Here is a 57,671-nt window from a genome sequence, read left to right on the forward strand (position 1 = left end):
TTTAACGGTCTCAGATTCGATGACCCGGAGGAAGCAGTTCCTCTTGGTGATGCAAACAGCATCAAGGCCGAAGATCCCGAGAAGGAAAATGGCCAGGTAGAGAATGAAGAAAGCAAATATCATTTTATTAAGGGACTTCGAATAGATACTTCCGATTCGTCCTATGCTCTTATAGGGAGCAACAGGAATATCGGTCTTTTCGGTGTGCAGCCGCATCTGACTGTAGCCAATCTCATTTTGACTGATTTTGACATTAAAAACACTGTTGGAAATCAGGCTACCGGTATGCTTGCCGGCAAGCTTGAAAATTCCACCGTAAAAAATATTTTTGTATATAACACTTTCTCGGATGCTGTAGCAAAGAAGGTTACAGGTACCGGCAGTACCGCAGGACTTGTGGGTGAAATGACCGGCACCTCGGTTGACGGCTGCGTCATTAAGAATATTGTTGTTGATTCTGCAGGAAATGCAGGAGCACTTGCGGGAAAAGTATCCGGCGGCGGAGAAATCAGAAATGTACTTGCCTATAACGGAGAATTGAGTACTACAGGCGGAGACTCTGCCCGTGCAACCACAGCAGGATTTGATGATTCGACGTATGAGATTACGGGAAGTCAGAACGTCGGTGGTCTTATCGGTGAGATGGAAGGCGGTACTTTGACCGGATGCTCAGCTGCACTTTATGTAAGAGCAGCATCAGGAAATACCGGCGGACTTATCGGAAAAGCAGGATCCGGCGCATCCATCAATATGTGTCAGTCCGGTGGACATACCATTACAGACAGTAACGGACAGGCAGGAAAATATGATAAGAGCACGGCAGCAAATGCCAGAGGAAGAGTTAATGTAATAGGAGCATCTTCCGCAGGTGGTTTTGTCGGTACATCAAGCGGAGCTACAATACAGAACAGTTATACAACCTGTTCTGTATCAGCAGCTACTGTAGGTGGATTTGCAGGCAGTGCTGACGGCGGAAACATAGCAAATTGTTATGCGGCTTGTCAGGTATTCTTTGAAAATGAAGGAACCGCAGGCGGCTTTATCGGAAGTGGCGGCGGTGGAGCTGTTTCCAATCACTATTTTGAAATAATAAATCCTACTACAGACGGAAAATATCTCAAGGGTATAGGCGGAACAGAGAAGGATGACAAGGATAAGACAAAAGCAATAGATGACGAGATTCTTGACGACAGTGCAAACGGTGAGTATGAATACAACAAATTCATGATACCCCGTTCTGACCTGACGATAGCAAGAGGTGAGAAGACTCACAGATATGAGATGGAACTTCAGCCTGCAATTTACACAATGAAGTTTACGTCCCAGCTCAGTAACATTACATCCAATGAACTTTTCTATACAGACAGTCATTACGGAGACTGGCCTATAGTTGAGCAGCTTGTTATAAATTCAGGAACCAGTATAGCAGAGCGTCCTAAGGGACATATTGATCCCTTTGCAAAGATAAAGGCAATGGCAAGCGATATCAGTAATAGCAATCTGATAAGAACTCTTGCCGAGGCTGTGATTACCGAACCTATTCCTGAAACGGAGAAGGAAGAAACAACACAGGAAAGTACCGAACAGAACACAGCTGAACAGAACACAGCTGAGCAGAACACAGCCGGCGGAACAGAATCTACTGAAGAAGCAGCTCCTTCAAACGAGGAAGCTGCCGAGACACCTGAGGAGAGCGGCTCTACCGAAGCTTCAGTAGAAGAGAATGAAGCGGCACCGGCCGAGGCTGAAAGTACGCAGTCAGAAAGCGCAGAAAACACAGAGGAACAGGCGCCCGCAGAAGAAAACGGAAGCAGCGAAAATGCAGGTGAAGCAGAAGCAGCAGAGGCAGTTACTCCCGAGGAGAATCCGGCTGCTGAGGAGAACGCTCAAAGTACAGAGGAGATGGCTGTAAATCCTGAAGAAGCTGTCAGTGATATTATTCCTGATAATACAGAGAAATCGGCCCCCAATGCTGAAGAGGCACTGACGAATTCCGGAGAAATCAAAGCGGAAATAGAAGAGGAAGAAGACGAAAGCGTTGAAGGCGTTCTTGTTAATGAGGATAAGGGAATCAGTATCTCATTCGGAAAGGATGCAAAGATTCCTGAAGGCGCTGAACTTGAGGTTATAGATATCGCGGAGGATAGCGAGGATTACGACTATGCTCAGCTTGTTAATGATGCGACAGAGGCGATGGAAATTACGACTGAAGATGTCGCAAGCGTGCGAGCACTGGATATCGCAATTGTAAAGGACGGCGAGGAGATTCAGCCTCAGGCACCTGTAACCCTGGAGATTAAAACAGAGCAGCTTTATCAGAATAATGAGCTGTTTGTGGATGACCAGATAACAGCGGTTCACATGACTGACGATGAGCCTGAGCTTATTGAAACCACGGTGACAAATGAGGCTATCGAGGAAGGAATAGTGTCCGATAACCCGGCCTCCAACGACGCGGCAGATTCGCTCAGTTTTGAAACTGACGGATTCTCTGTCTATGTTATCGTACAGCCGATTCAGCAGAAGAAAGTCTATACCACAGATGACAATGTTTACACAATCACTGTGGACTATGATAATGCATCCGGAATTCCTGCGAATGCAGAACTTGTGGTGTCTGAAGTTACAAGTGATACAGAAGAATATGCAGGATATGTGGAGGAGAGTGCGCAGGCAGCAGAAGCCGGCAGTGAGCTCATAAAGCTTGCAAGAGTATTTGATATCTCCTTTGTGGATCCGGAGAGCGGAGATACATATCAGCCCAGCAAGGATGTCAAAGTTTCAATCCAGCTGATGCAGGATGAGGTTTGCAGGGAAAATGAAGAAATAAGAATCGTTCACTTTGGTGATGAGACCAAGGTTGTAGATTCAAGTGTAAATGAAAATGTTATTGAGTTTAATACCGATGGTTTCTCAGTCTATACAATGGTTGAAATAGAGTGGGATGCTTTCGATGCTTCGCTTGCAAATAAGAAGTACTACATTTCATTTTATGACGGAGCAAATACACAGTTCCTTTCACGTACCGGAACTACTCTGACCAGCGATACAAATAAAGATAATGTAACTCCATGGGAATTTACAACTTATGCAGATGGGTATCACATTCATTATGGTGATAACTATATCGGAGTAGTTGGCACAGCGTGGGGCATTACAGATAAGAGCGGTGCAACTGTATTTACAGCAAGTGATATGGGCAATTGCCACTGGATTTGCAAGGCAAACAGCACAGATGCCCAGAAATATATTGGTTATACAGCAGCAACAACCGATTTTAATACTATAACCGGCTACACTTCTCTTGGTGGAAGAAATGATCTTCTTCTTAATGAGGCAGAAGATGTTTCCGATTCCGGTATAAATGGTGACGCATATTTCATAAGAGATTCAAGCGGAAGTAACTACCTTAAGATTGACGGAACATCTCTTGGAAGTACTGCGACCGCTTCTGATGCCACAAGTTGGGAGTTCTTATTTGTAAGAAACGGATATAAAATCCGTAAGGATACAAACTATATCGGAAAGGATCCGGCTGATCCAAATAAGTGGATTATAACCACTAACAGTGACGATGCTGCCGTATTTACTGCATGTGATATGGGAACATATCATTATGTTGCAGAAATCACAGGAGACTTCTTGGGATATAATGCCACCGACGGATTTGCAAGACGATATACGGGTGGTGTTATTGCGGATAATCAGCTGATTGTATCGGAAACAGCTGACGGAGCAGACTTCATAGATAAGACATATGATGGCAAGACGTATTATATCTCAAGAGGTGAAAAGTACTTAGATACAACTACAAACGGAACAGATAATCCTTTTGCGGCAGCACCGTGGACATTTACATTTAATGACGCTAAGGGTGGATACCTTATCCATCAGGGAAGCAATTACCTTACAGGTACGACAGCTGCACTGGGAATAACTACAACGGAAGCATCAGCTGATGCGTTTGTAGTAGGTGATATGGGAACATATCACATTATTGGTAATGCGCAGACCGCTACCAACTTTATGGGATATTCAAGTAGTTCATTCAACATGACGGAGACTGGTGCGACTTCGACTAATGCCCAGCTGATACTGTCAATGAATGTTATTGACAACGTTGATAAGGCATTGGATGGAAAGGAATTCTATGTAATTACTTATGATGGATGGTATTTAACCAATTATAACGGAGGAACTAATGAAAAGCGATATCAGCAATCAGTTCCTAATTATAAGTCATATGTTTCAAGATGGACATTTACTTCTTCCGGTAGTGGATATTATATACATAATGGAAATAAGTATTTTGCTGTGAATGCTGATAAAACACTAAGTATTGTGAATGATACGACAGCAGCATCATCTTTTATTGTTAGTGATATGGGGTCTTATCATTTGATTAAGGATACTAACAATAATTATCTTGGACATAATATTTTACAGGCAGCGGCAGTAAACAAAGCGTCTATTAATGCCAGTGCAGCATTTGACTCTCAAGAGGCTAGATTTTTGCTGGTAGATGATATCAGCTTAAATGGTGATTTTATTATCTTCACCAAAAGAGAGACTGGTAACGAGTTTTATAGAGCTTTGCTTGGAGAAGTATCTCCGTATAAAGCTGGTGCACTTAAAGGAATAAATATATCAGATCCGCCATTTAAGCAAACAACATCTACAGCAACAACTATCAATGATCCAAATGAGGTGCTTACGGTTTGGCATTTTGAGAAAGTTGAAGGGCAGTTACTGCAACATTATATTTCCTGTAACGTAGGTGGAAGTACAAAATATCTTTCAATTAAGAACGGTAATGTTTCTTTATCAGACGCACCGGAAGCTTTAGTAATGGCACCTCGACTGGAGATTGGTACAGAGGGACTTCCGACTACGAGAACCTATAGAATACTAAGTACAACCATTACGGATCAGTGTCTGAGATTTAATGCAAGTAATAGAGACAAGCCATATTATGAAACAAGTACAAGTATTGAAGATATTCTTTCGTGGCATTATATTTCTTCCGCGCAACCTATGAAAACAGTTCACTACATTTATAACCAGGATCCCGGGGATAAAGGAACTGCGGACAAGTTGCCGCCTGTTGAGACAATTGTGTTCCAGGGAGACAGTATTGTATTAAAGCAGCCCAAGGTTACTAAGTATATCTCCAAGGGCGAGAAGTATACCCATGCGTATATCTTCAAGGGCTGGAGAGATACCGCAACCGGAACAATATATAATCCGGGCGATACAGTTGATATTTCCGCAAGGACGGAAAATGCCTTCGATTTCGAGGCGTTATGGGAGTATGATCCCGACACCGTAATCGTTGAATATGTGATTCCGCATGCCCAGACTAACTATGGATATCTGATTGATGCTAACGGTAACAGAATTAATGAGTTGCCTATGGCTGCAGTTGATGATAGCGGCAATGCAATCCCTGATAATACTGAGATGATTATCGGTGAAACGGAAACTCATAACTATAAAGTTCGTGATATAAGAAATACCACTGAGAGTGATTCCAGATTATATCACATGTATCAAAGGCTGAAGACCGCTGGTAATGATAATTATCGCACGTATGAGTTTAAATATTGGCAGGCAGATAACGGCGATATTATAAAGCCCGGAGATACAATCAGTCTTGAAAAATATATGAATGATGAAGGCGTAGTCACACTTACCGCGCAGTGGGTATATGAGTTCCAGAATGGAACAATGGCTAATGTCAGCTTCTCAATCATAAGGATTGCGGATGTTCCGGATAATACATATACTGACGCGGACGAACTTGTTGCTATCAGTGAGGAACTGAGTCAGTATGCTGTTCATGTGGGCGGAACCATTATGCATGGTGTAAATCCCGATGGAAGCATTCAGTATCCGGATGAGTTCAAATCACCTACTAATCCAAACGTGAAATATTGGATGATTGCACCGTATTCAGACAGGGATCTGTCGACAGAGAGAGAGGTATTAAAGACCGATAATGCCATCAGATATGAACTATATGGTGATGGATATACGGATGACGGATACATGGAGAATAAGTTCCATCAACTTGCGCCGAGATTGTCTTCGGATATAAGAGGAACCAATAACTACGATCCAAATCCGACTACCTTAAGAAATAATGAGATACATAAATGGTCGGTTCCATATCTGCCATCGGATGAGAAAGCACTTAGTATTCTTAGAAATAAACAGCAAAAAGTATATCTGAGTAAGGCAGATGCTGATGCTGACAACTACATACCATTTGATGAGCTCACACCTGATAACTACACGCTTCGCTGGTATTTTGTTAAGTATCAGTCCAGTGATGAGATTGGATTCCATATCGATGGAAAGCTGACCAAAAAAGAGAGCTATATTACCATAACAAAAACCTTCAAAGAGCCGGCAACTATTAATGCTATAGAAGGTATCATGGATAATGCCAAGAATAGCTACGATAATAATGATAGCCTGAAAACAATAGGTCAAAAGCTTACAAATGATAATAATAAGTGCTTCTATATCAGACTTGATGACAATCAAAATAAAAATCATGTTGTTAAGCTTGCCTTGTACGACAGAACCAGGAAAGATGATACGGGTAAAGATGTGGCCAGGGTGTCTGAAGGAGAACTTGGAGCTTATTCGAATATATTCGGTTATATCAGGCGAAACGACTCCACTGATGCTGATGGCAATAAGCTGGTAAAACTCACCTGGGTAGTAGCTTTCGATGAGTATGAGAAGGATCACACCTTTACATTAACAGAGAAGAATTACAACTTCACTGATGAAGTAAAGAAGGTAAGCTATGGAATTAAGCTTCAGCACAACAAGACCGGAACAGGTAATGCTGATGATGAGATGCTTAAGGACTGGGATCCTGAAACAGATACCATCTCGACATCGCCGCATACACCTGATGTTGAATTTAATCCGGAAACAAGCGTAGCGAACAATCTGTTCAACACTTATGCACCGGGCTCGATACTAAGCATCAAGAAGGTCGACGGAAACCAAAAGAACGATGATGGCTCTGAAAAGACAATGGCTAATGTTGAGTTCAGGGTATTTGAAGTTGACGGAGATGGTAAGGAGGACCAGCTAAAACTTTATAAGCTTGATGATGGAAAGTATACGATTTTCTTTGAGAATGATGCTACAGTGGTTAACGAGGCTAAGACAGACAAGGACGGCTTGCTTGATATCACCATGGCAGCTTCCGCTAAGGAAAATAAAGTTAAAACTTATGTCATCAAGGAGACAATTCCTGAAGGCTATGTAGGTTACCAGGATTACGTAAATCCGCCGCAGTTCAAGATCACAATTGACGATAACAGCAAGATTACTTTGAAGAAGGATGATGTCAAGGTTAAGCCTGCTTACGGAAAGATTGAACCTTGCGATAAGGACTGGAAGCGTGTTGACTATGAAAACGATAAGGTCATCACAAATTACATCAAGGTTATCAACGGTGGAACCGAAGAGGTATTCTTCAAGAAGATCGACGGAGACGGAAAGGTAATAGCCGGAGCAAAATTCAAGATTTATGATACTGCCAAGACCGGTGATAATAATAAGTTTGCCGATGTACTTGCCGGCAACGGAAAAGCCTACGAGAATATTACAATCAAGGATGGAGATAAGGATGTAACAACCGATGAAGTTGTATCAATCGGTGAAGCTATACCAACTTCCACCGAGGACAAGAAGGCTAATGTAATATTCAGTGTCCCGGTAGGTACTTACTACATGGTTGAGACAGCAGCGCCTAAGGACTACGAGGCAGATTACTATCTTGATAAGGATATGCCGAAGGGTGCAGATCCCGACCTGAAGGAAGGTGAGAAGTACAAGTATCATGACAAGTATGTATACAGAATTACAGTAGGTAATGATAATGTTAAACTTCTTAAGGGATATGAGAATTCCGAGGAGACTTTCGTTATCCAGAGGATGATCGATGAAGACACTGCAGACACTACTTTGGATGTTGCAAAGTACGGAATAATCAACATCAACCTGAAGAGAGGAAAGCTTCTTCTTAAGAAAGTTGATGGTGAGCAGTATCCTCTAAGTGGTAAAGAGTTTGAGATACTTAGACCCGATAAGACCGTGATAGCGTCGAGTCTTGAGGAACTTAAGAAATATCAGTCAGGCAACGGAGCGCTCGGAACGATGCAGAAGCGCAAATCGGGAGATGGCGGTGCATTCTATATCGGTAAGCTCAGTCTCGGAACCTATTACCTGCATGAGATCAGTCCTGAAAAATGGTACAAGATTGAGGTAACAGAAGTAGATGGATATGTAAAGCCGATTATTACAGATACAACAAATCCATTTACTGAATAATAAACTAATAATATGATGTAGGTGTCAAAAGGTACTTTTGACACCTACATCATTATATTCAATAAATTAAAAGTGAGCATAAAAAGATGGTCGCCCAAAGAAGAAAAAAGCAAAACGCGCGTACAGTTATTTTGCTGATCGAATTAATCGTAGTAGTAATACTCGGTTTCATAGTATACAAAACTTTCAAACCGATTGATTATGTGAAGTATGCGGAAACGGTAGAGATTCCGGAATGGATTGATGTTCAACTGATAGATGAGGGTAATCCCTCGAGGACAGGACTTTTACTGGATGGAATAAATGATATTGTAATCCACTATGTTGGTAATCCGGGAACAACAGCGCAGCAGAACAGGGATTTTTTCAATCACGAGGATTCCGATGTCTGTTCTCATTTTGTTGTGGGAATGGAAGGTGAGATCATTATGTGTCTTCCCTTGAATGAGAGATCTGCAGCAAGTAACGACAGAAACCATGATACCATCTCCATAGAGGTGAGTCATCCCGACGATACCGGAAAGTTCACGGACGCTTCCTACGAATCACTTTTGAAGCTCACAAGGTGGCTCATGAAGGAATTCGGGCTAAAGAAAAATCACGTCATAAGGCACTATGACGTGACCGGAAAGGAGTGCCCAAGATATTTTGTAACTCATGAGGATGCCTGGGAAAAGTTTAGGGAAGACCTATAAAATTTTCATCGGGGATTCCGTTGTTGAGAGCGTTGGCACCAAGAAGAAGGATATTTTATAATTTCTTAATTGTCTCTTTTCATATGCTTAATTGAGTGCAAATAAGGCTCAGTGATAGAATTAATTTGTAAAATTGTGACCAGTATACTTGCACAAAAAGGCTTGTGAAGGGGACATAATGGAAAAGCTAAAGAGATGGCAGACGTATGTGCTTATGCTTGTCTGCATTCTCGTCAACTTAATTGGAAGATATATAGCTACCGCGCTTCAGCTGCCCTTCTGGCTGGATGCGATTGGTACTATTATTGCAGCAATTGAGCTCGGCCCTGTAGGCGGAGCTATTTGTGGTGCAAGTCTGAATATTATTACCGCATTTGAAAATCCGATAAATCTTGCGTATGCTTTGGTATCTATTGCTATAGGAATAGCAGCAGGTATCATCTTTTCAAAATCAAGAAACTATTCCTTATTCAGAGTGCTGGCAACAGCCATGTTCTGCGGACTTTTGTCGGTGTGTATTTCGACGCCCCTAAGTCTTCATTTTTATGAGGGAAGGACGGGAAATATCTGGGGCGACGGACTGATAGACATGATATCCAGGGACGTAAATGTTCCGGTAGTATGGTCATTTCTTGGAGATGCATTTGTAAATGTTCCTGATAAGGTATTAAGTGTTCTTATCGCAACACTGTTTGTGCGCATTCATATGAGTATTACGGATAGAAGGAAAAGGACTGTTTCCGGAAGTATGCTTTTTTTGGCTCTGATACCGCTTGCTTCTCTTGTGTTTTCCATACAGGTAAAAGCTTTTGATATGAAGTCAGAATATGCAGCTGTTATCTATGATACCGATGACGGACTGGCTACGATGGAGATAAATGCGATAGCACAGACACCAGATGGGTATGTCTGGGCGGGAACCTATGCCGGGCTGTTCAGATGTGACGGAAATAAATTCGAGGAAGTTATACTTGATGAGAGAATTAGTAACGTCATGACTTTGTACGTGGATACAAAGGGATGTCTCTGGATCGGTACCAATGACAGCGGAATGGCAAAGTATAACCCCAATAATGGGGAGATTCTTTTCTATACGGTTTTTGAGGGACTGTCTTCAAATTCCATAAGGCATTTCTGTGAGGATCCTTACGGAAATATGTTTGTTGCAACAGCAACAAGACTCTGTATAGTGGGGGCAGACGGAAGGATCAAGGAATATCCGGACGAAGAAATAAACGGCGTGCGCTCTATGGTATGTAACGATCATGGCATAGTGGGCGGTGTTACAAATGGCGGCGAGCTTTTCTTTACAGAGGGATCTCAGCTCATAAACAAGATGAAGCTGAAGGAAGATATGGCATCTTTTTCCGCAATCGGAACAGGAGACAATAATGAGTTTCTTGTAGGCACAACCTCTGATTTTGTTGTGTGTGTTACCGTAGTAAATAAGCAGGTAATAGAGGGCAGAAGGTATTCGGTGGATGACGCTGAATATTTTAACAAGATATATTATTCCGAGGAAAATAATGGGTACTTTTACTGCTGCGAGAAGGGCAACGGTTTTATGACCAAAGAGGGAATAAGTACGAGTATGTCCGTTGCCGATTTTTCCAGCTCTATTACGGATATAACTGTGGATTATCAGGGGAACGTGTGGTTTGTATCCAATAAGCAGGGAATACTTCGATATTCCTGGAATCCTTTCATGGACATTTTTGCCAGGGCGAACGTTGATAAGGATGTTGTAAACTGCGTCCTTGTGAAGGACGGCCTTTTGTATGTGGGAACCAACAGCGGGCTTGTTACCATAGATTTAAAGACTTATTACGCAGTTCCTATTGATCATCCAAACTACTTCAAGAATGTAAGAATACGTGACCTCATGGAGGATTCACAGGGCAATATATGGGCATGCACCTATGGGAAACACGGACTTATAGAATTAAAAACTGACGGCGGAATAGAGACCTATAATGAGAGAAACAGGGGAACCTTAGGCGGTAAATTCAGATGTGTCATAGAGCTTGAGGATGGGACAATTGTTGCGGCTACCAGCACGGGACTTAATTTTATAAGAAAAGGTGTTGTAAAAAGAACCATGGGTGAAGAGGATGGGCTGACAACTCAGGTTCTTACTATGGTTGAAATTGCAAACGGAGATCTGCTTGTCGGAACAGACGGCGGGGGTATAATGATTATTTCCGAGGGAAAGATTATATATCGCTATGCCAAGGATGATGGTATGGAATCCCTTGTTATTATGAAGATCGTTCCCTGCGGAGATGGGGAATATATCTATGTTACCAGTAATGCGCTCTATTATTACAAGGATCAGAAGGTAACCAGACTTACGAATTTCCCGTACAAAAACAATTATGATGTACAGTTTACCGACGACGGAAGGGTGTGGATAACCTCCAGTGCCGGAATCTATATAGTGGAAAGAGAAGATCTGATAAATAATGTCGAGGACATGGGCTATACGCTTTTTAATAAGAGTAAGGGACTTTATTCAACTCTTACGGCCAATTCCCGCAACGCTGTTTACGATGGGAATTTGTATCTATGCTGTACTGACGGCGTACGAAGAATAGGCATCAACGGGGAGACTTTTGATGAAAAGGATTACGCAATAAGAGTTGGAAAGCTGACAGCGGATAATGAAGAGATTGAACCTGACGAAAACGGAAATTATTTAATTCCGGCTACTTCAGGCAGGGTAACTTTTGATGTTGCTGTTTTGAATTTTACTCTATCCAATCCTATTGTACACATAGTACTTGAGGGGAGCGGAGACGAAGGCATAATATGCACTCAAAGGGAGATAAGTCCTCTTAGCTACATGAACCTTCCTTATGGAGATTACAAATTAAATGTGGAGGTATATGACTCTGCAGGAAAAAATGTAATACGACAGGAAAGCTTCCATGTTATGAAGGAATCCCAGATTTTTGAAAGGGCTTATTTCAAAGCATATCTCTTTACGGTATGCACCCTCTTTGTAATCTTCATCGGTTGGATGATAGGAAGAATCGGCCTCGGTATTAACAGCCTCGAGAGATGGCAAAAGGAAGCGAAGATAGACCCGATGACAGGCTTCTGGAATAAGGGATATACTCAGCTGGCACTGGAAGAAATGTGCAAGAATACTGATGGTATCCTGATGGTAATTGACCTTGATAATTTCAAGCTTGTTAATGATGTATTCGGACATGAGACAGGTGATAAGGTTCTGATTAAATTTGCGGAACTAATCAGGTCCTGCATTCGTGATGATGATTTTGTGGGCAGAATCGGCGGAGATGAATTTGTGACCTTTATAAAAGGAGCCAATGATGAGCTGGCGGTTTCAGAGAAAGAAAAATATCTGAACGAACAGATACTGAAATCCGGAGAAGATATCATGGGTAAGGAGATGGGAATCCCGCTCGGTGTTTCCATCGGAGCTGTCTGTGCCCCTGAAGAGGGAACGGATTATTCGGAGCTTTTCAGAAAAGCCGATAAAGCGCTTTATAATGTAAAGCAAAACGGAAAACACGGATATGATATGTTCAGAAGCAGCGGCATGAATGGCAACGATCAAAGCGAACTCAAAGCGAACGGCGTTGCCGGAATAAAGATGCTTCTCGAGGAGCGCGGAAGTCAGAAAGGCGCATATCTTGTAGATCTCGATAAATTGCAGATGGTCTACAGACTCTTTTCCAGAATGGCGAAGAGAACCATTGTGAATGTCTGGATCGTGCAGTTTATTGTTACAAGAGAGGACGGCGGAGAAGTCGCCGAGGAAGTAATGCAGATCCTTATCGACGTACTTACCGATAACCTCCGAAGTAATGATGTTATAGCGCCGAACGGCAAAAACCAGGTAATATTGATACTTACTGACATAAGTGAAGAAAACGGTCATACTCCTATAGACAGAATCTATGCGGCGTGGGATGCAAGAGGCGGTCATGAAGGCTACGTGCTTGCCTATGAAACAGACGGGATGAGCTGAAAAATTAATAACATAGGTGAGTTATTTGTGCTAAAATGGTTTCTGGTATATTTTCGCGCCAAATGCGTAGTTTAGTTAAGGAGTATTAGAAATGCAGTCACGTACACATACATGCGGCGAACTTAGAGCCGAGAACGTGGGAAATAAAGTTAAGCTTGTAGGCTGGCTTGAGAATTTTCGTGAAGTCGGAGCTGAGCTCGGCTTTGTAGTATTGAGAGATTTTTATGGAACAACACAGATTGTCGTCGAGACCGAGGACATGATGAAGGTTGTTAAGGCAATCAATAAGGAGTCAACTATTTCCGTTGAGGGTACAGTTAGGGAGAGAAGCTCCAAGAACCCCAAGCAGGAGACAGGTGATATCGAGGTCGTTCCCGAGAAGATAGAGGTTCTCGGACGCTGCAGATACAACGAGCTTCCTTTTGAGATAAACAGAAGCCGCGAGGCAGATGAGACAGCTCGTCTTAAATATCGTTATCTTGACCTTAGAAATCCTGAGGTTAAAAAGAATATTATTCTTAGAAGCAATGTCATTGCTGCTCTTAGAGCATCTATGATCGAGCATGACTTCATGGAGATCACAACACCTATTCTTACAGTGTCATCTCCCGAAGGTGCAAGAGACTACCTTGTTCCTGCGAGAAAGCATCCCGGAAAGTTCTATGCACTTCCCCAGGCTCCTCAGCAGTTCAAGCAGCTTCTGATGACCTCCGGAATAGATCGCTATTTCCAGATCGCACCCTGCTTCCGTGATGAGGATGCAAGAGGTGACAGATGTCCCGGTGAGTTCTATCAGCTTGATATGGAGATGGCTTTCGCATCTCAGGAAGATGTATTTGAGATATGTGAGGATGTTCTTCCTCCGATCTTTGCTAAATATGGCACATATGACAGAGCATCAGGTGCTCCGTTTGCAAGAATTCCTTACCGTGAAGCTATGGAGAAGTATGGCTCAGATAAGCCCGACCTTCGTATCGATCTTACTGTTCAGGATGCTACAGAGGTTCTTAAAGATTGCGGATTTGGTCCGTTTGCGACCAAGGCCGAAGACGGAAACGATACAGATGTAAGAATCAAGGCAGTTGTTATCTCTGATTTCAAGGAGAGCCGCAAGTTTATCGATAAGACCATCGCTGACGTTGAGGTTCAGGCAGGTGTTAAGCCTTACTGGTTCAGAATAGATGAAAATAACGAAGTTGTTGGCGGTATCGCCAAGTTCGTTCAGGAGAACAAGGACGCTGTTGTATCCGCACTTGGACTTAAGGCCGGTGATCTTGTGGTACTCAGCTCAGGCAAACTTCTTCAGGCACAGAAGACAGCAGGCGTAGTTGTTAAGACTTTCGGTGCTGCTGTTCCCGGACACATGGACAAGGAGCAGTATTCCTTCTGCTGGATTGTTGATTTCCCGATGTACGAGATCGGTGAGGAGTCAGGCGAGCTTGAGTTCTGCCACAATCCTTTCTCAATGCCCACAGGCGGTATGGAGACACTTCTTAAGGCTGAGCGAGGTGAGATGGATCCTCTTGATATCATGGCTGACCAGTATGACCTTGTATGTAACGGTATCGAGCTTTCATCAGGTGCTGTTCGTAACCATGATCCCGAGATCATGATCAAGGCATTTGAGCTTGTACGCCTTGGCGAAGAGGATGTTAAGGCTAAGTTCCCTGCAATGTACAATGCATTCTGCTATGGTGCACCGCCGCATGCAGGAATTGCTCCCGGTGTAGACCGTATGATCATGCTCCTTTCAGGCGAGCCTACAATCAGAGAGGTTATTCCTTTCCCGATGAACAAGAACGCCCAGGATATCATGATGGGTGCTCCCGGAGAGGTTACCGAGAAGCAGCTCGAAGAGCTTCACATCAAAACGGTTGTAGAGGAATAAAAAATGTAGGAGGTTCCGAGTTGTCGGAACCTCTTTTCAAGAGATGGAGCTTTTATGGTCTTTAGTTCTACAGTTTTTTTGTTTTGTTTTTTGCCGCTGACACTGATCGGCTGCTACATCATAAGAAGTCAGACCTATAGGAATGCATGGCTTCTTATCATGAGTCTGGTGTTCTTTGGGTGGTCGCAGCCCCGGTATTTATGGATCATTGTGGCAAGTATCATAATCAATTATCTGTCTGCTCTTTTTATGAGCCTGTTTGAACATAAAAAGAAGGCGGTTCTGTTTTTGGCAGTTGTTTGTAACTTGCTGCTTCTCTTTTACTACAAGTATCTGGATTTTTCCATTCAGACATTAAATGATGCCTTTGGGATATCAATTCCTCTAAGAGGGATAATCCTGCCTATCGGTATTTCTTTCTTTACCTTCCAGGGTATGAGTTATGTGATCGATGTTTTCAAGGGTGATGTCAGGGTTCAGAGGAACCCGCTCAAGGTTGCCCTTTATATTGTTCTGTTCCCGCAGCTTGTTGCCGGACCGATTGTCAGATACATCGATATAGAAAATGAGATTGATAACAGGAATCCCGGAATGGCGGATTTTTCTGCAGGTATTACGAGGTTTGTAATCGGCCTTTCTAAGAAAGCCATAATTGCAAATACGATGGCTGAGGTGGTCGATACCATATGGGATGCGGGAATATCCAATAACACAGTGGCGATTGCCTGGCTTGGAAGTATCGCGTATTCGCTGCAGATATTTTATGATTTCTCGGGCTACAGTGACATGGCAATCGGTATAGGAAGGATGCTCGGATTCCATTTTTGTGAGAACTTCGACAGACCTTACATCTCCAGGAATATTACCGAGTTCTGGAGGAGATGGCACATATCGCTGTCTTCCTGGTTCAGGGACTACGTTTACATTCCTCTTGGCGGAAACAGGAAGCACCTTTACAGGAACCTTATCATCGTATTTATGCTGACAGGTCTTTGGCACGGTGCGTCGTGGCACTTTGTAATCTGGGGCGCCTGGAACGGGTTCTTTATTGTTGTGGAGAGACTCCTTAGAGGCCGCGGCAAGAGCGCTTCTGCGGATGAAAAGAATGCAATAGGTAAAAATATTTTAAGACACATATATGCGCTTTTTGTTATCAATACCGGGTGGGTGCTCTTCAGAGCGGATAACTTTGCTCTGGCCATGAAGTATCTGGGCACGATGTTCGGAATCGGATTATCCGGAATGCCCGGATTTAAGATCTCCTGGTATGTAAATAACTGGGTTCTGGTTGTGATGGCTATTGCAATATTTGATATAGTTGGCGGATTTACGCGCCTGAAACAATTTTGTGATGCCAGAATGTCAGGCATAGCATATAGCGTTGTAAAGCTGGCAGCGGTGTACGGAATGTTCCTTCTTGCAATTATGAGGGTTATGTCCGGAACCTATAATCCGTTCATATATTTCCAGTTTTAGAATAAGGATGATTATGAAAAATAAGTTTTTAGAGAAAATATACATAATCGGATTTGCCGTGATGCTCCTTCTCCCTCTGATTTTTATTAACAGGGATGAGGATGCCATTTCCGAGCAGGAAAACAGAACGCTTGCAGGTTTTCCGCAGCTTAGAAAGGATGGCAGTTTTAATAAGGAGCTGCCCACAGATATAGAGAACTACCTTAACGACAGATTAGGTTTCCGAGATCAGATAATCTCTATGAACGCTCTGATGCAGTACCACGTATTCGGGAGAATGGAAAACGGCAAGAGATACAGACTGGGACCGGATGGTGAGTTCAACATAATTGAAAATGATATGGTGGAAACCTATCAGCATTTCAATCTGTTCACCGACAAGGAAAAGGATCGTATCGCCTCCGATTTCCAAACTATATCGGATTATTTAAAGGGCAGGGACTGCGAGTTTTATTATATGCAGTGCTGGGATAAGCAGACCATCTATCCCGAGTACTTCCCAACAAGTGTTAATCAGTACGGAGATTATTCAAGGACTGACCAGTTCCTGGAAACCCTTGAGACAAGGACGGATGTACCGGTGATTCCTCTAAAGGATGATTTTGTAGCTGAAAAGAGTAACTACGAGGTTTACAGCAAATACGGGGATCCCGTGCATTGGACTCAGAGAGGTGCCTTTATCGGATATACCAAGGTCATGGAAAAGCTAAACGAAAACCGGGAGGATAAGTTCAGTGTCCTTGCGGAATCGGATTTTGATATAGACATGACCGACCAGGGAATGAGCTTCTACGGCGGAGTCAGAAGGGAAAATGTTTCCGAGAACTTTAATAGGAAGGTCACTAATGCAGTCATGGATGAGAATTATGACGAGGAACATTCGGAGTTTGAGGGCATTAAGACCTATCACTTTATAAATAATAAAGCAGGAAATGACTGCAAGGTGATGATAGTCGGAAACAGCTTTATTGTTAATTATTTGAAAGAGGATTTCGCCGAGAGCTTCGGAGAGACCCTTGTGGTCTGGAATGATGTCGGAAAGAAGTTTGATTCCTGGGTGGAATGCTACGATCCCGACATAGTAATTTATGAGATGGTAGAGCGATATGCTGCCTACGATAAAGTTCATAAAGCAGCAAAAAAGATTTCCAAGAAATAAAAATATTGTACTGATTTTATAATCAGCTTAAAAAGCCGGGAATTGCTTATAAAAGCATTCTTGGCTTTTTGTAAAATGTTTGTAAAATCGATTACTAACAATTGTTTTTTCTGAAAAATAACTGTATTATTGAAATATATGTTGCGGTATTTCGGACTTTTTTAGAATTATCACGAATTCTCGGAAAAAGGCTTAAATGATAAAGAAAACGACAGATTTTTCAAAACTTATGACGCAGTTTGCGATGGTGGGGCAGCTTGGGTTATCACTTGTAACACCGCTCCTCATCTGTATTTTTGTGTGCTATCTGCTGACTACGAAGCTCGGAGTCGGCGGCTGGGTCTACATTATCGGTTTCTTTTTCGGACTTGGCGGATCAGCCATGACAGCCTACAAGGTGTACCTGGAAGTCGATAAGAAGAACGAAAAGAAAAAACGCCCGGACAACGAAGTGAGTTTTAACAAGCATATTTAAAGGGCGAGGGGGGACGGAGAAAGTTTTATGGTAATTCAGGACGCAGTCAAAAAGGAGACCACTTTTATTGCTGTGGGGACAGCGGTGGCCAGCCTTATCGTTATAATATTGTTTTTTATTTTGCATCAAGTGGTACCCAGTGATGCGCCTTTTGGCTATACGGTACCTTTTGATTATAAGGTCTTCTTAGGTGCGATAGGTGGAACTATCGTTGCAGTGGGTAACTTCTTCTGGATGGGACTCACAGTGCAGAAGATCACGGGGATGAGTGAGGAGGAGACAGACAGAGCCAGAAGCACCATGGCAGTGAGCCTTCGGTATCGCACGATGATGCAGCTCTTATGGGTGATTCTGTCTATCTTCGTACCGGCGATCAATCTTGTGACCGGTGTGATACCTCTTTTTATTCCCAGTATTTTAATAAAAATTCGCGGGATTCTAACTGCGAGGAAAGGAAGGTGAAAATAAAGTATGAACTTTGAAGTAGCCGGCAGTAAGATCTATTACTCCATCCACACCGGCATACCGATTCTGGGCGATTTCAATATTACCGAGACTCTGGTTGTCAGCTGGATAGTAATGGCAATCATAACGCTGCTGTGTATCTTCCTGACGAGAAACCTTCAGGTCGAGAATATTTCAAAGCGCCAGGCGGTTGCAGAGATGATCGTTGAAGCGGCACACAATCTGGTTCGAAGTAATACCGGTGGCACCAAGTTTGACTGGCTGATTCCGCTGGTATCCGCGATATTCGCCACGAGTATAGTGTCGAACCTTATATGCCTTGTGGGACTTCGAAGTCCGACAGCCGATCTTTCGACAGAAGCGGCATGGGCAATTGTCGTATTTGTTATCATCACTGCATGCAAGATTAAAGCAGGAGGTTTCCTTGGGTATCTGAAAGGATTTACAACTCCCATCGCTGTTATGACACCGTTCAATATTCTATCCGAGTTGGCAACACCTGTCAGTATGGCTTGCCGTCACTTCGGTAACATACTCTCCGGTATTGTTATTGACGGACTGATCTATGCAGCACTTGCCATTGCGTCTTCCGCATTATTCGGACTCATACCGGGCGCTGTGGGTGATGTACTTTCCCAAATTCCGATCCTGAGCGTCGGTCTCCCGGCAATCCTGGGCGTATATTTTGACTGGTTTACAGGATGTATGCAGGCGTTTATTTTCTCAATGCTGACGATTATGTATATCGCAAACGCAGCAGAGGGTTAATTCATCTATATGCCTTCTCCTGGGGGAGAAGGTGGCACGAAGTGCCGGATGAGGGGAAAATTAAATAAGAAAAATCATAATAAAAATCTTAGGAGGATTTCAACATGAGTGATTTTCAGATTTTAGCAAAAGGTATTGCACTTGCAGGATGCGGTATCGGTGCAGGATGTGCACTGATCGCCGGTATCGGACCCGGTATTGGTGAAGGAAATGCCGTTTCAAAGGCTCTTGAGGCAATCGGACGCCAGCCCGAGTGTAAGGGTGACGTAACAAGTACCATGCTTCTTGGTTGTGCGATCGCAGAGACAACCGGTATCTATGGTTTCGTTACAGGTCTACTGCTTATCTTCGTTGCACCCGGCACATTCATGGGCTACCTGAACTAATCATTTCAGAGTAGTTTAAGCCCCGCAGTAGAAATTATGGAGGTAAACGAATGGGCACACAGGACTTAGTAACACTCGTTCCGTGGACGTTCATAGCTCAGATCTGCAACCTCTTCATTCAGATGTGGCTCATCAAGAAATTCCTTTTCAAGCCTATCAACGAGGTAATTGAAAAGAGAAGACAGCTCACCGAGAACGAAATAAAGGGAGCTCGTGAAGCCAAGGAAAAAGCTGAATCCATGAAGAAGGAATATGAGACAAGCTTATCTTCCGCACAGGCCGAGGCAGCAGACATTGTTGCAAAGGCACAGAAGGAAGCTCAGGGCAAGGCTGACAACATCGTTAAAGAAGCTGAGCAGCAGGCCAAGGGTCTCATGGAGAGAGCAGAGGCTGATATCGAACAGTCAAAGAAGAAAGCCATTAACGAGGCTAAGGACACCATCGGCGGACTTGCAATGGATATTGCAGGAAAAGTCGTTGAGAAGGAAATCAACGAGAACGATCATAAGAAACTTATTGACGAATTCATTAACAATGTAGGGGAGGCGTCATGACCAAGGCTGGAGATTTATACGGACAGAGTCTGTATGATCTGGCGCTTTCGGAAAACCTTACGGATGATATCTTAAGTCAGATGGAATCGGTCAAGGAGATTTTCAAGGAGAATCCCGATTATATTACTCTTTTATTAGAACCCTCGGTTCCGAGAAAAGAGAGACTGAAACTGGTAGATGAAGCATTTGACGGACAGCTCCAGCCGTATCTGCTTAACTTTATCAAGATCCTTATTGAAAGAGGGTTATTGAGACAGTTTTCAGCATGTACGAGAAGATTTAAAGAGAGCTACAACAAGGATCACGGCATTGCCGAGGCAACCGTGACCAGTGCGATCAGGCTTAACGAATCACAGCTTGGCGCACTTAAATCAAAGCTTGAATCTGTCAGCGGAAAGAAGATTCTGCTAACTGAAAAAACCGATGAAGCTGTTCTCGGAGGAATCCGGGTGGAGATCGAAGGCAAGCTCTATGACGGAACAGTACAGGGCAGACTTGATGAACTCCGCAAAAAGGTTGACGAGACAGTCATGTAAGGAATAAAACCCACGGAGGCTTTTAGAATGGAATTAAAACCAGAAAAAATATCCGAGGTGATTCGAAGCCAGATCAAGAACTATCAAAATGCGATCATTCAGAATGAGACCGGAACAGTTCTTACCGTCGGCGACGGTATTTCAAGAGTTTCAGGACTTTTGAACTGTATGTCGGGAGAGCTTCTCGAGTTCGAGAACGGCACATTCGGAATGGCTCAGAACCTCGAAGAGACAGTAGTATCCGCGGTTCTGTTCGGAGAAGATGTTGGTATCAGCGAAGGACAGACCGTTAAGCGTACCGGACGCGTTGTTTCCGTTCCGGTAGGCGATGCAATGATAGGCCGTGTTGTTAACGCAATCGGTCAGCCGATTGATGGCGCAGGCCCTATCGAATCAAATGATTACAGACCTGTTGAGATCAAGGCACCGGGCATCATCGAGAGACAGCCTGTTAAAGAGCCTTTGCAGACCGGTATCAAGGCTATCGACTCCATGATTCCGATCGGACGTGGACAGCGTGAGCTTATTATCGGTGACCGTCAGACAGGTAAGACCACAATTGCGATCGATACTATCATCAACCAGAAGGGTAAAGATGTTATCTGTATCTATGTTGCAATCGGTCAGAAGAGATCAACAGTCACTTCACTTGTTGCTGAATTGCAGAATGCAGGCGCTATGGAGTATTCCATCGTCGTTGCAGCTACGGCTTCAGAGCCCAGCCCTCTGCAGTACATCGCACCTTACACAGGCTGCACAATGGGTGAGTACTTTATGAACAAGGGTAAGCACGTGCTGGTTATCTATGATGACCTTTCAAAGCATGCGGTTGCTTATCGTGCTCTTTCACTTTTGATCAGAAGACCTCCGGGACGTGAGGCATATCCCGGTGACGTATTCTATCTGCATTCAAGACTTCTTGAGAGAGCAGCTAAACTTTCCGATGAAAACGGCGGCGGTTCACTTACCGCACTTCCTATCATCGAGACCCAGGCCGGCGACGTATCGGCATACATTCCTACAAACGTTATCTCCATCACAGATGGTCAGATATTCCTGGAGACCGAGCTTTTCCACTCAGGTATCATGCCTGCGGTTAACCCCGGTATCTCCGTATCCCGTGTAGGTGGTAATGCTCAGATCAAGGCTATGAAGAAGGTTGCCGGAACCCTGAAGCTGATCTACTCACAGTACAGAGAGCTGCAGAGCTTTGCTCAGTTCGGTTCTGACCTTGACGAAGACACAAAGTCACGTCTTGCACAGGGTGAAAGAATCGTGGAAGTTCTTAAACAGGACAAGAGCTCACCTGTAGCAGTTGAAAAGCAGGTTGCCATTCTGTATGCGGTTATCAATAACGTGCTTACAGAGGTTGCTGTTACTGATATTGCCGAGTACGAGGCAGGACTTTTCGATTACCTTGACAGTAATCCTGACGGAAGCGAAGTCATGAAGACTATCCGCGAGACAGGAAAACTCGAGGCCGAGACCGAAGAGAAGATGAAGAACGTGCTCAAGGCTTATACAGAGAGCTTCTTAAGTAAGAAAGGCTGAGATAGCTGAAGTTGTCCATTGATAACACTTTTTGGAGGAAATACACATGGCTGCTAATATGAAAGCTGTGAAACTCCGGATAAAAAGCGTACAGAGCACCATGCAGATTACAAAAGCGATGCAGCTGGTTGCGGCAAGTAAGCTGCGAAAAGCGAAGGAGAAAGCAGATAACTCCAAACCTTATTTGGGGACACTGCTTGCAACACTTCAGGACATCGCAAACGGAAACCACGATTTTCAGTCTCCCTACACAAAGGTGGGAACGAGTGATAAGTGGCTATACGTTGTAATCGCCGGTGACAGAGGACTTGCGGGAGGATACAACTCCAACCTGTTTAAGTTCATGGAGAGCGAGACAAAGGGACGTGACATCGAAGTACTCCCGATAGGTAAGAAATCGGTTGAGTACTTCAAACACAGAAATGTTCCGATTTTCACCGAGGAATTTGCGGAGGTTGCCAAGGTAACCATTTCAGAGTGCTTCTCTGTAGCGAAGATCCTTTGTGAGGCCTATAAAGAAGGAAAATTCGGACATATTTTCCTGTGCTACACCGATTTTATATCAATGATGTCACAGGTTCCCAAGGCAAGCCCCATCCTGCCGCTGTCTGATTTAAAGGCGGAAGAGGGAAAAGCCAAAAAGTCGAAATCGCTGATTCTGTACGAGCCGGACAGTGAGACTGTATTCAATACAGTTGTTCCGGAGTATTTGGCGGGAGTGCTTTATTCGAGTATCAACATCTCCGTTGCGAGTGAGCTTGCAGCGAGAAGAACTGCGATGGAAGCAGCTACCGACAACGCAGAAGAAATGATAGAAACACTGAGTTTGTACTATAACAGAGCACGACAGGCAAGCATCACTCAGGAAATTACTGAGATTGTTGCCGGTGCAGAAGAACCATAAAGGAGAAAACTCACAATGAGTGAAAAACATGTTGGAAAGGTTATACAGGTAACAGGACCTGTCCTTGACATTCGTTTTGGCGAGGGTGAGCTGCCGGATCTGCATAGTGCCATTGAGATTCAGAATGGTGATGCAACTCTTGTTGCAGAGGTTGCACAGCAGATTGGTGATGACGTAGTTCGTTGTATTGCCATGAGTTCCACGGATGGACTTGTTCGTGGAATCGATGCGGTTGATACAGCTGCTCCCATCTCAGTTCCGGTAGGTGACGAGTGCCTCGGACGAATTTTCAATCTTCTCGGTGAGCCGGTTGATAATCAGCCTGCTCCCACAACGCAGGAGAGATGGCCTATTCACAGACCTGCTCCGTCGTTCGAAGATCAGGTTCCTGCAACTGAGATTTTTGAGACAGGTATTAAAGTCGTTGACCTTATCTGCCCTTATGCTAAGGGTGGTAAGATCGGTTTGTTCGGTGGTGCGGGAGTTGGTAAAACTGTCCTCATCATGGAGCTTATCAATAACGTAGCAAAGGCACATGGTGGTATTTCAGTATTTACCGGTGTCGGCGAGCGTACCCGTGAGGGTAACGACCTTTACGGAGAAATGAAGGAAAGTGGAGTTATTAACAAGACTGCACTGGTTTACGGACAGATGAATGAGCCTCCGGGAGCTCGTATGAGAGTTGCCCTTTCCGGACTTACAATGGCTGAGTATTATCGTGATGTTAAGAATCAGGACGTGCTTCTTTTCATCGATAATATCTTCCGTTTCACACAGGCCGGTTCAGAGGTTTCAGCGCTGCTTGGTCGTATGCCTTCAGCCGTTGGTTATCAGCCTACACTGGCAACAGAAATGGGTGCTTTGCAGGAGCGAATCACTTCCACAAAGAAGGGTTCAATCACATCGGTTCAGGCCGTATACGTGCCTGCCGATGACTTGACTGACCCTGCACCTGCAACAACATTCACGCACCTGGATGCTACCACCGTATTGTCCCGTGATATTGCATCGAAGGGTATTTATCCGGCAGTAGATCCTCTGGATTCCACAAGCCGTATCCTTTCTCCCGACGTAGTTGGTAAAGAGCACTACGAGGTAGCAAAGGGTGTTCAGCAGGTTCTCCAGAGATACCGCGAACTTCAGGATATTATCGCGATCATGGGTATGGATGAGTTGTCTGATGAGGATAAGCAGACAGTATTCAGAGCACGTAAGGTTCAGAACTTCCTGTCACAGAGCTTCTCAGTTGCTGAGCAGTTCACAGGACTTCCGGGCAAATACGTTCCGCTCAAGGAGACCATCCGCGGATTTAAGATGATTCTTAACGGTGAGTGTGATGATCTTCCGGAGTCAGCTTTCCTGCTTGTCGGAACAATTGATGAAGTGTTCGAAAAAGCTAAGAAGAACGGATGAGGTTAATTTATGGCTACTTATCATTTACAGGTCGTATCCCTGGATGGATTGGAATATGAGGGCGAAGTTGAGAAGATCATGCTACGCACGGTAGACGGTGATGTTGAGATTTTAGCAAGACATACCAATTACTGCACAGGCATAGGTATGGGTACAGCTCACGTAACCCTTGGTAATGGACAGGAGCGCAGAGCAGCCTGCATCGGCGGAATGCTTTCCGTTATGGATGGAGAAGTTCGTGTGCTGCCAACCACCTGGGAGTGGAGCGACGAGATAGATGTGGAACGCGCGCGTTCAGCTAAAGCCAGGGCAGAGGAGGCGCTGAAGGATGCGCAGCTCACCAAGGAAGCAAGAGTACGCGCTGAAGCCAAGCTTTACCGTGCACTCGTGCGAATTGGTTCCGCACAGTAATTTGTTAACTTTATAAAGGCGCTGTGGCTTGCCGAGGGGGCTTGCTGCGGCGCTTTTTCTGTGTTTATGTATATGCTAAACTTATGAGCTTGGGCCTTGTGCTGTTATATTTTCGGTGATTCATCGATCCTTCTCCTGTTTGAGACTTCGCAAATCCAGAGTAAAAATAAGTTTGTTACTCTTTTTGGGTGTAAAATCATGTTTTTGCTTAGGGAAAATTCGCAAATAGACCAAAATCATCAGAATGTTACTCCCAATAGTAGCTATTAAGAGTAACAAATGCTCTTAATTATTTAGATTGCGAAAAACTGCGCCTTTATAAGCCTGAAAATCACTGAAAAAGAGTAACAAAAATAATAGTACAAGCTTTTTGTGAAAATCAAAGGTTATATTCTGTTTTCAAAAGGTCCAAAGTGATATTGGATTAGTGTGTGAACATAGCTTATATCAAGAGGGCAATCCTTGGTTTCAAAGGTTAAGATAAGATTATCACCTGGCACATATCCAGCGTTTATGTAATTCCTGATCTTAGAAGTCATGCTATTCTGGTAGGTTATTTGATCTGCAAGTCCAAAATGCTCCCATATATAAGTCTTTCCATTACCAGGATGCCTGATAGAAAAGTCAGGATACACAATAATATTGTCTATTATCTGCTTTGCCTCATATTGGTAAGAAAGATGGTTTTCAAATAAAGCATAAGCTATAATGGCTTCTGACTTTGAGCGGACAAATTGCCCCTTGGGGGCTTTTATAATAAGTGCTTCGGGGTGATTGGGATTTGATTCATAGCCATCATCATCCAGCCAGGCAAATTGGGGTGAAAGAAATTGTAAATATGGTGAATTCTTAGAAAGGATATCATTATATCTGCATTTCTTACGCACCTTAAGATATGCTTTGATTGCAGCTAGTTCGTTTTTTGCATCGCGGATGTTGTCGAGTAATAGTGTTTTTCTTGCAAGTTTTCGAACTAAATCATAGTTTTCTTTTGGGATATAAGAACGTGTGCTTTTTCCTTCCTTGGTTTTAGTGTGGTGATAGCATCGTGCTCCGTTGTTGTATATGGCAAGCGTCCCGTCGGGAAGTTTACATGCTTCAAATTCATACTTACTAAGCAGCTTTTCGAGTTGCTCTTTTCTTGTATAAAAATAATCAGTCATTGTGATCCTTTCTGTAAAACTAGCTGCCTTGCAGGAAATTTCTCTTTAGACTTAAGTAGATAGTATTCTAGTAAGTTTTTACATGAAAATGCTACAACAACAGCAAATAAGTATAAAAATGGACCCCATCATAAGAAAAAATCTTTCAAACAAATCATCAAAACCAAAATGGAATACTTGGATGAATATCCTTGAAACGTTCAATACGATATCATATAAATTTAGAAATGTAAATAATGGATTTGAGTTTTTATATACGATAAAATTAAGTGCAACTAAAATTGCATAACAGAATTATGAAAGGCGACAGAAATAAACAGGACTACAGACATTTTTTACTATGAAAAAGATAATATCAGCAAGACAGGGATTCTATCGCGAACTTTTCAAACTTGTAATCCCGATTGTAATGCAAAACTTAATAGCGTCAGCGGTGAGCATGGCAGATGTAGTTATGCTTGGAAGAGTTGACCAGACTTCTATATCTGCATCAAGCCTTGCGGGGCAGGTGATGTTCTTATTAAATGTCCTGTTTTTTGGACTCAATTCTGCGCTGACAATTTTGGCGGCTCAGTACTGGGGCAAAAGAGATATGAAGGTCATCTCCAAGATACTCGGAATAGGACTTATTATCTCGCTTGTTGTGACTGTGAATGTGGCAATTCTTGCATTTTTCTTCCCGTATCATGTTATCAGGGTGTGGACAAATGTGCCTGAGCTGATAGATGCCGGAGCAATTTATCTTAGATATGCCGCACCTTCCTACATATTCCTTGGAATCGCGCAGCCGTTTCTTACTATTTTGAAAAGCTGTGAGAGGGTACTTTTTTCCACAATCCTCTCAGCATCGACGCTGATTATAAACGTTATTCTCAATGCGCTTTTGATTTTCGGAATAGGACCGTTTCCGCAGATGGGCATAGCGGGAGCAGCGCTTGCAACTTCTATATCCTGGGGAATCGGATTAACTGTCTGTATCATTGATTTCTTCAGGCAAAAAGAGCTTCCGAAGAATGTGCTTAACATGTTCAGAATACCCAGGGCCCTTATCGTGGATTTCGGAAAGTATTCACTTCCTGCATTTATAAATGATGCGATGTGGGGACTTGCTTTTAACATGAACTCCATCATCATGGGACATCTCGGGTCCGACATAGTGGCAGCAAACTCAGTTGTCTCAGTGGCAAGGGATCTGGTTACTGTCGTGGGCTTTGGAATATCCGGTGCGGCATCAATTATGCTTGGAAAAGAGATTGGCGAAAACCGTCTGAAGGACGCGGAAAAAGATGCCTCTTCAATTTTGAGAGTTACCATATTGTCGGGAATTGTCTCGGGAGCCGTGCTTTTTGCAATAAGTCCGTTCGTGCCGGGACTTGTGAAGATATCCGCTACCGCAGCGCATTATCTGAGAATAATGCTGTACATAAACGTGGTCTATCAGATGGGACAGATTATAAACACCGTACTTATTGCGTCGCTATTCAGATGCGGCGGCGATTCCAAGTACGGAATGGTACTGGACATCACCTGTATGTGGGCGTTTGCGGTACCGCTTGGACTGATCAGCGCATTTGTGTTGAAGCTTCCGCCGCTTACGGTTTATATTCTTATGTGTACGGATGAATTTGCCAAGATGCCGTTTGCAATCCATCATTATATGAGCAAGGGATGGATTAAGAATATTACGAGGGAAATCAAATAACGAAGGAGATTTTTGGGGATGAAAAGGTTTGATGAGATTCAGTATGAGAGACCGGATTTTGATTTGTTGGAGACTAAAATCGGTCAGGCAGTCACAGCAGCAAAAAACGGGGAGAGCTTTGAAGAATTCGACGAGGTGTACAAAGAATATCAGAAGGTAGTTGCTCATAGTGCCACCATGGCTCTAATTCTTAACATCAGAAGTTATCTTGACGGGACTGATGAGGAGAATAATGCAGAGAAGGCATATGTTTTCGGAAAAATGGCTGTAGCAGGTGAACAGAGAATTTACGAAGCTGTCGAAAACAGTGCATATCGCGAGGCTTTTGAAGAAAAATACGGAGCCTTTCTGATAAAGAAACAGTTAAATGAAAAAAAGTTGTATGAAGCGGGCGAGGAATTCCTGATCAGAGAAAACGAGCTTGTGACTGAGCTCCACAAATGTCTGTCTGAACTTAAGTATGAATATAACGGGGAGATGGTTTCCGCATCTCAAATAGGATTCAAGAAAAAATCCCCCGACACAGAGGTTAGACATAATGCCCGCTATTCCGTGGAAAAAGCTTTTTCCGAGAATGGTGAGAGATTCGGTGAGCTCATAGGAGAGTTAGTTGAAGTAAGGGATAAGCTTGCAAAGGCTAATGGATTTAAGAATTATCTTGATTATGAGAATATTTCGAGAGGAAGATTTTCTTATGGAGAGGATGAGCTCCAAGAGTTTTGCGACAATGTAAAGAAATATATCCTCCCTGTTTTGGAAAAGAGTAATAAGAAATTACAAAAAGAGCTGGGACTTTCAGAGTTTACGTCCTATGACAGTGACATATTCTTTGCTGACGGAAATGCAAAGCCGCTTGGGGATGAGAAGTTCATAAGAGAAAAGGTGCAGGAAATGTATGATGATATGGATCCTGTACTTGGCGATACTTTCAGAAAAATGAATGAGAACGGCTATGTTGATATTAAGTCAACGGATACCAGGATAACAGGGCTGGCGTTCACTGTAGGGATACCCGAAATGAGAGTTCCTTTTATTTACGGAAACTTTCTTGATGATGCCGAAAGTGTTAATGATCTGATACATGAAAGCGGTCATGCTATGCAGACCATGTTGTCAATGGATTTGCTGGAGCCCCAGGAGCTTCAGGATCCTGTGCAGGATTTGGTGGAGATACCATCCAAGTCCATGGAATTTATATCTCATTATTACGCAGAGAAGTTTTTCGGTGAGGATGCAGATAAGTACAGAAAAGGTCATCTGACGTCAGTTCTTGATGAAATTGCAGGGTATTGTTTATTTCATGAATTTGAAACTTTTTTGTACGGCTGTCCTGGGGCAAGTAAGCAGGAGCGCATAGATAAATTCAATGAGCTCACAAGACAATATAAACCCGGCGTAGTTCAAATGCATCCGGAACTTCTTGACAAGGGAGCAGGACTGTATAGAAATGTAGAGGCTATAGGCCTTCCAAGATACCTGATCTCATATTCCATAAGCGATTTATCTGCAATCTATATTGCGAACGAGTTTATGAAGGATAAGAGAAGAGGAACAGATATATTTATGAAGCTTGGCCGGATCGGAGGGAGCATGGATTACTTTAATGCTATATCCGCCCTTGGTCTTAAACCTGCATTTTCAGAGGAAGTTATAAAAGAGGCTGCAGAGTATCTGCAGAAAGAGTTGGGGCTTCTATAGGAAAATAGTGTCAAAAACCTTCCCCGTAATTTTGTATAAATCTGATAATTGAACAACACCATCTTTTCACCTATAATGTGTGTACGTTAACGGAAATCGTAATTCGTTAGTTGGTTATGAGAAAAACAAAGCACAATAACAATAAAGAAAGGTAGGAGAAAAATGGTAATCAAAAGCGTAACAGACAAAGAGTTCAAAGAGTACGGCAGAGTTGTTGAGGGATACAGCGTAGCTGAAATTCTTAAGACACTTGAGAATGACACACCTTGTCCGGAGGGTGTTGTTTATGTGGCTGAGGAGCCTAAGCTCATGGCTACAGCAGATACCAAGGATCTTGGCACAAGCCTTTTCGGCGGCATGCCCTTCCAGTTTGGTTACTGCAACGGACACAACACAAAGATGAACTGCATGGAGTACCACAGAGACAGCGAGTTCAACCTTGGAACAGAGGATTTCATCCTTCTTCTTGCTAAGCTCAGCGACATCGAGGACGGCAAGCTTGATTCTTCAAAGGTTGTAGCATTCAAGTGCCCTAAGGGTGTGCTTGTTGAGGTTTATGCTTCAACTCTTCACTATGCACCCTGCCACGCAGATGCTTCCAAGGGTTTCAAGGTTCTCATCGCACTTCCCAAGGGAACAAACGTAGGAACTACCGAGACAGCAGGCAAGAACCTTGATGACAGAACACTTTTCGCTACAAACAAGTGGCTTCTTGCACACAAGGATGCTTCTGAGATCGCTGACGGTGCATACGAAGGCATAACAGGAGAGAACATCGATATCGCAGGACTCATCTGAGGGGAAAATGGCAACGATAACTGAAATAGCGAAGCAGGCCGGTGTCTCAATCGGTACTGTCGACCGCGTGCTTCACAACAGAGGCTACGTCAAGCAGGAGACCAGAGAACGCGTTGAGAAAGCGTGCGAGGAACTCCACTACGAACCCAACCGTGTGGCACAGGGACTTGCAGTCAGGAAAAAGAAGCTGAAGTTTCTTTTTATGATTCCCAAGACACAGTACAGCCCGTTTTTTATTCCGGTGAGGGAGAGTGCCGAGAAAAAGGCAAAATCCCTGGAAGCCTATGCTGCAACAACGGATATAGTCGAGTATCCCGACAGCGCGAAGGAAGAGGCGAGCCTGTTAAAATCGCTTAAGAAAACAATCGGAGAGTATGATGGTGTTTGCATCACAGGCACCACTTCTCCCGTAAATGATCTGATAATTGAAGAACAGAAAAAGCGTGACATACCACTGGTTTTCTACAACAGCAGACTTGACGGCGTAGAGCATCTGGCCTATGTGGGCTGTGACTATATCGCTTCCGGAAGGCTTGCGGCAGGACTTTCTGCAATGGCCGGAGGAGAGGATGCAAAGGTATGCTTCTTTACGGAGTACGACAGCATCAAGGAGAGTGCAACTGAGCGTATCAGAGGCTTCTCAAATGAGATGAACTCGCGCTATCCCGATATGGAGCTTCTCGGAAAGTGGAGCATATCCCTTGACCGAGAGGAGAACAAGCGGGCAGTCAGAGAGATGCTTATTAAGTATCCCGAGACCAACGTGGTTTATGTCATCAACCCGAGGGATTACGATATCTGCAGGCTTATCGCAGCAGAGGATCCGCAGAGAAAAATAAGGATTATCACGAATGACCTTGTAGCGGTGCAGTATGAGATGTTCCACAAGGGAATGATAACCGCAACGATCTGTCAGGAGCCCGAGAAGCAGGGTAAACTCTCGCTGGAGATTCTGTTTAATTATCTGGCGTATGGCACAGTGCCTAAGAAGGTGAATTATACGGAGCTGAGTATACATATTGAACAGAATTTGTAGACCCTCATCCGGCGCTACGCGCCACCTTCACCCAGAGGGGGGAGGCAGGAGGAATAGTTAACAGATTTTTGCTTTTATTTCTGTGAAATATGCCCCGTTGACAAAAAAGGCACCAAAACTTATGATTTAGGAGTGTGTGAACGTACACACATTTTAACAAAAACAATTATTTTAAGGGTAGGAGGATTTAAGGATGAATAACATTCCCCAGGCTAAAATTGGTATAGTTGCAGTAAGCCGTGACTGTTTCCCGGCATCACTTGCAATCAATCGTAGAAAGGCTCTTGTAGAGAGCTACACAAAGCTTTACAACAAAGACGACATTTATGAGTGCCCTGTTTGCATCATCGAGAGCGAGACTCAGACACTTGAGGCTCTTGAGGATGTTAAGAAGGCAGGCTGTAACGCACTTTGCGTATATCTTGGTAACTTCGGTCCCGAGATTTCCGAGACACTTCTTGCTGAGAAGTTCGGTGGTCCTGTAATGTTCTGCGCAGCAGCAGAGGAGTCACAGAATGACCTTATCGACGGCAGAGGAGATGCTTACTGCGGAATGCTTAACGCAAGCTACAACCTTCACCTTCGCAATGTAAAGGCATATATTCCTGAATATCCTGTTGGAACAGCAGATGAGTGCGCTAAGATGATCAACGAGTTCGTTCCGATTGCAAGAGCACTTTACGGACTTTCAGAGCTCAAGGTTATCAGCTTTGGTCCTCGTCCGATGAACTTCCTTGCTTGTAACGCACCTATTCAGCAGATCTACAACATGGGTGCAGAGATCGAAGAGAACTCAGAGCTTGATCTTTTCGAGAGCTTCAACAAGCACGCTGATGACAAGAGAATTCCTGAAGTTGTTGCAGACATGGAGAAGGATCTTGGCGCAGGCAACAAGAAGCCTGAAATCCTTGCTAAGCTTGCTCAGTATGAGCTTACACTTCTTGACTGGATCGAGGAGCACAGAGGCGGCAAGAAGTTTGTATGTATCGCCGGTAAGTGCTGGCCTGCATTCCAGACTCAGTTCGGATTCGTTCCCTGCTATGTAAACTCAAGACTTACAGGCCGCGGAATTCCGGTATCCTGCGAAGTAGATATCTACGGTGCAATCTCAGAGTTCATCGGAACATGCATCTCTGATGACGCTGTAACACTTCTTGATATCAACAACTCTGTACCTGCTGATATGTACGAAGAGTCCATCAAGGGCAAGTTCGACTACAAGCACACAGATACATTCATGGGCTTCCACTGTGGAAATACTTGCACAAGCAAGCTTGCTAGCTGCGAGATGAAGTTCCAGAGAATCATGGCTAGAAACCTTCCTGAGGAAGTTACACAGGGAACACTTGAAGGTGATATCGCTCCCGGCAACATCACATTCTACAGACTTCAGAGCACATCTGATAACCACCTTAAGGCATACGTTGCACAGGGTGAGGTTCTCAATGTTCCTACAAGATCCTTCGGTGGTATCGGTGTATTCGCTATTCCGGAGATGGGAAGATTCTACAGACACATTCTTATCCAGCACAACTTCCCTCATCACGGTGCAGTAGCATTCGGTCACTTCGGAAAGGCACTCTTCGAGGTATTCAAGTATGTTGGAGCAGAAGTAATCGGCTACAACCAGCCTGCATCACTTCCTTATCCTACAGAGAACCCTTTCGCTTAATTACTAAGTGATTATTTAGGAAAAATAATAGGCCGCAGATGTTTACCATAAGGTACGCATCTGCGGCTTTTTTGCGCCTGAAAACAGATTTATAATGGATGTAGATATTGAAAATGCTAATGCCAAATAATGAGGGGGTTATGCATGAGAATCTACAGAGCAAAAGATTATAATGACCTGAGTAGAAAAGCTGCGAACATTATCTCTGCGCAGGTAATCATGAAGCCGGATGCGGTTCTTGGCCTTGCAACCGGTTCGTCTCCCATCGGGACTTATAAACAACTCATCGATTGGTATAAAAAGGGTGACCTTGATTTTTCGGAGGTGAAGACGATAAACCTCGATGAATACAAGGGTCTCAGTCCTGAGGATGAGCAGAGTTATTATCACTTTATGCACACCAATCTGTTTGATCATATTAATATCAAACCGGAAAACACCAATATTCCTAATGGCCTTGAAGAGGATTCAGAAAAAGAGTGCACTCGTTATGACAACGTCATAAACGAATGCGGTGGAATTGATTTGCAGCTTCTTGGAATAGGAAGTAACGGTCATATTGGCTTTAACGAACCCGGAATCTCATTTGACAAAACTACTCACTGCGTGGCTCTTACCGAGAATACAATCAAGGCAAATGCCAGGTTTTTTACATCGGAGAGAGACGTCCCCAGATATGCATATTCCATGGGAATAAAGAATATAATGCAAGCAAAAAGCATCCTGCTCATCGCCTCAGGAGAGAGAAAAGCGGATGCCCTTTATGAGTCATTGTTTGGTCCGATAACACCGGCGGTTCCCGCATCCATCTTACAGCTTCATAATAATGTGAGTATAGTAGCGGATGAGGAAGCTTTGAGCCGCGTGCTCGGAGATCACGATATTATATCCGGAGGTCAGATATTGTAATTCTGATATCACAATTATCTCCAAAACTCAGATACAACCATTATTTAAAAGAAACGCGATACTCTGCGTCAAAAGAGTCGCCCGGATTAAGGAGCTGCTCAAAGTCGCGGTCTTTTAATTCACCTGAAAATCCCTCTGCGTCAGCTCTTCCATACCAGGGCTCGAGGCAGATGAACGGAGCATTTTTACCGACGGGAGACCAGATTCCAAGAAGCGGAGCATCGAAGGTCATCTCAACGAAAACATCGCCTTCTGCATTTTTGATGCTGGCACCGCTAACCTGGCTGTTCTCCAGAATGATCGCGCCGCCGTCGAAGGTGTGCTCATCAACTTCGAAGGATTTGTCGTTCTTCAGAGTAAGTTCATAGGTCTCGTTTGCAGCGAGAGGATCATGGAACTTTCTCACAGTGAGGACATCCTTATCTGTTTTTAATACTACTGAATTTCCTTTCAATGTGCCTTCAGAGCTGAGCTCGCAGTTAAATGCCGGATGAGCTCCGATCGCAAAAGGCATATCGTCTTTTCCTGTGTTTTCTACCGTCCATCCCACAATAATACTGTCACCATCAAGCTTGTAGGAGATGGTCAGCTTAAAATCAAAGGGATATTTTGAAAGTGTTGTTTCATTTGAAGTAAGGGAGAAAACTGCACAGTCATCAGCTTTTTCCTCAAGCTCAAATTCCATATCTCTTGCAAAGCCGTGCTGGCCCATGGGATATTCGTGGCCGCCAACCCTGTATTTGCCGTCTGCAACAGCACCTACAAAAGGAAAGAGTACTGGTGAGGTGCGATTCCAAAATGCGGGATCTGCGCACCACATATATTCCTTACCACCTTTTTTGATACTTTTTAACTCAGCACCGGCTGTCTCAATCTCAGCGATAATCACATTATTGGTAAGACTAGTTCTCATAGTTCTGTTCCTTCCTGAAAATGGTATATGCCATTTTATTATCTAATCAGTTAACGATATTTCTTTTTTCGCCCTTTTCAAAAGCGGCTATGTTCTTAGCTACTTCATCGACGCAGCGGATTCTGGCTTCAACACTGGCCCAGGCCATGTGAGGTGTAACAAAGAGCTTCTGACTGTCCTTGATTCTAAGAAGCGGGCTGTCCTTTTTCATAGGCTCTACAGTAAGAACGTCGAGGCCGGCGCCTGCGATCTCACCCTGTTCAATTGCATTTGCAAGATCATCCTCGTTAACTACGGGGCCTCTTGCAACGTTGATGAGATATGCGGTTTTCTTCATCTTCTTAAATGCAGCTGCATCGATAAGATTTCGTGTGCTGTCTGTGAGAGGGCAGTGGAGAGAGAGAATGTCGCTTCGCTCTAAGAGCTCGTCAAAACTTACCATCTCGTAAGCTTTGTCCTCATCCTTGTGCTCGGTTCTTCCTGAAGCGGAGTAGAAGATAACTTTTGCTCCGAAGGCAGTTGCTATCTGGGCAACTTTTCTTCCGATATTACCCATTCCGATGATACCCCAGGTCATACCGTCGATTTCATGATAGGGGATGTCAAGCTTGCAAAAGTATTCCTGAGCCGCATATTCGCCGCTTTTCACAAACTCATCATAGTCCTTGAGGCTCTCCATCAGATAAAAGAGAAGTGCAAAGGTATGCTGAGCAACGGACATAGTAGAATATCCCGCAACGTTAGCGACCTTCACACCGCGCTCTGCACAGGCTTTGATGTCGACGTTGTCGAAGCCTGTTGCAAACTCGCAGATGAGCTTTAAATCCGGAGCTTTATCGAGAATTTCCGTGGTTATTTTTGACTTGTTGATGCAAAGGACCTCAACTCCTGCAAGGCGCTCTGCGGCATTGTCTGCTGTCACTTTGTTCTTATAATATGTAACGTCACCGATTTTTGAAAACTCGGTGTAATCAAGATCATTTCCCACGCTGTCAATTTCTGCTGCTACTATTTTCATGATTTTTGTCCTTTCTATGTATATTTGACCGTAAGTGGCTATAAACCCTATATATTTTCGCATGTTATAGGGAAAAATGGAATAGTGAGCGCGTTTTTTGGATTGTTTTTATTCATGGTGTGAGATATTATTATAGAAGCGCTTATTTTGTAGTAAAGGAGAATGTATTATGACATTTGAAGAAGCTAAGAAAAAACTTGAAGCAAACGGACAGATGCATGTCCTCAAGTATTATGATGAGCTTTCAGATGCTGAGAAGGCAGCTCTTCTTCAGCAGATTGATGAGACTGATTTCGAAGTTCTGAAAAATGCAAAGAATTTAGGTCATGGTTCAGAGAGAGGAAAATTCGAGCCTCTTGCATGCATGCAGCTTTCAGAGATTGAGAAGAGAAAAGATGAGTTTAATAAGATCGGTACAGAGGCAATTCAGCAGGGTAAGGTTGCTGCATGTCTTCTTGCCGGCGGTATGGGTACAAGACTCGGCTCCGATGATCCTAAGGGAATGTACAACATCGGTCTTACAAAGGAAGTATTCATTTTCCAGAGAATTATAGAGAACCTTCTTGATGTTGTTAATGCAACAGGTTCATGGATCCATCTTTTCATTATGACAAGTGAGAAGAATCACGAGAAGACAGTTAACTTCCTTACAGAGAAGAATTTCTTCGGATATAAGGCTGACAAGGTTACCTTCTTCAAGCAGGACATGGCTCCCGCTTCAGATTACGAAGGTAAGGTTTATATGGAAGAAAAGGGACGCATCTCCACATCACCCAACGGTAATGCAGGATGGTTTTCTTCTATGATTAAAGCAGGTCTTGATAAGACACTTCACGCTGAAGGTATCGAGTGGGTTAACATCTTCGCAGTTGACAACGTACTTCAGAGAATCGCAGATCCCTGTTTCGTAGGTGCTACAATCGCACAGAAGGCAGAGGTTGGTGCTAAGGTTGTTAAGAAAAATGCTCCCGATGAGGGCGTTGGTGTTATGTGTCTTGAGGATGGCAAGCCTTCAATCGTTGAGTACTATGAGCTCACACAGGAGATGATGGATGCCAAGGACGAGGCAGGAGATCCCGCATACAACTACGGTGTTATCCTTAACTACCTCTTCAATGTACCTGCACTTGAGAGAATCGCAAAGAATGAACTTCCTCTTCACGTTGTTGAGAAGAAGATTCCTTTCATAAATGATAATGGCGAGCTTGTTAAGCCCGAGACACCCAACGGATGCAAGTTCGAGCAGCTGGTTCTTGATATGATCCACGAGCTTGACAGCTGTGTACCTTACGAGGTTGTTCGTGAGAAAGAATTCGCACCTATCAAGAATAAGACTGGTAAGGATTCGGTTGAATCAGCAAGAGAGTTGTGCAAGAAGAATAACATAGAGTTATAAACATTTGGGAGGATAGAGTATGGCAATATTAGTTACAGGTGGTGCCGGATATATCGGAAGCCACACAGTTGTTGAACTTCAGAACGCAGGATATGACGTAGTTGTTATGGATAACCTTGCCAATGCAAGCGAGAAGGTTCTTGCGCGCGTTGAAGCCATCACAGGAAAAAAGGTTCCTTTTTATAAGGCAGACATCCGCGACAGAGAAGGCCTTGAGGAGATTTTTACAAAGGAAAAGATCGACAGCGTTATTCACTTCGCAGGACTTAAGGCAGTAGGTGAATCAGTTCAGAAGCCTTGGGAGTACTATGATAACAACATCACAGGAACACTTACTCTTGTTGATGTAATGAGAAAGCATGGCTGCAAGAACATCATCTTCTCATCTTCAGCAACTGTTTACGGCAATCCCGCATTTATTCCGATTACTGAGGAGTGTCCTAAGGGACAGTGCACCAATCCTTACGGATGGACAAAGTCAATGCTTGAGCAGGTTCTTTCAGACATTCAGTTTGCTGATAAGGAATGGAATGTGGTTCTTCTTAGATACTTCAATCCTATCGGTGCTCACAAGAGCGGTACTATGGGTGAGAACCCCAACGGTATACCGAACAACCTCATGCCTTACATTACACAGGTTGCTGTAGGAAGACTTCCTAAGCTCAATGTATTCGGTAACGACTATGATACACCCGACGGAACAGGTGTCCGCGATTACATCCATGTAGTTGATCTTGCAGTAGGACATGTTAAGGCTCTTAAGAAACTTGAGCCCGGCAGCGGACTTTCAATCTATAACCTCGGTACAGGCGTTGGTTACAGTGTTCTTGATATCGTAAAGAACTTCGAGGAAGCTAACGGAGTTAAGATCCCTTACGAGATTCAGCCCAGACGTGCAGGAGACATCGCTACATGCTACTCAAATGCTGACAAGGCTAAGAAGGAGCTTGGATGGGAGGCACAGAACGGTATCCGTGAGATGTGCGAAGATTCCTGGAGATGGCAGAGCCAGAATCCTAACGGCTACGAGGACTAAATAAGGACACATGTTTAGACTTTGGGTAAGACTTATAAAGGACAACCACCTTTTAAAAGATACCGTCATAGAAGACAATTCGATGGACACCAGAACCCACAAGGTTATGAATGCTCTCGAGAAAGCCTGTTATGACATGGATCTTAGTAAGCCGATATGGCTAAAGTCCACTGTTCACGATTTTCAATTACATAACAAATGCAGATTTACAAAGGATGCATTTATTGAGGAAATTCCGTTTGATTACATGGAGATTCAGGTAATCGAAGAGGACGACTTCTATTATTGATTAATATATTTCCCACACTTGAAACAAACATTTAGTTTGGATTTAGGTATGGGAAATATTTTTTTGATACTTTTATCACAATTTCGTCACAAACTGAAACTATACTGAATCTTGTAAAAAACAAATGAGAGAACTTATTTATCAAATTTATCAAAGAAAAGAGGTAATGAACGATGTTTGATAATGAAAATAACGAGCAACAAAATAATCAGGAAACGGGGTTTGGAAGGGAAGCTGAAACTAACAACGCACAGAGCGAAAACACCTATAGTCAGGGCAATAACTCTTACGGACAGAATCAGAACACCTATGGACAGGGTGGTAACAATACCTACGGTCAGGGGACATACAACCGAAACAATACGTACGGTAACTACACAGGCTCCGGAAACAACGGCTCAGGTTACGGCCAGAACAACAATACCTACGGTAACTACAATTACAACAACCAGGGAACCTATGGTAATTACCAGTATTCTTATCAGCCCGGTATGAATGGAGGAAACGGTCCTAAGAAATCAGGGACAGGAAAGAAAGTTGCAGCTGCGATAGCTATCGCACTTGTTCTTTGTCTGGGACTCGGTGCAGGCTACTATAGCATGACCAGAATTTCACAGATTCCTGCTGCCACAGAGAAAGACGATCAGGCTAAGGCAGAGGAAAAGAGTATAGAAAAGGACAACAGCGAGACTGTTGACGAGCCGGATGTAGCAGCAGCTAAAGAAGAGACCGGCAGCACAGATTCTGTTCTGGGAAGTGGAGACAATGCAGGAATTGCACAGACAGAGACAGTAGAAAGTTCAAGAACAGTTGTTACAGATGTAACAGAGGTTGTTGCCAAGGCAATGCCTGCCATGGTTTCCATTAACAACAACTTCACACAGTCCTATAACTACTTCGGACAGACGTACAGTCAGGAACAGACAGCTTCCGGTTCAGGATTCATAGTAGGAACAAATGATACAGAGCTTTTAATTGCGACCAACTACCATGTTATTGAGGGTGCTGACTCTCTTGAGGTTCAGTTTGCAGATGACAGTAAGTCAGCAGCTGAGGTTAAGGGAACAGATTCTGATATGGATCTTGCAGTAATCGCAGTACAGCTTTCAGACCTTGCAGCAGATACCAGAAACGCTATCGCTATAGCAGCCCTTGGTGATTCCGATTCACTTACACTTGGTGAGCCCGCAATAGCAATCGGCAATGCGCTCGGATATGGCCAGTCAGTTACTACAGGTGTAGTAAGCGCTATCAACCGTGTAATTGACCTTGATGATGAAAAGCAGGGTACATTTATACAGACCAATGCAGAGATCAACCCCGGTAACTCCGGCGGTGCACTTTTAAATATCAACGGTGAGGTTATCGGTATCAACTCCAACAAGATTGGCGGTTCAACCGTTGAAGGTATGGGATATGCTATTCCGATTTCCATTGCTAAGCCTATCATTGAACAGCTTATGACAGAGAAGACACGCGCCAAGGTTGACGAGGACAACAGAGGCTATCTTGGAATCTCAGGTGTCAGCGTTACTTCTGATGTATCAGAGATGTACGGACTTCCTCTCGGTGTTTATGTAGCAGCTGTTTCTGAGGATGGCGGCGCTAAGGCAGCAGGTGTTCAGGAAAAAGATATCATCACAAAGTTTGATGGAAAAGAGATTTCTTCTATGGATGATCTCCAGAACAGACTGGCATATTATGAGGCAGGAGAGGTAGTAACAATCACTGTTCAGAGACAGGCATCAGGTGGATATCAGGAACAGGAGCTTCAGGTTACTCTGGGATCCAAGCAGACTGTTCAGTCCGACAGTGATGATACACAAGGCCAGAAGTACGATGGCGAACAGCAGCCCGATGCAAAACAGGAAGAAGGACAGGAAGGACAGCAGGGACAGCAGGGAATCGATCCCTTCTCAAATCCTTTCGGATTCGGTTTTGACTTTGGTAACTAAGCTTATTCATATAAAATAAATAGTACTCGGCAAAGAGAATAAACAGAAAAAGGTTAGGAACGAACTGCCTTTGAGCGATGATGCTCAGGGGCAGTTTTTCTTAAATTTATAGTGGGCGGGGCTCTGTTTTTAATGACATAGGTTTGCGAGGATATTATAATAGTTATAAATTTTTGTGAGGAATTTAGAGGAGACAAACTATAATGGCAGATAGATTTGATAATGATGATATGGACTTCAGGGAGGTTATGGATTCCTCCGTTGATGACACTCCGATAGAGAGAAAAGATACGACAGTGGAAGAGACTCCTAAAGAAGGTAATACATCCTCGCAGTCAAAGGACAATGAGAGCGAATATGAGGATGTGTGTTTCGTGTGCAGAAGACCTGAGAGCAAGGCTGGAAAAATGTTCCATCTTCCCAATGGAATAAGTGTATGCGATGACTGTATGCACAAGACGATGGATACGATCAGCCAGTTTGATTACCAGAATCTTTTAAACAACCCGGCTCTTATGGATGAGCTCAACAAGCATAGCGGTATGCCCGGCTTGAACTTTATGGATTTATCCAATTTTACCGGAGGCGCCGGAATCCCCAATTCTCAGAAGATCAAAAAGAAAAAAGAGGAAGATACCAGAGTTAAGCCTGAGTTCAATATAGAGAATATTCCTGCACCTCACAAGATCAAGGCGAAGCTTGACGATTATGTTATCGGTCAGGAGCAGGCAAAGAAAATTATATCCGTTGCGGTTTACAACCACTATAAGAGAGTTAAGACCGGCACCATGGATGATATTGAGATTGAGAAGTCCAATATTCTTATGATCGGTCCTACCGGAAGCGGAAAAACTTATCTTGTTAAGACTCTTGCAAGACTTCTTGATGTGCCGTTGGCTATCACTGATGCTACCTCTCTCACTGAGGCGGGATATATCGGTGATGATATCGAAAGCGTTGTAAGTAAGCTTCTTGCGGCAGCAGGAAATGATATAGACAAAGCTCAGCAAGGTATCATTTTCATAGATGAAATTGATAAAATTGCAAAGAAAAAGAATACGACATCGAGAGATGTAAGCGGTGAATCGGTTCAGCAGGGAATGCTCAAGCTCCTTGAGGGTGCCGATGTTGAGGTACCTGTGGGTGCAAGCAGCAAAAATGCGATGGTTCCAATGGCGACCGTTAACACCAGAAATATTTTGTTTATATGCGGCGGAGCCTTCCCGGATATGGAGGATATAATAAAGCAGAGGCTGAATAAGCAGACCTCCATCGGTTTTGATGCCGACCTCAAGGACAAATGGGACAAGGATCCCGACCTTATCACTCAGGTAACCGTTGATGATCTCAAGAAATTCGGAATGATTCCCGAGTTCCTCGGACGTCTCCCTATAGTATGCACACTTAAGGGTCTCTCCAAGGAGATGCTTGTTCAGATATTAAAAGAGCCCAAGAACGCTATCTTGAAACAGTATCAGAAGCTCCTTGCGCTTGATGAGGTTAATCTGGAATTTGACGATGAAGCTTTGGAAGCCATAGCCGAGAAGGCGATGGAAAAGGATACAGGTGCCAGAGCGCTTCGCGCCATTATCGAGGAATTCATGCTGGATATCATGTATGAGATTCCGAAGGATGATAATATCGGAAGTGTTACCATTACCGGCGATTATATCAAGGGCAAGGGCGGCCCGGTGATTGAACTCAGAACTACGGAAGTTCTTAAGGGGATTGGGATGAAGTCGGCAGAGAACTGATAAGGGAAAGATAAAAGCCCCAGTGTATGCTATGGTGGATTTCAATCGATTATGCGTATTTTGCAACGAGATTGAAAGACACCATAGCATACGCTGGGGCTCATCGTTAGGCGGTAATGAAGGTGCCGGCTTTACCCTTGAGGGCGTCGGAGACCTCTGCAAGTGAGGTGATAAGGACGCTGCCTGAAGGATTATTCTTAAGGAATTCTATCGCGGCTTCGATCTTGGGAAGCATATCGGTAGCTCCAAACTGACCTTCTCTGATGTACTGCTCGGCTGCGGAGACATTCATGCGCTCGATGGGAGCCTGAGTGTCCTTGCCGAAATCGGTGTATACATAGGGAACGGAGGTCAGGATGATAAGTCTGTCAGCATTAAGATCTGAAGCCAGTTTTCCGGCGATGGCATCCTTCTCAATAACAGCTGATGCACCCTTTAATACATGACCCTGTTCGATAACCGGGATTCCGCCGCCGCCGCAGGCGATGACGATCTGGCCGGCATCAGAGAGTGTGCGGATGGCATCGATCTCAACAATATCTATCGGCTTGGGAGCAGCAACTATACGAAGATAACCTTTTCCCGGAACTTCCTGAACGAAGTTCCCTTTTTTAACTTCGTTATCGGCATCCTCTTTTGACATATATCTTCCGATAACCTTGGTCGGAGAATAGAAGGCTTCATCGTAGGGATCAACCGTAACCTGTGTAAGGATTGTGCTTACAGGGGTTGAAACACCGCGGCTTGTGAGCTCACTCTTAAGCGAATTCTGAAGATCGTAGCCGACATAACCCTGGCTCATTGCGCTGCAGACGCTCATGGGAGCGGGAGTATAGTCGATATAGATTCGGCGCAGCTCGGTCATGGCTTTGTGAATCATGCTGACCTGAGGTCCGTTACTGTGTGTGATGGTTAACTGATATCCTGCACAGGCGAGATCTGCGAGTGCTTTCGCAGTAACCTGAACGGCTTCCTTCTGCTCCATGGTGGTATAGCCGAGAGCTTCGTGTCCCAGTGATACCACTGCCTTCTTGTTTTCCATAGCGTTGCTCCTCCGTAAAAATCTGTTTTATAGATTGTATCATAAAAATAGACTGCGAGATACTTGGTAATTATGCATTTTTCAAGTATTTTCACATCTTCAGTTTGTTGTGTCTTCTGTCGTAGGTCATGATGCCGTTTACTTCCTCCTCAACGTCGGAGAGCTGCGTGTAAACTGCACCGGCAAGACCTTTCTTCTTAAGATTCTCTATGGTTTCATTCATAAGAGTGTTAAAGGCAGCTTTGAAATCGGCCACGGTATCGAACCTTTTGTAGCCATAGATTCTGTCTACGCTGCTGTGTCCCTCTACATAGCAGGTGTAACCGCCGTATTCGGAGATGACAAAGGCGCGGTGTTTTTTGTCTGCTATGACATCAAGAGGTCTGAAGTAATTATGTACACTTCTGAAATCACCGCCGTTTTCATCGAACCAGCCGCTTGCCTGATCGATAAGTCTGTTGTCGGCAAACTGCCTTGTCTGGATAGTAGCGGCGGAAGCATTGAACTGTCCCCAGCCCTCGTTGAAGAGAACCCAGACTGAGATACTCGGAACGTTGATCAGATGCTGGATTGTTTCCTCCATCTCCTCAGTCCATTCCTTTCGGCCCTCTGCGGAGCCTCTTGAAAACATGTGATAGTTTGTGGGACCATCAGGCATGTGTCCGAACACGCCGGGGAACAGAGTGGGAAGATAGCTCACTACGGGCTTTGCATAGGAAGAACCTCCGCTTACCATGTCCTGCCAGACGATCATTCCGAGCCTGTCGCAGTGATAGTACCACCTTGCTGCCTCAACTTTTATATGCTTCCTTAGCATGTTGAAGCCAAGGGATTTCATCTCTTCTATATCAAAAATGAGTGCTTCATCGCTCGGCGCAGTATATAATCCGTCGGGCCAGTAACCCTGATCGAGGACGCCGTTAAGGAAATAGGGCTCTCCATTCAGGAAAAAGAGGGGATGTCCTTCAGCATCAAGCTGCCTTGTAAAGGAGCGCATTCCGAAATAACTCCAGGCGGTATCGCTTCCTGCAGTTAACTGAATCTGATAGAGATAGGGATCCTCGGGACTCCAAAGGTGAGGCTTTGGCATCGCAATTTTGCAGGAATAAACATAAGTCGAAGCGCCTTTTCCTTCGATGTCGGGTGAGTAGGTGCTGAGCTCGTCGGAGGAATGGGTAATTGAACCGTAAAAATCCTCGGGCTCAAAGCGGTCCCTGGTCTTATCACTTCTGTGAACAGTGTCGCCCTCATTTTCTGCGATAAGGATCTGCCCCTCTGAGTCATATATTTTTAAAGAGACAGGGCACTCGCCGTTTGTATGCATGGTTATGTAGATCATGTCGAGGTCTCTGTCGGGAACGATTCTGTAGGAGGTGATGTGAGTTTCCGGAACAATCTCCATCCAAACCGTTTGCCAGATTCCGCTCTGCGCAGTGTAATACATACCTCCGCGCTTTAAAGTCTGCTTACCTCTGCTGTGATAAGAGGTGTCGCTGTCATCCTGGACGCAGACGGTCAGTGTTCCTGCAAGTCCTGACTGCGATGAAGTCATGGCATCCGTGATATCAACGGTGAAAGGAAGATATCCGCCATTGTGGGCGCCGACGGGAGTTCCGTTTATAAATACGATGGCTCTCTGGTCGATCGCACCAAAATGAAGAAGAACTCTGGATTTTTCATCGGGAAGAGTGATTCCTGAAAGTTCCTTTTTATACCAAAGATATTCATCAGGCTGCAATTGTCTCTCAACTCCCGAAAGAATTGATTCGGGAGAAAAGGGAACGAGGATCTGCCCATCCATTTCTTTTGGGTGAACGTCACTTTTTGAGAAAGCATATTCCCAAAGACCGTTAAGATTGATATAACTGTTTCTCTTGAACTGCGGACGAGGATATTCCGTTAGGACATGATCCTTGTCCAGATTGTCTCCCCAAACAGTGGTAAGCCTGTGGAGCACATCATCCTCATGAGTTTTATCTATTGCCTTAATTGCATTGAGCAGATCCATTTTCATAACATTTCCCCTAAAAAATATTAAGGCCATCCGATTACTAAAAATGGATGGCGCATTAAGTTCGTGTTCAGACGTCGGTATTTTGGTTCTTAGAAGCTATCAGATCCTGATAGAAAGCGGCGATTGATGCCGAGTTGTAAACTCCGACCCATAGGAGCGGAATGAAACATGCAAGTACTCCGATGAGTGCGAGAGGAATGAAACTCAGATACAGTAAAAGGAGTCTGAATTTACTTCCTTTCATGAGCCTCATGCTGGCTTTTAAGATATCCGAGGTTCTCTTTTCCGGGAAATCCTGCAGGATATAATAAGACTGCGAAAATATGAGACGAATATAGATATTGGCGATCGTCATCACCACAGATATAAGCAGTGCAAACATTATGTATCTGGGATCGATAGAAACCGCGCTGTTATTGTTTTTAACCAGCATCGCCATCAAAACCTGCAGCGGAATGATGGTTAGTGTATTCGCTACAGCAATCGGAACATGAAGAAGAATTGCCTTGTCGGGATGATTTTTAAATCCGTGGAATAAATCCGACATGGAAACCGATTGCGCATAGACGACGTTCATAAAAAGATAAGCCAGTCCGGAGTCGAACACGCCGAGGAAAAGGTTCACCAGTATGGTAGACCCGAAGTAGGCAAAATATGTGATTAGATTAGTTGGAATAATTGCTGCGGTAATGATATTTATCATTAAGAAGGCTATGAACCTGTAGAGTACAACTGCAGCTATTGTCGTTCCGTATTTACCAAGAAGCCTTTCTCTTGCAATGGCTTTCAATGTTTTAGTGTTTTTTGTCTGTCTCATTTGTCATTTGACCCTATACTGCCGCATCAAAGCTCGAACCGATAAGACCACTGGCTGCATCGGCTGATTTGCGGTTTTTCTGATAGGGATTATCCTCATTTTTATACATAATCTGAGTTGTGGTAAGTCCACCTGATACATAGGTGCGTCCACACTCGGGGCAGACTGCTGTCTGAATTTTGACAGAAGCCTGAAGTACTTTGCCGTCGCCCTGGGCGGCCTTTTTATATGCGTTGGCTACGTGCTCCTGCTCGTGACCGCGCACTCTGGAAGGTGCTGCTTCAGGTGAAATATGTGCAGCGCTTTTAAAGGAAACATTTTCATCGGAACCGTCAATATACTTGCGGTTCTTACAAGTCTCACATTCAGCCGGTGAAGAACGCATACCGGGCTTCTTCTCGACGGATTCGCCGGGATTAAGTGTGACTTTCGTTTCGCCCTGAAGGGCTCCCGCAGCAGCTTCTGAAGCTGTCCCGGTGCCGCTGTTAAAAGCAGGGCCGAAAAATCCTGATGCATAAGAACTGTTAAATCCGATACCACTTATTCCGCTCATAAGCACACCCTCTACTGACTTTCTACAGGAAGGTCGATACTGATGCCGAGATTATCAGTGATTTCCTTGACCATGTCGTCAAAGCTCTCGCCGCTGATAGCCTGCGAGTACTGATTAACCATCCTGTGTGCTTCGGGATCGGTAAATACCGTCACGAAGGAGGTAACCATAAGTGCGTATCCCCCGATAAGCCCGATAAGACCAAAAATAATTCCCCTTTTGGCCTGCGGGTAGAGCTTCCCGTTCTGTTCTCTGGACAGGAAAGCCATTGTAATTGCAATTCCTCCAAGTATTATGGAGAAATACACGCTTAGTATAAGCGCGATTGAGATCAGACCCAGTATGGATGCCACAGAAGCAAATGAAACCCTTGGATTAAGAGGGTTGTGGGTCTGATTATACTCATAACTCTCAGTCATTTCTTAATTTTCACAGATTCGTATGCAGAAAAGGAATCTGTGAACTCCTCCTTTGCCACCAAAAGATGACAATACTTCAAGTTAATTGTACCGCAAAAAGCCCGAGAAGTGTATTAAAAATTGGTAAAATTACTGTGCAGTGACGGTCCGGTCCTGCCGGTGAAATTCGATTGGAAAAGTTCGCTTTGACATAGTAAAATATACGAGTGACCTTTGTTTGGAGGAAGCATTTTATTATTGCACAAGGAGTAAAACAGGCAAAATGGACATTTTACAGAAAATAACAGAAGAACTTAATGTACAGAAATGGCAGGTGGAAGCAGCGGTAAAGCTGATTGACGAGGGCAATACCATTCCTTTTATCTCCAGATACCGTAAGGAAGTAACAGGTTCCCTTAATGATGAACAGCTGCGAACCCTCGGTGAGAGACTTACATATTTAAGAGGTCTCGAGGAGAAAAAAGAGCAGGTTATTTCAAGCATTGAGGAGCAGGGTAAGCTTACTGATGAGCTTAAAGCTAAGATTATTGCTGCGCAGACCATGGTAGCCGTTGAAGACTTATACAGACCATACAGACCGAAGAGAAAGACCAGAGCCTCTGTGGCTAAGGAGAAGGGACTTGACGGTCTTGCAGATATTATCAGGGCTCAGGAGACTACTAAGAGCCTTGTTGAGGAGGCAACTCCTTATGTAAATGCCGGAAAAGAAGTTAAGAATATACAGGAAGCAATCCAGGGTGCTATGGATATCATTGCCGAGGAGATTTCCGACAATGCCGATTATCGTACCTATATCCGTGAGGAGACCTGGAATCAGGGCTTCGTAACCTCCAATGCCAAGGACGAGAAGGCAGAGAGCGTCTACGAGATGTATTACAACTTCGAGGAGCCGGTTAATAAGATCCTCGGACACAGAGTGCTCGCACTTAACCGAGGTGAGGCAGAGAAGTTCCTCACAGTTAAGATCACAGCTCCTGAGGAGCAGATCCTTCGTTTCCTTGAAAAGAAGACAATAACAAAGGAAAATCCTGAGACAACTCCCGTACTTCAGGCCGTTTGTAAGGATTCCTATGACAGACTTATCGCTCCCGCTATTGAGCGCGATATCAGAAATGAGCTCACGGAAAAAGCAGAGGACAGCGCCATCGGCGTATTTGGCAAGAACCTTGAACAGCTTCTTATGCAGCCTCCTATCGCAGGAAAAACGGTTCTCGGATGGGATCCCGCTTTCAGAACAGGCTGTAAGCTTGCAATAGTAGATGCTACAGGAAAAGTGCTCGATACAAAGGTTATCTATCCCACAGCGCCACAGAATAAGGTTGAGGAAGCAAAGGCAGAACTTAAAAAGCTCATCAAGAAGTATGACGTTGACCTTATTTCAGTTGGTAACGGTACTGCTTCCAGAGAATCAGAGCAGGTTATCGTCGAGCTTATTAAGGAACTTGATAAGCCCGTTCAGTATGTAATCGTAAACGAGGCAGGCGCCTCGGTTTATTCGGCAAGTAAGCTTGCAACAGAGGAGTTCCCTCAGTTTGACGTAGGACAGAGAAGTGCGGCTTCCATCGCTAGACGTCTTCAGGACCCTCTTGCAGAGCTTGTAAAAATCGATCCCCAGAGCATCGGCGTCGGCCAGTATCAGCACGATATGAACCAGAAGAAGCTTGGTGAAGCCCTTTCAGGCGTGGTTGAGGACTGTGTTAATAAGGTAGGTGTTGATCTTAACACTGCATCAGCACCGCTCCTTACATATATTTCAGGTATCAGCAAGGTTATTGCCAAGAATATCGTTGATTATCGTGAGGCTAACGGAAAATTCGAGAGCAGAGACGAACTTCTTAAGGTTCCGAAGCTCGGACCCAAGGCTTATGAGCAGTGCGCAGGATTTTTGCGTATTCACGACGGTAAGAATGCCCTTGATGACACAAGCGTGCATCCGGAGTCCTATGAGGCAGCAGAGAAGCTTATGGATAAGCTCGGCCTCACCATGGAGGATGTAAGGGAAGCTCAGAAGAAGAGTGCCAAGGCTAAAGCTGAAGCTAAGAAGGCAGAAGCTAAGACTCAGGCTAAGCCGAAGCAGAAGAAGGAAAAGCAGTTTGTTGTTAAGAATACAAATACAGCTATGGGTGCTGCGCTGGCAGCAGCTCTTGGCGGGGTAAGTCTCAGCCAGGATACGGAACCTGCAGCAAAGGAAACATCCGGTCAGAAGGGCGGCAATGCAGCAGCTTCAGGAAGCCTTCTTAAGAAAGTTGGCGATAAGAAGAAGCTTGCAGAGGAGCTCGGAGTAGGTGAGATCACTCTCACAGATATCCTCTCAGAGCTTGAGAAGCCTTCCCGCGACCCCAGAGAGAGCATGCCCGCACCTATTCTTAGAAGTGACGTCATGGATATGAAGGACTTAAAGCCTGGAATGATCCTTAAGGGAACAGTCAGAAACATCGTAGACTTCGGTGCTTTCGTAGATATAGGAGTTCACCAGGACGGACTTGTTCACATCTCACAGATCACAGACCGCTACATCAAGCATCCTCTTGATGCAGTAAGCGTCGGTGATATCGTTGATGTTCAGGTAATTGAGGTAGATGTGAAGAAGCAGAGAATCGGACTTACAATGAAGATTAAGAAGTAAAAAATACGTTAATGTTTAAAAATGCCACCATGGTGTAAGCTGCGGTGGCATTTATTATGTGCATTTTTATTTATTTTTTCCGTATCTTAAGGGTCTTGCTACATGAACATTGAAAAACTCGATGAGAGGTCCCATGAAAAATGCGGTGATTATTGTTCCTATTCCTGGAAGAACACCCATCGCAAAACCAAGGCCTGTACAGATGAGGTCTCCTGCAATTCTGAGAATTCTAAAATCCCAGCCCTTTTGTTCTGAAAGTGACAGTGCTATGGCATCATAGGTTGATACCCCAAGATCGCTGGTAAAATACAGAGCTGACGCAAAGCACATGATTACAATCGCTACGATAAGGAAGAGCATTTTTACTATAAATGAAGGATTGGGAATCAGCTTTGTCCAAAAGGCATGTGACCAGTCAACTACATATCCCAGCAGGAACAGGTTGATGAAGGTGGCGATTCCGATCTTTTTCTTATCAAGGAAGAAATCGAATACCAGAAGCACCATGTTGATTACCATGTAGACGATGCCATATCCTATCACGGGATTATCGGTATAGTCTGTGAAAAATCTAGGTGCTCCGCCTGTCAAAATGTGCTGCAACTGTGTCCAGATTCCGTGGGCAAATACCTGAAAGGGATCCATTCCCATAAGTGAAAACTGGAACATTCCTACCGAAAAGCCTGCTATAAGTACGCCACCCAAAGTCATGGCAAGGCGTCTTTTCATTTCATTATCAAATTTTTTAAACATATCTTTTGCCTCCATCGAGCAATATTATCAAATCTCTCATTTGGCAATAATGTCATTTTGGGTGTTCTTTTTCAAAAAATCATGCCTTTTTGTGCTCTTTGGAATCTACGCTGTAATCTAATACGATAGGCCTGGTACTGGTTTGTGCTTTTCCTTTCCATTTTATGTTGTAGTAGATAAGCTCTATTACGCAGCAGCACATCCAGCCTACAGGATAACCAAATCCAACCCATTTCGGGTCGTTTACTATGAAGTGAGTGAGTACAAAAAGATAAATCTGTCTTATTACTACGAAGGTTGCGATCATGATGACCATGGGGCCTCTTGAATCGCCGCGCCCTCTAAGAGCTGCAGCCAGCGTGTGGTTTACACAGTTGGCAATCAGGAAGAAAACGTTTGTCTGAATGAAAAGAGCTCCGAATTCAATTACAGATTCATCCGCTGAAAACAGCCTTATGGCCGGTCTTGCAAAGACAAACAGAAGAAAAGCTATCACAAAGGTGATACCTGTGGATAAGAGAATAGCGGATCTTGTGCCTTTTTCTGCACGATCCTCTTTTCCTGCGCCGATATTCTGACTGACAAAGGTAGTGGCTGCCATGGCAACGCTGGACATGGGCAGCATTATGAAGGTATCTAGCTTGTTATAGCTGCTCCAGCCTGCCATGCAGCTTGAACCGAAGTGATTAATATAGGATTGAACGAATACATTTGAAAAAGCTGTGATGACTGACTGTATTCCTGCGGGGAGACCAACCATGAATATGCCTTTAAGGATTCCTGCATCGAGTGTTAAGTCTTTCCATATAAGCTTATAAATGTCATTGGTCCTTGTCAGAAGCATAAGTGTCAGAATAGCTGATATCATCTGAGAGATGATGGTCGCATAGGCTACACCTGCAATTCCTGCGTGGAGCCCAATTACGAAAACAAGGTCAAGAACTATGTTCATAAGGCTTGTAAGAATGAGGAACATAAGAGGTCTGGTGGTATCGCCTACAGCCCTTAAGATACCACTACCCATGTTGTAGATTAGAAGACCGGAAAAACCAAGAAAATATATCCTGAGGTATGTAGTAGCATCCGGCATAACATCTTCAGGAGTGGCCATAAATTTAAGCATAGGTGTAACGCCGATACTTCCAATTATTGTAAAGAGAACGCAGAAGATGAGTGTAGTTGCAATGGTGGTTTCGATAGCAAGGTGGAGACCTTTTAAATCCTTTCCTCCAAAATATCTGGAGATCAGAACGCCTGCTCCGATTGAAAATCCGTTAAAAAAGAACACCAGCATATTTACAATCATGGTGGTGGAGCCCACTGCCGCAAGGGCCTCTTTTCCTACGAAATTGCCCACCACGATCGAATCTACGGTGTTATATAACATCTGAAAAATATTACCGAACATAAGCGGGAGAGAAAACGTAATTATCTGTTTTAAGATTGAACCGCTTGTCATGTTTCTTGTTGTAGTTTTTTGTGCCATTTTTTGTATCCCTGGTTTTGCTTATTTTATTTGTTTTTATGTAAAATCACTTTGAATAGTTTCCATTTATAAAGTTTAGCACAAAGGGATAGTTTGTTGTCTTACCGAAATTTGTCTTTTTATGTCCGTTTTTTGACATGATTTCTTATATCAGTCAGATGTTGGCTACACATTTTTTCAGATAATCCTGCGCCAATTCCGAGTGTAATTAAGTCGTTGTCGGATATGTTCTTTCCTTTACCATTCACAGATGTTGTATGTTCGCCCCAGTAGGTATCACTATAGGTGAGATCGTATGCCGGTGCCAGTTTCCAACCATTCATATCTGTATAAAGAAATGAAAAGTTCTTAGTATGATCATCTCTGTTATGAGCCAATACGTTGAAACACATTATTTTATACAACTGTTCTTTGTCATAAGTGGCATCTTTTGTAAGCACTCTTACTAATTTGAAAAAAGCCTCATAATCACATGAGGGAAATCGAAAATCTGCCTCTAAAAGTGCTGCGAAGGTTATGGTGAATATTTTTTCTCCGCTTTTTCTGTCAAATCGTTCGGTTTTAAAGTAACCGTCACAGACAGAAGATGGAATAAGTTCTGCTTCAGTCATGGAAATGCCGCAGTTTTTAGCGCATATGGAATAGTCATATTCGCGTTTTCCACTAACTTCGGGATCGGTTTTGGCTGGGAATTTCACAATCCATTCCCGATTTCCTTCGGAAAGAAGTATTTTGGGACGTGTTCCACCACTTGATCCACCCATTTTATAGAGTATATCCAATTGCTCAGTATGCTTTGATGATAGGATATTTGCGCATTCTTTCGCAATCATATCATAGTCAAGGCCAATATTTTTCAAATCAAAGTCGGATTCCTTAGATGGTAAATATTCAAGAGCGCCCATTCCGCTTTGGCCTACATATGCTAAACGTTCAAGAGTTGATATTTCTCCACGCTTTATTCCAAGTGTCTCAAGATGTCGGTCTAATAACAGCTCACCCCAGCTATCCGGCAGGCTGTCAGCAAAAACGCCGAACAAACCACCAAAACGGTCCATAGCCCTTTCGTTAGGCACAAAGACATCATTCCGTAGAGGTAATGAAAAGGGGCTAATGGCAAAGCCATTTCTTTGCCACTCGCTACTATATTGAAAGGCAATTCTCTTGTCGGGAGTTTCCGCAAGTGTTCCCACATGATGTCCGTGATAATATACGTCAAGTGTCTTATTTGTTCGCATTTATAACTTCCTCAATACTGTTGTAAACGGGTTCGGTAAATAGTTCATTGAGTTCATTAACAACGCCAAGTTCCATGGTTAGTTTTATAAATGATTCCAAAGATATTTGCCCGGTCTTTTCAAATTTTCGGAGCGTAGCATAGCTTACATTACTACGTCCTGCTAATTCTTTTTGGGTTATCTTTTTTCTTTTTCTGATATCTCTTATTTTTGTTGCTAATCTTTTTGCAACGTCAGAAGGGGTGTCCCATAAATAATCCATGTTCAATTCTCCTATTGCTATAATAATAGCATTTTAGCTCGTTTAATTCAATAAAATGCTATCATGATAGCAAAAAAGAGCTGCCAATTGGCAGCTCCGAGTATATAAATTTCAAATAACGAGTTTATTAGTTTGGATATTTTTTTTCATATATTTATGAGCCGTTTTTTCAGTAATTTATAAAAATATCTTGCAAGAATCAAATTAATATAGTAGTGTATCTTAAAGATATGACAATTCCATATTGTGACATTTCTCTTATTCAGAGTGGTGGAGATACATAGGATCTGTGAAGCCACGGCAACCCCGGACATCCGGAAGGTGCCAACCTGAGCGTAGTGAGTAAGTGATCGAGTGCTGGATTTACAGTTATTTATACCAGCAGGATCTGCGAGCAATAAGAGGATTTGATTATCTGATATCAGGTCCGCTTGGCTGCGCAGCTAAGCGGATTTATTATTTGTTCTTTTTGAACAAATGTCCACGTTTTTGTTTGAGCGCTGTGAGCGCAGAAAGGAAATTTAAAATGGCAGAAAAGTTTATTTTTACTTCTGAGTCAGTTACTGAGGGACATCCCGACAAAATTTGTGATAACATCTCCGATGCTATCCTTGATGCTTGCCTTGAGCAGGATCCCATGAGCCGTGTTGCTTGCGAGACAACTGCATGCACAGGTTTCGCACTTATCACAGGTGAGATCACAACCAAGGCTGTTGTTGATTACGCTAAGATCGCAAGAGAGACAATCGTTGAGATCGGTTATGACAGCTCAGAGAAGGGCTTTGATGGTAACACATGTGCTGTTATGGTAGCTCTTGATCAGCAGTCAGCAGATATCGCTATGGGTGTTGATAAGGCTATCGAGGCTAGAGAGAACAAGATGACTGACGAAGAGATCGAGGCAATCGGTGCCGGCGATCAGGGTATGATGTTCGGTTATGCTACAAACGAGACAGAGGAGCTTATGCCCTACGCTATCTCTCTTGCTCACAAACTTACAAAGAAGCTTACAGAGGTTCGTAAGGACGGAACTCTTGCTTATCTTAGAGCAGACGGTAAGAGCCAGGTTTCTGTTGAGTACGATGAGAACGGCAAGCCTGTAAGACTTGAGGCTATCGTTGTTTCAACTCAGCATGATGAGAAGGTTACACAGGAGCAGATTCACGCTGACATCAGAAAGTACGTTATTGATGCAGTTGTAGATTCAGCTATGGTTGATGAGAACACAAAGATTTACATCAATCCCACAGGTCGTTTTGTAATCGGCGGACCTCAGGGTGATGCAGGTCTTACAGGACGTAAGATCATCGTTGATACTTACGGCGGCGCTGCTCGTCACGGCGGCGGTGCTTTCTCCGGTAAGGATTGCACAAAGGTTGACCGTTCAGGTGCTTACGCAGCTCGTTATGTTGCAAAGAACATCGTAGCTGCTGGTCTTGCTGACAAGGCTGAGATTCAGCTTTCATATGCTATCGGTGTTGCACAGCCCACATCAATTCTTGTTGATACATTCGGCACAGGTAAGGTTTCCGATGAGAAGCTTACAGAGGCTGTTCGTAAGGTATTCGACCTTCGTCCCGCAGGAATCATCAAGATGCTCGACCTTCGTCGTCCTATCTACAAGCAGACAGCTGCTTACGGACACTTTGGCCGCAACGATCTTAACCTTCCTTGGGAGAAGACAGACAAGGCTGAGGAGCTTAAGAAGGCAGTTAACGCATAAGCCAATCTTGCTAAATTTGTTTTAATTACATAAGTATATTTACGGCACCCTCTATTCTGAGATAATCAGCATAGAGGGTGTTTTATATGTTATATTGAATAGGTGATGTTTTTCGATAGGAGACATATATGGACTTACTGAAAAAATTTATCCCATATTACAAACCATATATCGGAGTATTTTTGCTGGATTTAGTGGCGGCATCGATTCTGTCGCTGATTGATCTTGTCTTTCCGCAGCTGCTGAGGGTTCTTCGGCAGACGCTTTTTCTTGAGGCTCCTGAAAAGATAGTTGCAGGAGTGATAAAGCTGGCTGTAGTACTGCTTATCATGTACATCGTGAGATTTCTGTGTAAGCACTATGTAACTTATCAGGGACACATGATGGGAGCCCGCATGGAATCGGGGATGAGAAGTGATCTCTTCGAGCAGTTCGAGAGATTCTCATTTTCCTACTATGATAAGAACAACACAGGCGAGATGATGAGTAAGCTTGTATCGGATCTTTTTGATATATCGGAGCTTGCCCACCATGGGCCTGAAAATATCTTTATATCTACAGTTAAGCTTTTGGGCTCGTTTACTATTCTTATGACAATGAACGTGCCGATGACGATGATTCTCGTTGCAATCGTAGCGTGTATGGCGATTTTTTCATATGTGCAGAACGGAATTATGCGAAGGACTTTTTTTGATAACAGGAAAAAGATTGCCGGCATAAATTCTTCTCTCCAGGACACCCTCGGCGGAATTCGCGTGGTGAAATCCTTCACCGGAGAAGACATAGAGAAAGCGAAATTTGAAAAGAGTAATGAGGCCTTTCTTGAATCAAAAAAAGCAAATTATAAGACGATGGCAATGTTCTTTGCGGGAAACAATTTCTTTGAAGGACTTATGTATATCGCGGTAATTGTTTTCGGCGGACTCTTCATTGCGAAGGGTACCTTGTCAGTAGAGGATCTGGCAGTCTATGCGCTGTATATAAACGTGTTCATAGGGCCGGTCATGATACTTATCGAGTTCACTGAGCAGCTTCAAAAGGGCGCTGCGGGATTCCAGAGATTTCGCGATGTAATGGATGTGGTACCGGAGATTGAGGATGCTCCCGATGCGGAAGTGCTGACAGATTGCAAGGGAGACGTGGATTATGAGGATGTATCCTTTGCCTACGATGATGACGAGGAGAGAGTTCTTGACCACATAGATCTTCATATTGATGCAGGAAAAAAGGTTGCCATAGTCGGTCCTTCCGGCGGAGGAAAATCCACCCTTTGCAGCCTGCTTCCGAGATTCTACGATGTTACCAAGGGCGCTGTGAAAATTGATGGCAAGGATGTAAGAAGCCTTACGCAGAAATCTTTGAGAGGTGTCATTGGTATCGTACAGCAAGAGGTGTATCTTTTTAACGGAACCATTCGTGAGAACATCGCCTACGGACGGGAGGGAGCCAGTTTTGATGATATAATGGATGCAGCGAAAAAGGCTGACCTTGATGAGTTCATATCCTCTCTTCCCAACGGATATGACACTATGGTTGGCGAGCGCGGAGCAAGACTTTCCGGAGGACAGAAACAGCGAATTGCTATTGCAAGAGTATTTCTTAAGAATCCTCCGATACTGATCCTTGATGAAGCTACCAGTGCTCTGGACAATGAATCCGAGCGCTATATACAGGAGAGTCTCGACAGACTCGCAGCGGGCAGAACCACAATCACAATTGCCCACAGACTTTCTACTATTAGAAATGCAGACGAGATTATCGTTCTGGATTCCGAAGGTATTCAGGAGAGGGGCAACCACAGACAGCTCCTTGAAAAGGATGGAATCTACGCAAAATATTTTTATATGCAGGTAGGGATTGCGTAAATAAGCCTTCTCCTAAGGAGAAGGTGGCACGAAGTGCCGGATGAGGTAATATACATGTCATTTGCACACTTACACGTACATACCGGATATTCCCTGTTGGATGGATCCAACAAGGTTGCCGATTATGTAAAAAGAATAAAAGAGCTCGGAATGACTGCGGGAGCCATAACGGATCACGGAGTCATGTACGGCGTTATAGAATTTTATAAGCTGGCTAAGCAAGAGGGAATCAAGCCAATAATCGGCTGCGAGGTATACGTTGCACCCGGTTCCCGTTTTGAGAAGGAGATGGGAGTTAATGAGAACAGATACTATCATCTGGTACTTCTTGCAGAGAATAATAAGGGATATGAGAATCTTTCCCACATTGTAAGTCGGGGATTTACTGAAGGATATTACTATAAGCCGAGAGTTGATCTTGAACTTTTAAGAGAGTTTCACGAGGGAATAATCTGCCTTTCCGCATGTCTTGCAGGTGAGGTTCCGAAGGCTATAACA

The 57,671-nt window shown here is 43.8% G+C and carries 43 protein-coding genes and 1 riboswitch (2 of these 44 cut by a window edge); of the genes, 31 read left to right on the forward strand and 12 right to left on the reverse strand.

The window, feature by feature from the left end; translation table 11 throughout:
• From G630_RS0110540 to atpC, 16 genes are all read left to right on the forward strand, one after another.
• Nucleotides 1-8,358, forward strand: partial view of a SpaA isopeptide-forming pilin-related protein gene (locus G630_RS0110540; RefSeq protein ID WP_026498532.1) — the 3' portion only. The gene continues 1,404 nt to the left of window position 1, outside the view; the window shows 8,358 of its 9,762 coding nt (coding positions 1,405-9,762); the start codon falls outside the window, past its left edge; it ends in the stop codon at nucleotides 8,356-8,358.
• A 131-nt stretch (nucleotides 8,359-8,489) separates the two neighbouring features.
• Entirely contained in the window at nucleotides 8,490-9,053 is a 564-nt protein-coding gene (locus tag G630_RS0110545; RefSeq protein WP_242829925.1) for a peptidoglycan recognition protein family protein, read from the forward strand.
• Nucleotides 9,054-9,231: 178 nt separating this feature from the next.
• A complete protein-coding gene (locus G630_RS0110550; RefSeq protein WP_026498534.1) occupies nucleotides 9,232-13,050 on the forward strand; it encodes a ligand-binding sensor domain-containing diguanylate cyclase in 3,819 nt (1,272 codons plus the stop codon).
• Between the two features lie 91 nt (nucleotides 13,051-13,141).
• A complete protein-coding gene (gene aspS, locus G630_RS0110555; RefSeq protein WP_026498535.1) occupies nucleotides 13,142-14,938 on the forward strand; it encodes an aspartate--tRNA ligase in 1,797 nt (598 codons plus the stop codon).
• 90 nt (nucleotides 14,939-15,028) lie between these two features.
• Nucleotides 15,029-16,414, forward strand: a complete 1,386-nt coding sequence (locus tag G630_RS0110560; RefSeq protein WP_242829926.1) for an MBOAT family O-acyltransferase — start codon at nucleotides 15,029-15,031, stop codon at nucleotides 16,412-16,414.
• A gap of 13 nt (nucleotides 16,415-16,427) precedes the next feature.
• Complete coding sequence (locus G630_RS0110565; protein ID WP_026498537.1) at nucleotides 16,428-17,573, forward strand: alginate O-acetyltransferase AlgX-related protein; 1,146 nt, start codon at nucleotides 16,428-16,430, stop codon at nucleotides 17,571-17,573.
• Nucleotides 17,574-17,769: 196 nt separating this feature from the next.
• Entirely contained in the window at nucleotides 17,770-18,048 is a 279-nt protein-coding gene (locus tag G630_RS0110570) for an AtpZ/AtpI family protein (RefSeq protein WP_022761133.1), read from the forward strand.
• A 27-nt stretch (nucleotides 18,049-18,075) separates the two neighbouring features.
• Nucleotides 18,076-18,510: an ATP synthase subunit I gene (locus G630_RS0110575; protein WP_022761134.1), complete on the forward strand. Its 435-nt coding sequence runs from the start codon at nucleotides 18,076-18,078 to the stop codon at nucleotides 18,508-18,510.
• Between the two features lie 9 nt (nucleotides 18,511-18,519).
• Nucleotides 18,520-19,281, forward strand: a complete 762-nt coding sequence (locus G630_RS0110580) for a F0F1 ATP synthase subunit A (RefSeq protein ID WP_022761135.1) — start codon at nucleotides 18,520-18,522, stop codon at nucleotides 19,279-19,281.
• A gap of 104 nt (nucleotides 19,282-19,385) precedes the next feature.
• Nucleotides 19,386-19,667 carry an ATP synthase F0 subunit C gene (gene atpE / locus G630_RS0110585; RefSeq protein ID WP_022761136.1) on the forward strand — a complete coding sequence of 94 codons (282 nt, stop codon included), beginning with the start codon at nucleotides 19,386-19,388 and terminating at the stop codon, nucleotides 19,665-19,667.
• A gap of 50 nt (nucleotides 19,668-19,717) precedes the next feature.
• Entirely contained in the window at nucleotides 19,718-20,221 is a 504-nt protein-coding gene (gene atpF, locus G630_RS0110590; protein ID WP_022761137.1) for a F0F1 ATP synthase subunit B, read from the forward strand.
• Nucleotides 20,218-20,757, forward strand: coding sequence for an ATP synthase F1 subunit delta (atpH, locus tag G630_RS0110595; protein ID WP_026498538.1), 540 nt, complete (start codon nucleotides 20,218-20,220; stop codon nucleotides 20,755-20,757). The genes atpF and atpH overlap by 4 nt, the downstream gene beginning before the upstream one ends.
• Before the next feature lie 27 nt (nucleotides 20,758-20,784).
• Nucleotides 20,785-22,308: a F0F1 ATP synthase subunit alpha gene (gene atpA / locus G630_RS0110600; RefSeq protein WP_022761139.1), complete on the forward strand. Its 1,524-nt coding sequence runs from the start codon at nucleotides 20,785-20,787 to the stop codon at nucleotides 22,306-22,308.
• A gap of 46 nt (nucleotides 22,309-22,354) precedes the next feature.
• Nucleotides 22,355-23,212 (forward strand): ATP synthase F1 subunit gamma, encoded by an 858-nt coding sequence (gene atpG, locus G630_RS0110605; RefSeq protein WP_022761140.1) that lies wholly within the window; start codon nucleotides 22,355-22,357, stop codon nucleotides 23,210-23,212.
• Nucleotides 23,213-23,227: 15 nt separating this feature from the next.
• The gene (gene atpD, locus G630_RS0110610) at nucleotides 23,228-24,625 is read left to right on the forward strand and encodes a F0F1 ATP synthase subunit beta (RefSeq protein WP_022761141.1); all 1,398 of its coding nucleotides are present in this window, start codon (nucleotides 23,228-23,230) and stop codon (nucleotides 24,623-24,625) included.
• Nucleotides 24,626-24,634: 9 nt separating this feature from the next.
• Nucleotides 24,635-25,036 carry an ATP synthase F1 subunit epsilon gene (gene atpC, locus G630_RS0110615; RefSeq protein WP_022761142.1) on the forward strand — a complete coding sequence of 134 codons (402 nt, stop codon included), beginning with the start codon at nucleotides 24,635-24,637 and terminating at the stop codon, nucleotides 25,034-25,036.
• A 386-nt stretch (nucleotides 25,037-25,422) separates the two neighbouring features.
• Here atpC and G630_RS23585 read toward each other — a convergent pair whose 3' ends face one another.
• Nucleotides 25,423-26,199, reverse strand: coding sequence for a hypothetical protein (locus G630_RS23585; protein WP_022761143.1), 777 nt, complete (start codon nucleotides 26,197-26,199; stop codon nucleotides 25,423-25,425).
• 340 nt (nucleotides 26,200-26,539) lie between these two features.
• Between G630_RS23585 and G630_RS0110625 the strand changes: the two genes are divergently transcribed.
• From G630_RS0110625 to nagB, 6 genes are all read left to right on the forward strand, one after another.
• Nucleotides 26,540-27,901 carry an MATE family efflux transporter gene (locus G630_RS0110625; protein WP_044959111.1) on the forward strand — a complete coding sequence of 454 codons (1,362 nt, stop codon included), beginning with the start codon at nucleotides 26,540-26,542 and terminating at the stop codon, nucleotides 27,899-27,901.
• An 18-nt stretch (nucleotides 27,902-27,919) separates the two neighbouring features.
• Nucleotides 27,920-29,599, forward strand: coding sequence for a M3 family metallopeptidase (locus tag G630_RS0110630; protein WP_026498540.1), 1,680 nt, complete (start codon nucleotides 27,920-27,922; stop codon nucleotides 29,597-29,599).
• Between the two features lie 162 nt (nucleotides 29,600-29,761).
• Nucleotides 29,762-30,397 (forward strand): DUF4867 family protein, encoded by a 636-nt coding sequence (locus G630_RS0110635; RefSeq protein ID WP_026498541.1) that lies wholly within the window; start codon nucleotides 29,762-29,764, stop codon nucleotides 30,395-30,397.
• 7 nt (nucleotides 30,398-30,404) lie between these two features.
• Nucleotides 30,405-31,433 (forward strand): LacI family DNA-binding transcriptional regulator, encoded by a 1,029-nt coding sequence (locus G630_RS0110640; protein ID WP_022761148.1) that lies wholly within the window; start codon nucleotides 30,405-30,407, stop codon nucleotides 31,431-31,433.
• A gap of 193 nt (nucleotides 31,434-31,626) precedes the next feature.
• The gene (locus G630_RS0110645) at nucleotides 31,627-33,105 is read left to right on the forward strand and encodes an L-fucose/L-arabinose isomerase family protein (protein ID WP_022761149.1); all 1,479 of its coding nucleotides are present in this window, start codon (nucleotides 31,627-31,629) and stop codon (nucleotides 33,103-33,105) included.
• 144 nt (nucleotides 33,106-33,249) lie between these two features.
• On the forward strand, nucleotides 33,250-34,014 hold the full coding sequence (nagB, locus tag G630_RS21515; RefSeq protein ID WP_044959112.1) for a glucosamine-6-phosphate deaminase: 765 nt from the start codon (nucleotides 33,250-33,252) through the stop codon (nucleotides 34,012-34,014).
• Nucleotides 34,015-34,054: 40 nt separating this feature from the next.
• Here nagB and G630_RS0110655 read toward each other — a convergent pair whose 3' ends face one another.
• Complete coding sequence (locus tag G630_RS0110655) at nucleotides 34,055-34,927, reverse strand: aldose 1-epimerase family protein (protein WP_026498542.1); 873 nt, start codon at nucleotides 34,925-34,927, stop codon at nucleotides 34,055-34,057.
• Nucleotides 34,928-34,973: 46 nt separating this feature from the next.
• Entirely contained in the window at nucleotides 34,974-35,945 is a 972-nt protein-coding gene (locus G630_RS0110660) for a D-2-hydroxyacid dehydrogenase (protein WP_026498543.1), read from the reverse strand.
• A gap of 169 nt (nucleotides 35,946-36,114) precedes the next feature.
• Between G630_RS0110660 and G630_RS0110665 the strand changes: the two genes are divergently transcribed.
• The 5 genes from G630_RS0110665 (at nucleotide 36,115) to clpX (ending at nucleotide 42,375) form a co-directional block, all read left to right on the forward strand.
• Entirely contained in the window at nucleotides 36,115-37,341 is a 1,227-nt protein-coding gene (locus G630_RS0110665; protein ID WP_026498544.1) for a UTP--glucose-1-phosphate uridylyltransferase, read from the forward strand.
• 19 nt (nucleotides 37,342-37,360) lie between these two features.
• Entirely contained in the window at nucleotides 37,361-38,377 is a 1,017-nt protein-coding gene (gene galE / locus G630_RS0110670) for a UDP-glucose 4-epimerase GalE (protein WP_022763363.1), read from the forward strand.
• 10 nt (nucleotides 38,378-38,387) lie between these two features.
• Nucleotides 38,388-38,666, forward strand: coding sequence for a hypothetical protein (locus G630_RS0110675; RefSeq protein ID WP_026498545.1), 279 nt, complete (start codon nucleotides 38,388-38,390; stop codon nucleotides 38,664-38,666).
• A 173-nt stretch (nucleotides 38,667-38,839) separates the two neighbouring features.
• Nucleotides 38,840-40,621, forward strand: coding sequence for a S1C family serine protease (locus G630_RS23590; protein WP_049946171.1), 1,782 nt, complete (start codon nucleotides 38,840-38,842; stop codon nucleotides 40,619-40,621).
• Between the two features lie 203 nt (nucleotides 40,622-40,824).
• Complete coding sequence (clpX, locus tag G630_RS0110685; RefSeq protein WP_026498546.1) at nucleotides 40,825-42,375, forward strand: ATP-dependent Clp protease ATP-binding subunit ClpX; 1,551 nt, start codon at nucleotides 40,825-40,827, stop codon at nucleotides 42,373-42,375.
• A 106-nt stretch (nucleotides 42,376-42,481) separates the two neighbouring features.
• On the opposite strand, the gene arcC is transcribed toward clpX, so the two are convergent.
• From arcC to G630_RS0110710, 5 genes are all read right to left on the reverse strand, one after another.
• A complete protein-coding gene (arcC, locus tag G630_RS0110690) occupies nucleotides 42,482-43,417 on the reverse strand; it encodes a carbamate kinase (RefSeq protein ID WP_022763367.1) in 936 nt (311 codons plus the stop codon).
• 91 nt (nucleotides 43,418-43,508) lie between these two features.
• Nucleotides 43,509-45,431, reverse strand: coding sequence for a glycoside hydrolase family 2 protein (locus G630_RS0110695; RefSeq protein WP_242829927.1), 1,923 nt, complete (start codon nucleotides 45,429-45,431; stop codon nucleotides 43,509-43,511).
• Nucleotides 45,432-45,498: 67 nt separating this feature from the next.
• Complete coding sequence (locus G630_RS0110700) at nucleotides 45,499-46,248, reverse strand: DUF975 family protein (RefSeq protein WP_026498548.1); 750 nt, start codon at nucleotides 46,246-46,248, stop codon at nucleotides 45,499-45,501.
• A 13-nt stretch (nucleotides 46,249-46,261) separates the two neighbouring features.
• Nucleotides 46,262-46,801 carry a hypothetical protein gene (locus G630_RS21525; protein ID WP_022763370.1) on the reverse strand — a complete coding sequence of 180 codons (540 nt, stop codon included), beginning with the start codon at nucleotides 46,799-46,801 and terminating at the stop codon, nucleotides 46,262-46,264.
• A gap of 11 nt (nucleotides 46,802-46,812) precedes the next feature.
• Complete coding sequence (locus tag G630_RS0110710) at nucleotides 46,813-47,220, reverse strand: hypothetical protein (protein ID WP_026498549.1); 408 nt, start codon at nucleotides 47,218-47,220, stop codon at nucleotides 46,813-46,815.
• A 262-nt stretch (nucleotides 47,221-47,482) separates the two neighbouring features.
• Between G630_RS0110710 and G630_RS0110715 the strand changes: the two genes are divergently transcribed.
• A complete protein-coding gene (locus tag G630_RS0110715; protein WP_026498550.1) occupies nucleotides 47,483-49,846 on the forward strand; it encodes a Tex family protein in 2,364 nt (787 codons plus the stop codon).
• Nucleotides 49,847-49,912: 66 nt separating this feature from the next.
• On the opposite strand, the gene G630_RS0110720 is transcribed toward G630_RS0110715, so the two are convergent.
• The 4 genes from G630_RS0110720 to G630_RS0110735 form a co-directional block, all read right to left on the reverse strand.
• Nucleotides 49,913-50,599 (reverse strand): YczE/YyaS/YitT family protein, encoded by a 687-nt coding sequence (locus G630_RS0110720; RefSeq protein ID WP_022763373.1) that lies wholly within the window; start codon nucleotides 50,597-50,599, stop codon nucleotides 49,913-49,915.
• 79 nt (nucleotides 50,600-50,678) lie between these two features.
• On the reverse strand, nucleotides 50,679-52,085 hold the full coding sequence (locus tag G630_RS0110725) for an MATE family efflux transporter (protein ID WP_022763374.1): 1,407 nt from the start codon (nucleotides 52,083-52,085) through the stop codon (nucleotides 50,679-50,681).
• 119 nt (nucleotides 52,086-52,204) lie between these two features.
• Nucleotides 52,205-53,323 (reverse strand): type II toxin-antitoxin system HipA family toxin, encoded by a 1,119-nt coding sequence (locus tag G630_RS0110730; RefSeq protein WP_022763375.1) that lies wholly within the window; start codon nucleotides 53,321-53,323, stop codon nucleotides 52,205-52,207.
• Entirely contained in the window at nucleotides 53,310-53,585 is a 276-nt protein-coding gene (locus G630_RS0110735) for a helix-turn-helix domain-containing protein (RefSeq protein WP_022763376.1), read from the reverse strand. Before G630_RS0110735 ends, G630_RS0110730 begins: the two co-directional genes overlap by 14 nt.
• 255 nt (nucleotides 53,586-53,840) lie before the next feature.
• Nucleotides 53,841-53,934, forward strand: a riboswitch (SAM riboswitch).
• A 177-nt stretch (nucleotides 53,935-54,111) separates the two neighbouring features.
• On the opposite strand from G630_RS0110735, the gene metK reads away from it, so the two are divergent.
• The 3 genes from metK to G630_RS0110750 all read left to right on the forward strand — a co-directional run.
• On the forward strand, nucleotides 54,112-55,308 hold the full coding sequence (gene metK / locus G630_RS0110740; RefSeq protein ID WP_022763377.1) for a methionine adenosyltransferase: 1,197 nt from the start codon (nucleotides 54,112-54,114) through the stop codon (nucleotides 55,306-55,308).
• Between the two features lie 128 nt (nucleotides 55,309-55,436).
• Complete coding sequence (locus tag G630_RS0110745) at nucleotides 55,437-57,173, forward strand: ABC transporter ATP-binding protein (RefSeq protein ID WP_026498551.1); 1,737 nt, start codon at nucleotides 55,437-55,439, stop codon at nucleotides 57,171-57,173.
• Between the two features lie 54 nt (nucleotides 57,174-57,227).
• Nucleotides 57,228-57,671 carry the 5' portion of a DNA polymerase III subunit alpha gene (locus tag G630_RS0110750; RefSeq protein WP_026498552.1) on the forward strand. Its footprint extends 3,087 nt past the window's final position, so 444 of the gene's 3,531 nt are visible here — the first part of the coding sequence; it begins with the start codon at nucleotides 57,228-57,230; the stop codon falls past the right edge of the window.

Source organism: Butyrivibrio sp. WCD2001, from assembly GCF_000424485.1.
In the GTDB taxonomy this organism is placed as follows: Bacteria; Bacillota; Clostridia; order Lachnospirales; family Lachnospiraceae; genus Butyrivibrio.

What these genes read in the sequence shown, in the direction of transcription:
- G630_RS0110660 (WP_026498543.1), bottom strand. Translation starts at nt 35,945, where the DNA reads ATGAAAATAGTAGCAGCAGAAATTGACAGCGTGGGAAATGATCTTGAT.
- metK (WP_022763377.1), top strand. Translation starts at nt 54,112, where the DNA reads ATGGCAGAAAAGTTTATTTTTACTTCTGAGTCAGTTACTGAGGGACAT.
- G630_RS0110745 (WP_026498551.1), top strand. Translation starts at nt 55,437, where the DNA reads ATGGACTTACTGAAAAAATTTATCCCATATTACAAACCATATATCGGA.
- G630_RS0110630 (WP_026498540.1), top strand. Translation starts at nt 27,920, where the DNA reads ATGAAAAGGTTTGATGAGATTCAGTATGAGAGACCGGATTTTGATTTG.
- G630_RS0110655 (WP_026498542.1), bottom strand. Translation starts at nt 34,927, where the DNA reads ATGAGAACTAGTCTTACCAATAATGTGATTATCGCTGAGATTGAGACA.
- G630_RS0110625 (WP_044959111.1), top strand. Translation starts at nt 26,540, where the DNA reads ATGAAAAAGATAATATCAGCAAGACAGGGATTCTATCGCGAACTTTTC.
- G630_RS0110675 (WP_026498545.1), top strand. Translation starts at nt 38,388, where the DNA reads ATGTTTAGACTTTGGGTAAGACTTATAAAGGACAACCACCTTTTAAAA.
- atpG (WP_022761140.1), top strand. Translation starts at nt 22,355, where the DNA reads ATGGCTGCTAATATGAAAGCTGTGAAACTCCGGATAAAAAGCGTACAG.
- G630_RS0110720 (WP_022763373.1), bottom strand. Translation starts at nt 50,599, where the DNA reads ATGTTTAAAAAATTTGATAATGAAATGAAAAGACGCCTTGCCATGACT.
- G630_RS0110580 (WP_022761135.1), top strand. Translation starts at nt 18,520, where the DNA reads ATGAACTTTGAAGTAGCCGGCAGTAAGATCTATTACTCCATCCACACC.
- G630_RS0110725 (WP_022763374.1), bottom strand. Translation starts at nt 52,085, where the DNA reads ATGGCACAAAAAACTACAACAAGAAACATGACAAGCGGTTCAATCTTA.
- G630_RS0110710 (WP_026498549.1), bottom strand. Translation starts at nt 47,220, where the DNA reads ATGACTGAGAGTTATGAGTATAATCAGACCCACAACCCTCTTAATCCA.
- G630_RS0110635 (WP_026498541.1), top strand. Translation starts at nt 29,762, where the DNA reads ATGGTAATCAAAAGCGTAACAGACAAAGAGTTCAAAGAGTACGGCAGA.
- G630_RS0110665 (WP_026498544.1), top strand. Translation starts at nt 36,115, where the DNA reads ATGACATTTGAAGAAGCTAAGAAAAAACTTGAAGCAAACGGACAGATG.
- G630_RS0110640 (WP_022761148.1), top strand. Translation starts at nt 30,405, where the DNA reads ATGGCAACGATAACTGAAATAGCGAAGCAGGCCGGTGTCTCAATCGGT.
- atpD (WP_022761141.1), top strand. Translation starts at nt 23,228, where the DNA reads ATGAGTGAAAAACATGTTGGAAAGGTTATACAGGTAACAGGACCTGTC.
- atpE (WP_022761136.1), top strand. Translation starts at nt 19,386, where the DNA reads ATGAGTGATTTTCAGATTTTAGCAAAAGGTATTGCACTTGCAGGATGC.
- atpA (WP_022761139.1), top strand. Translation starts at nt 20,785, where the DNA reads ATGGAATTAAAACCAGAAAAAATATCCGAGGTGATTCGAAGCCAGATC.
- G630_RS0110570 (WP_022761133.1), top strand. Translation starts at nt 17,770, where the DNA reads ATGATAAAGAAAACGACAGATTTTTCAAAACTTATGACGCAGTTTGCG.
- atpF (WP_022761137.1), top strand. Translation starts at nt 19,718, where the DNA reads ATGGGCACACAGGACTTAGTAACACTCGTTCCGTGGACGTTCATAGCT.
- aspS (WP_026498535.1), top strand. Translation starts at nt 13,142, where the DNA reads ATGCAGTCACGTACACATACATGCGGCGAACTTAGAGCCGAGAACGTG.
- G630_RS0110575 (WP_022761134.1), top strand. Translation starts at nt 18,076, where the DNA reads ATGGTAATTCAGGACGCAGTCAAAAAGGAGACCACTTTTATTGCTGTG.
- G630_RS21525 (WP_022763370.1), bottom strand. Translation starts at nt 46,801, where the DNA reads ATGAGCGGAATAAGTGGTATCGGATTTAACAGTTCTTATGCATCAGGA.
- G630_RS0110700 (WP_026498548.1), bottom strand. Translation starts at nt 46,248, where the DNA reads ATGAGACAGACAAAAAACACTAAAACATTGAAAGCCATTGCAAGAGAA.
- G630_RS23590 (WP_049946171.1), top strand. Translation starts at nt 38,840, where the DNA reads ATGTTTGATAATGAAAATAACGAGCAACAAAATAATCAGGAAACGGGG.
- G630_RS0110695 (WP_242829927.1), bottom strand. Translation starts at nt 45,431, where the DNA reads ATGAAAATGGATCTGCTCAATGCAATTAAGGCAATAGATAAAACTCAT.
- G630_RS0110565 (WP_026498537.1), top strand. Translation starts at nt 16,428, where the DNA reads ATGAAAAATAAGTTTTTAGAGAAAATATACATAATCGGATTTGCCGTG.
- arcC (WP_022763367.1), bottom strand. Translation starts at nt 43,417, where the DNA reads ATGGAAAACAAGAAGGCAGTGGTATCACTGGGACACGAAGCTCTCGGC.
- G630_RS0110550 (WP_026498534.1), top strand. Translation starts at nt 9,232, where the DNA reads ATGGAAAAGCTAAAGAGATGGCAGACGTATGTGCTTATGCTTGTCTGC.
- G630_RS0110715 (WP_026498550.1), top strand. Translation starts at nt 47,483, where the DNA reads ATGGACATTTTACAGAAAATAACAGAAGAACTTAATGTACAGAAATGG.
- G630_RS0110730 (WP_022763375.1), bottom strand. Translation starts at nt 53,323, where the DNA reads ATGCGAACAAATAAGACACTTGACGTATATTATCACGGACATCATGTG.
- galE (WP_022763363.1), top strand. Translation starts at nt 37,361, where the DNA reads ATGGCAATATTAGTTACAGGTGGTGCCGGATATATCGGAAGCCACACA.
- G630_RS0110735 (WP_022763376.1), bottom strand. Translation starts at nt 53,585, where the DNA reads ATGGATTATTTATGGGACACCCCTTCTGACGTTGCAAAAAGATTAGCA.
- atpH (WP_026498538.1), top strand. Translation starts at nt 20,218, where the DNA reads ATGACCAAGGCTGGAGATTTATACGGACAGAGTCTGTATGATCTGGCG.
- atpC (WP_022761142.1), top strand. Translation starts at nt 24,635, where the DNA reads ATGGCTACTTATCATTTACAGGTCGTATCCCTGGATGGATTGGAATAT.
- G630_RS0110645 (WP_022761149.1), top strand. Translation starts at nt 31,627, where the DNA reads ATGAATAACATTCCCCAGGCTAAAATTGGTATAGTTGCAGTAAGCCGT.
- G630_RS23585 (WP_022761143.1), bottom strand. Translation starts at nt 26,199, where the DNA reads ATGACTGATTATTTTTATACAAGAAAAGAGCAACTCGAAAAGCTGCTT.
- nagB (WP_044959112.1), top strand. Translation starts at nt 33,250, where the DNA reads ATGAGAATCTACAGAGCAAAAGATTATAATGACCTGAGTAGAAAAGCT.
- clpX (WP_026498546.1), top strand. Translation starts at nt 40,825, where the DNA reads ATGGCAGATAGATTTGATAATGATGATATGGACTTCAGGGAGGTTATG.